Source organism: Mesorhizobium sp. M0106 (assembly GCF_040322715.1).
GTDB lineage: Bacteria > Pseudomonadota > Alphaproteobacteria > Rhizobiales > Rhizobiaceae > Mesorhizobium.
Map to the genome: position 1 here is coordinate 1 of NZ_JAMYUA010000034.1, position 55354 is coordinate 55354.

The 55354-nt window shown below is 63.1% G+C and carries 56 protein-coding genes and 1 pseudogene (1 of these 57 cut by a window edge); 20 read left to right on the forward strand and 37 right to left on the reverse strand.

The features are described 5' to 3' along the window. Window positions 1–66: 66 nt before the first annotated feature. The 6 genes from NKJ55_RS25935 to NKJ55_RS25960 form a co-directional block, all read right to left on the reverse strand. Window positions 67–369, reverse strand: a complete 303-nt coding sequence (locus NKJ55_RS25935) for a hypothetical protein (RefSeq protein WP_352452371.1) — start codon at window positions 367–369, stop codon at window positions 67–69. Then, window positions 366–530, reverse strand: coding sequence for a hypothetical protein (locus NKJ55_RS25940; protein WP_352452372.1), 165 nt, complete (start codon window positions 528–530; stop codon window positions 366–368). Before NKJ55_RS25940 ends, NKJ55_RS25935 begins: the two co-directional genes overlap by 4 nt. Next, window positions 527–658 (reverse strand): hypothetical protein, encoded by a 132-nt coding sequence (locus tag NKJ55_RS25945; RefSeq protein ID WP_352452373.1) that lies wholly within the window; start codon window positions 656–658, stop codon window positions 527–529. Before NKJ55_RS25945 ends, NKJ55_RS25940 begins: the two co-directional genes overlap by 4 nt. Window positions 659–669: 11 nt before the next feature. Next, window positions 670–1128, reverse strand: a complete 459-nt coding sequence (locus NKJ55_RS25950) for a hypothetical protein (RefSeq protein WP_352452374.1) — start codon at window positions 1126–1128, stop codon at window positions 670–672. Continuing rightward, window positions 1128–1961, reverse strand: a complete 834-nt coding sequence (locus NKJ55_RS25955; RefSeq protein WP_352452375.1) for a ParB/RepB/Spo0J family partition protein — start codon at window positions 1959–1961, stop codon at window positions 1128–1130. The genes NKJ55_RS25950 and NKJ55_RS25955 overlap by 1 nt, the downstream gene beginning before the upstream one ends. A gap of 167 nt (window positions 1962–2128) precedes the next feature. Further along, entirely contained in the window at window positions 2129–2347 is a 219-nt protein-coding gene (locus NKJ55_RS25960; RefSeq protein WP_352452376.1) for a helix-turn-helix domain-containing protein, read from the reverse strand. On the opposite strand from NKJ55_RS25960, the gene NKJ55_RS25965 reads away from it, so the two are divergent. After that, the gene (locus tag NKJ55_RS25965; RefSeq protein WP_352452377.1) at window positions 2346–2780 is read left to right on the forward strand and encodes a helix-turn-helix domain-containing protein; all 435 of its coding nucleotides are present in this window, start codon (window positions 2346–2348) and stop codon (window positions 2778–2780) included. The genes NKJ55_RS25960 and NKJ55_RS25965 overlap by 2 nt on opposite strands. A gap of 364 nt (window positions 2781–3144) precedes the next feature. After that, window positions 3145–3483, forward strand: a complete 339-nt coding sequence (locus tag NKJ55_RS25970; RefSeq protein WP_352452378.1) for a hypothetical protein — start codon at window positions 3145–3147, stop codon at window positions 3481–3483. A gap of 451 nt (window positions 3484–3934) precedes the next feature. Here the strand turns inward: NKJ55_RS25970 and NKJ55_RS25975 are convergent, their stop codons facing one another. The 6 genes from NKJ55_RS25975 to NKJ55_RS26000 form a co-directional block, all read right to left on the reverse strand. Next, window positions 3935–4081 carry a hypothetical protein gene (locus NKJ55_RS25975; RefSeq protein ID WP_352452379.1) on the reverse strand — a complete coding sequence of 49 codons (147 nt, stop codon included), beginning with the start codon at window positions 4079–4081 and terminating at the stop codon, window positions 3935–3937. A 76-nt stretch (window positions 4082–4157) separates the two neighbouring features. Continuing rightward, the gene (locus tag NKJ55_RS25980) at window positions 4158–5450 is read right to left on the reverse strand and encodes an NAD(P)/FAD-dependent oxidoreductase (RefSeq protein ID WP_352452380.1); all 1293 of its coding nucleotides are present in this window, start codon (window positions 5448–5450) and stop codon (window positions 4158–4160) included. Beyond that, window positions 5447–6424, reverse strand: a complete 978-nt coding sequence (locus NKJ55_RS25985) for a branched-chain amino acid ABC transporter permease (protein ID WP_023676067.1) — start codon at window positions 6422–6424, stop codon at window positions 5447–5449. The genes NKJ55_RS25980 and NKJ55_RS25985 overlap by 4 nt, the downstream gene beginning before the upstream one ends. Beyond that, window positions 6421–7329, reverse strand: a complete 909-nt coding sequence (locus tag NKJ55_RS25990) for a branched-chain amino acid ABC transporter permease (RefSeq protein ID WP_023676066.1) — start codon at window positions 7327–7329, stop codon at window positions 6421–6423. The genes NKJ55_RS25985 and NKJ55_RS25990 overlap by 4 nt, the downstream gene beginning before the upstream one ends. After that, a complete protein-coding gene (locus NKJ55_RS25995; RefSeq protein ID WP_352452381.1) occupies window positions 7326–8075 on the reverse strand; it encodes an ABC transporter ATP-binding protein in 750 nt (249 codons plus the stop codon). Before NKJ55_RS25995 ends, NKJ55_RS25990 begins: the two co-directional genes overlap by 4 nt. Then, window positions 8072–8869: an ABC transporter ATP-binding protein gene (locus NKJ55_RS26000; RefSeq protein WP_352452382.1), complete on the reverse strand. Its 798-nt coding sequence runs from the start codon at window positions 8867–8869 to the stop codon at window positions 8072–8074. The genes NKJ55_RS25995 and NKJ55_RS26000 overlap by 4 nt, the downstream gene beginning before the upstream one ends. A 125-nt stretch (window positions 8870–8994) precedes the next feature. On the opposite strand from NKJ55_RS26000, the gene NKJ55_RS26005 reads away from it, so the two are divergent. Genes NKJ55_RS26005 through NKJ55_RS26030 form a run of 6 tightly spaced genes read left to right on the forward strand, consistent with a single transcriptional unit; the run spans window position 8995 to window position 13374 of the window. Further along, entirely contained in the window at window positions 8995–9732 is a 738-nt protein-coding gene (locus NKJ55_RS26005) for a GntR family transcriptional regulator (protein ID WP_352452383.1), read from the forward strand. Then, window positions 9729–10217 carry a DUF3830 family protein gene (locus NKJ55_RS26010; RefSeq protein WP_352452384.1) on the forward strand — a complete coding sequence of 163 codons (489 nt, stop codon included), beginning with the start codon at window positions 9729–9731 and terminating at the stop codon, window positions 10215–10217. The genes NKJ55_RS26005 and NKJ55_RS26010 overlap by 4 nt, the downstream gene beginning before the upstream one ends. Beyond that, the gene (locus tag NKJ55_RS26015; RefSeq protein ID WP_352452385.1) at window positions 10218–10577 is read left to right on the forward strand and encodes a TIGR04076 family protein; all 360 of its coding nucleotides are present in this window, start codon (window positions 10218–10220) and stop codon (window positions 10575–10577) included. Next, complete coding sequence (locus NKJ55_RS26020; RefSeq protein ID WP_352452386.1) at window positions 10574–11629, forward strand: aldo/keto reductase; 1056 nt, start codon at window positions 10574–10576, stop codon at window positions 11627–11629. Before NKJ55_RS26015 ends, NKJ55_RS26020 begins: the two co-directional genes overlap by 4 nt. A gap of 8 nt (window positions 11630–11637) precedes the next feature. Beyond that, entirely contained in the window at window positions 11638–12066 is a 429-nt protein-coding gene (locus NKJ55_RS26025) for a DUF4440 domain-containing protein (RefSeq protein WP_352452387.1), read from the forward strand. Between the two features lie 48 nt (window positions 12067–12114). Then, complete coding sequence (locus tag NKJ55_RS26030; RefSeq protein WP_352452388.1) at window positions 12115–13374, forward strand: ABC transporter substrate-binding protein; 1260 nt, start codon at window positions 12115–12117, stop codon at window positions 13372–13374. A 75-nt stretch (window positions 13375–13449) separates the two neighbouring features. Here the strand turns inward: NKJ55_RS26030 and NKJ55_RS26035 are convergent, their stop codons facing one another. The 4 genes and pseudogenes from NKJ55_RS26035 to NKJ55_RS26050 form a co-directional block, all read right to left on the reverse strand. Then, the gene (locus NKJ55_RS26035; protein WP_352452425.1) at window positions 13450–14268 is read right to left on the reverse strand and encodes a sigma-70 family RNA polymerase sigma factor; all 819 of its coding nucleotides are present in this window, start codon (window positions 14266–14268) and stop codon (window positions 13450–13452) included. Next, window positions 14250–14393: pseudogene (locus tag NKJ55_RS26040) on the reverse strand (hypothetical protein); the annotation flags it as partial. The pseudogene NKJ55_RS26040 and the gene NKJ55_RS26035, both read right to left, overlap by 19 nt. After that, window positions 14380–14919, reverse strand: coding sequence for a dihydrofolate reductase family protein (locus tag NKJ55_RS26045; protein ID WP_352452389.1), 540 nt, complete (start codon window positions 14917–14919; stop codon window positions 14380–14382). The gene NKJ55_RS26045 and the pseudogene NKJ55_RS26040, both read right to left, overlap by 14 nt. Window positions 14920–15056: 137 nt before the next feature. Then, complete coding sequence (locus NKJ55_RS26050; protein WP_352452390.1) at window positions 15057–15596, reverse strand: Lrp/AsnC family transcriptional regulator; 540 nt, start codon at window positions 15594–15596, stop codon at window positions 15057–15059. 48 nt (window positions 15597–15644) lie between these two features. Between NKJ55_RS26050 and NKJ55_RS26055 the strand changes: the two genes are divergently transcribed. Both NKJ55_RS26055 and NKJ55_RS26060 read left to right on the forward strand, forming a co-directional pair. Next, window positions 15645–16820, forward strand: a complete 1176-nt coding sequence (locus NKJ55_RS26055; RefSeq protein ID WP_352452391.1) for an MFS transporter — start codon at window positions 15645–15647, stop codon at window positions 16818–16820. A 49-nt stretch (window positions 16821–16869) separates the two neighbouring features. Beyond that, a complete protein-coding gene (locus tag NKJ55_RS26060; RefSeq protein ID WP_352452392.1) occupies window positions 16870–17301 on the forward strand; it encodes a GNAT family N-acetyltransferase in 432 nt (143 codons plus the stop codon). Here the strand turns inward: NKJ55_RS26060 and NKJ55_RS26065 are convergent. The 9 genes from NKJ55_RS26065 to murA form a co-directional block, all read right to left on the reverse strand. Continuing rightward, window positions 17298–18428 carry an anhydro-N-acetylmuramic acid kinase gene (locus NKJ55_RS26065; RefSeq protein ID WP_352452393.1) on the reverse strand — a complete coding sequence of 377 codons (1131 nt, stop codon included), beginning with the start codon at window positions 18426–18428 and terminating at the stop codon, window positions 17298–17300. The genes NKJ55_RS26060 and NKJ55_RS26065 overlap by 4 nt on opposite strands. 5 nt (window positions 18429–18433) lie before the next feature. Beyond that, a complete protein-coding gene (locus NKJ55_RS26070) occupies window positions 18434–19435 on the reverse strand; it encodes a serine hydrolase domain-containing protein (RefSeq protein WP_352452394.1) in 1002 nt (333 codons plus the stop codon). Between the two features lie 69 nt (window positions 19436–19504). Beyond that, entirely contained in the window at window positions 19505–21253 is a 1749-nt protein-coding gene (locus tag NKJ55_RS26075; RefSeq protein WP_352452395.1) for an ABC transporter ATP-binding protein, read from the reverse strand. Then, on the reverse strand, window positions 21250–22089 hold the full coding sequence (locus NKJ55_RS26080; protein WP_352452396.1) for an ABC transporter permease: 840 nt from the start codon (window positions 22087–22089) through the stop codon (window positions 21250–21252). The genes NKJ55_RS26075 and NKJ55_RS26080 overlap by 4 nt, the downstream gene beginning before the upstream one ends. Next, a complete protein-coding gene (locus NKJ55_RS26085; RefSeq protein WP_352452397.1) occupies window positions 22089–23048 on the reverse strand; it encodes an ABC transporter permease in 960 nt (319 codons plus the stop codon). The genes NKJ55_RS26080 and NKJ55_RS26085 overlap by 1 nt, the downstream gene beginning before the upstream one ends. A 34-nt stretch (window positions 23049–23082) precedes the next feature. After that, complete coding sequence (locus NKJ55_RS26090; protein ID WP_352452398.1) at window positions 23083–24603, reverse strand: ABC transporter substrate-binding protein; 1521 nt, start codon at window positions 24601–24603, stop codon at window positions 23083–23085. Window positions 24604–24702: 99 nt separating this feature from the next. Beyond that, window positions 24703–25626 (reverse strand): N-acetylmuramic acid 6-phosphate etherase, encoded by a 924-nt coding sequence (gene murQ, locus NKJ55_RS26095; protein ID WP_352452426.1) that lies wholly within the window; start codon window positions 25624–25626, stop codon window positions 24703–24705. A 185-nt stretch (window positions 25627–25811) separates the two neighbouring features. Beyond that, complete coding sequence (locus NKJ55_RS26100; RefSeq protein WP_352452399.1) at window positions 25812–26702, reverse strand: glucosamine kinase nucleotide-binding domain-containing protein; 891 nt, start codon at window positions 26700–26702, stop codon at window positions 25812–25814. Continuing rightward, window positions 26699–27955: a UDP-N-acetylglucosamine 1-carboxyvinyltransferase gene (murA, locus tag NKJ55_RS26105; RefSeq protein ID WP_352452400.1), complete on the reverse strand. Its 1257-nt coding sequence runs from the start codon at window positions 27953–27955 to the stop codon at window positions 26699–26701. Before murA ends, NKJ55_RS26100 begins: the two co-directional genes overlap by 4 nt. 186 nt (window positions 27956–28141) lie before the next feature. On the opposite strand from murA, the gene NKJ55_RS26110 reads away from it, so the two are divergent. From NKJ55_RS26110 to NKJ55_RS26120, 3 genes are all read left to right on the forward strand, one after another. Then, the gene (locus NKJ55_RS26110; RefSeq protein ID WP_352452401.1) at window positions 28142–28990 is read left to right on the forward strand and encodes a MurR/RpiR family transcriptional regulator; all 849 of its coding nucleotides are present in this window, start codon (window positions 28142–28144) and stop codon (window positions 28988–28990) included. Between the two features lie 211 nt (window positions 28991–29201). Further along, complete coding sequence (locus NKJ55_RS26115) at window positions 29202–30311, forward strand: carbohydrate kinase (RefSeq protein ID WP_352452402.1); 1110 nt, start codon at window positions 29202–29204, stop codon at window positions 30309–30311. 12 nt (window positions 30312–30323) lie between these two features. Beyond that, the gene (locus NKJ55_RS26120; RefSeq protein WP_023676041.1) at window positions 30324–31253 is read left to right on the forward strand and encodes a pseudouridine-5'-phosphate glycosidase; all 930 of its coding nucleotides are present in this window, start codon (window positions 30324–30326) and stop codon (window positions 31251–31253) included. A 35-nt stretch (window positions 31254–31288) separates the two neighbouring features. Here NKJ55_RS26120 and NKJ55_RS26125 read toward each other — a convergent pair whose 3' ends face one another. From NKJ55_RS26125 to NKJ55_RS26180, 12 genes are all read right to left on the reverse strand, one after another. Next, on the reverse strand, window positions 31289–32689 hold the full coding sequence (locus NKJ55_RS26125) for an FAD-binding oxidoreductase (RefSeq protein WP_502901457.1): 1401 nt from the start codon (window positions 32687–32689) through the stop codon (window positions 31289–31291). Window positions 32690–32872: 183 nt separating this feature from the next. Further along, window positions 32873–34126 carry a VWA domain-containing protein gene (locus NKJ55_RS26130; protein WP_352452403.1) on the reverse strand — a complete coding sequence of 418 codons (1254 nt, stop codon included), beginning with the start codon at window positions 34124–34126 and terminating at the stop codon, window positions 32873–32875. After that, complete coding sequence (locus NKJ55_RS26135) at window positions 34119–36377, reverse strand: DUF5682 family protein (protein WP_352452404.1); 2259 nt, start codon at window positions 36375–36377, stop codon at window positions 34119–34121. The genes NKJ55_RS26130 and NKJ55_RS26135 overlap by 8 nt, the downstream gene beginning before the upstream one ends. Before the next feature lie 4 nt (window positions 36378–36381). Next, the gene (locus NKJ55_RS26140; protein WP_023676037.1) at window positions 36382–37461 is read right to left on the reverse strand and encodes an ATP-binding protein; all 1080 of its coding nucleotides are present in this window, start codon (window positions 37459–37461) and stop codon (window positions 36382–36384) included. 20 nt (window positions 37462–37481) lie between these two features. Next, the gene (locus NKJ55_RS26145) at window positions 37482–38915 is read right to left on the reverse strand and encodes a DUF5691 domain-containing protein (RefSeq protein ID WP_352452405.1); all 1434 of its coding nucleotides are present in this window, start codon (window positions 38913–38915) and stop codon (window positions 37482–37484) included. Next, complete coding sequence (locus tag NKJ55_RS26150; RefSeq protein ID WP_352452406.1) at window positions 38912–40312, reverse strand: SWIM zinc finger family protein; 1401 nt, start codon at window positions 40310–40312, stop codon at window positions 38912–38914. The genes NKJ55_RS26145 and NKJ55_RS26150 overlap by 4 nt, the downstream gene beginning before the upstream one ends. A 192-nt stretch (window positions 40313–40504) precedes the next feature. After that, window positions 40505–41785, reverse strand: a complete 1281-nt coding sequence (locus tag NKJ55_RS26155) for an amylo-alpha-1,6-glucosidase (RefSeq protein ID WP_352452407.1) — start codon at window positions 41783–41785, stop codon at window positions 40505–40507. A gap of 32 nt (window positions 41786–41817) precedes the next feature. Next, entirely contained in the window at window positions 41818–42858 is a 1041-nt protein-coding gene (locus tag NKJ55_RS26160; protein ID WP_352452408.1) for an ABC transporter ATP-binding protein, read from the reverse strand. A gap of 21 nt (window positions 42859–42879) precedes the next feature. Next, window positions 42880–43722, reverse strand: a complete 843-nt coding sequence (locus NKJ55_RS26165) for a carbohydrate ABC transporter permease (RefSeq protein WP_352452409.1) — start codon at window positions 43720–43722, stop codon at window positions 42880–42882. Continuing rightward, entirely contained in the window at window positions 43719–44564 is an 846-nt protein-coding gene (locus NKJ55_RS26170) for a carbohydrate ABC transporter permease (RefSeq protein WP_352452410.1), read from the reverse strand. The genes NKJ55_RS26165 and NKJ55_RS26170 overlap by 4 nt, the downstream gene beginning before the upstream one ends. Before the next feature lie 75 nt (window positions 44565–44639). Continuing rightward, window positions 44640–45908: an ABC transporter substrate-binding protein gene (locus tag NKJ55_RS26175; protein ID WP_352452411.1), complete on the reverse strand. Its 1269-nt coding sequence runs from the start codon at window positions 45906–45908 to the stop codon at window positions 44640–44642. A 36-nt stretch (window positions 45909–45944) separates the two neighbouring features. After that, window positions 45945–46988 (reverse strand): LacI family DNA-binding transcriptional regulator, encoded by a 1044-nt coding sequence (locus tag NKJ55_RS26180; RefSeq protein ID WP_352452412.1) that lies wholly within the window; start codon window positions 46986–46988, stop codon window positions 45945–45947. Between the two features lie 226 nt (window positions 46989–47214). On the opposite strand from NKJ55_RS26180, the gene NKJ55_RS26185 reads away from it, so the two are divergent. The 7 genes from NKJ55_RS26185 to NKJ55_RS26215 form a co-directional block, all read left to right on the forward strand. Then, window positions 47215–48189 carry a sugar-binding transcriptional regulator gene (locus NKJ55_RS26185; protein ID WP_023676028.1) on the forward strand — a complete coding sequence of 325 codons (975 nt, stop codon included), beginning with the start codon at window positions 47215–47217 and terminating at the stop codon, window positions 48187–48189. 44 nt (window positions 48190–48233) lie between these two features. After that, entirely contained in the window at window positions 48234–49679 is a 1446-nt protein-coding gene (locus tag NKJ55_RS26190; protein ID WP_352452413.1) for an ABC transporter substrate-binding protein, read from the forward strand. Window positions 49680–49831: 152 nt separating this feature from the next. Then, on the forward strand, window positions 49832–50755 hold the full coding sequence (locus NKJ55_RS26195; RefSeq protein ID WP_352452414.1) for a carbohydrate ABC transporter permease: 924 nt from the start codon (window positions 49832–49834) through the stop codon (window positions 50753–50755). 9 nt (window positions 50756–50764) lie between these two features. Beyond that, complete coding sequence (locus NKJ55_RS26200) at window positions 50765–51622, forward strand: carbohydrate ABC transporter permease (RefSeq protein ID WP_023676025.1); 858 nt, start codon at window positions 50765–50767, stop codon at window positions 51620–51622. Between the two features lie 4 nt (window positions 51623–51626). Next, complete coding sequence (locus NKJ55_RS26205) at window positions 51627–52745, forward strand: ABC transporter ATP-binding protein (protein WP_023676024.1); 1119 nt, start codon at window positions 51627–51629, stop codon at window positions 52743–52745. Next, the gene (locus tag NKJ55_RS26210; RefSeq protein ID WP_352452415.1) at window positions 52742–53866 is read left to right on the forward strand and encodes an ABC transporter ATP-binding protein; all 1125 of its coding nucleotides are present in this window, start codon (window positions 52742–52744) and stop codon (window positions 53864–53866) included. Before NKJ55_RS26205 ends, NKJ55_RS26210 begins: the two co-directional genes overlap by 4 nt. After that, window positions 53866–55354 carry the 5' portion of an FGGY-family carbohydrate kinase gene (locus tag NKJ55_RS26215; protein WP_352452416.1) on the forward strand. 74 nt of this gene lie beyond the right edge of the window, so the window shows 1489 of its 1563 coding nt (coding positions 1–1489); the start codon lies at window positions 53866–53868; its stop codon lies beyond the right edge, outside the window. Before NKJ55_RS26210 ends, NKJ55_RS26215 begins: the two co-directional genes overlap by 1 nt.

The following is a 55354-nucleotide window of genomic DNA, read 5'->3' on the forward strand; positions in this document are numbered from 1 at the left end:
CCCCCCTGTGTCGGGGGGGTTTGTGGCCGGTTTTTTTGGTACTGGTCAAACGGCAACGGCCGCGTATTACTTGCCGCTTATTGGTGGTGCTTGTGGTTGGCCCCCCCCGGGTGTTGGGGGGGGGGCGCTGCTGGCCGGGGCGGCTTGGGAGATCGCCTCGGCGGATTGAAGGGTGCGGATGGCTTCCTGGGTGTAGCCGTGCAGCTGCTCGCGCATGTGCTGCTTGGTGTCAGCATCCTCGCAGCGCAGCATTTTGAACTGCCAGCGGACGAGCCAGTGCGCCTGCGAGGCCGGAAGCCTGAAATAGTGATCGGGGCAGAAGATGCCTGTCGCAGCGTTCGAGCATGCCGGCATGGCGCAGTGGCTCATGACCAAAGGCCTCCGCCATGGACATGCTTCTGGACACGGCGCCGGAATGCCGCGCCGGCCGCCAGACGGGCACCCTGCTGGCGAGTGAACAACACGTGCAGGCCGTAGAGAAAGACGGCGTAGAGCGCGGCGCCGGCGAGGGCGATTGCGAGGAAGCTCATTGGCCGAGCCTCCAGGCGATGACAGCCGCCGAAATGCCGGCGCTGCCGAAGGTGGCGAAGGCGACAAAGCCGGCCACTGCCAGCAGCGACAAACAGTCTTGTGCAAGGTCGAGAAGATCGCGTCTCATGTGAAAGCCTTTCATCGTTTCGCTTTCCACTGTGCATCGAACGCCTGCCTATCGAGGGTCGCCCGCTGGATGGCCTCGTCGGCCATTTCCCGCATGATCAGCGCCTCGTATTTTTTGGGGACGACGATCATCCCGGCCTCTTCCAAAAGGGTGTTGAGCGCGCGTACGTCGCCGGTGACCGCGATCAGAGCGAGCAGGCGAAGGGCCGAAATCGAATGCTCCTTGGCCTGGCTGGCGTAGGCATCCAGCATCGGCTTGGAGACCTCGTCCTTCAGGTAGTCGGACATTGCCTGGGCAATATCGGCCCGGCTCTTGTCCGCTTCCGTCAGCGTCAGGCTGACGGCCTTCGACAGTCGTCCCGCCATCGACCAGGCCTGGACCTTTTCCGCATCGAAACGCTCGACCACTGGCGCCGGCTGGTAGTCGCGGAACAGATCCAGGGTCGAGTTGTTGCGGGGTGGCCTGGCCATCAGCTCTGCCGGCCTTTCATCCACCGTTGGATGGCGGCCTCGTGCAGCTCGAAGAACCGGTCTTGCTCGCTTGTCTTCATCTTCGAGAAGTCGGTTGCGAGCTTCTGCCAGCGCGGCTCGGTCGCCGGTTTGGGCGTCCGGTCGAGGGTGGCGATAGCATCGGCTACCGAGCCAGCTTGTGGGGGCTCACTGGTCAGCAGCGCGGCAATATCGGCCTGACGCGTTGGCTGTTCGGCTGCTAGCGCCAGAAGCTCGGATTGGTTGTCGGCGATGCCGTGTAGGGCGATCTGGTCGCGGACGTCTGTGGCAATCGTTGCGATCTTCACGGCGTTGAAGATGCTGCGTTCTGACAGGCCGAACGCCTTCCGCGCGGCCTCCGAAAAACTAACTGCAAACTTTGCAGTAGTTTCTTCTAATGTAATCTTCTTCGGCCGCCCCCCACGATTTGCAACGTGCGCAGCCTCGTAGATCTCGCGCCAGCGGGCGATGTCGACGGCGCGATCAAGGGCGCTCAACTCCCGCCGCGCGAGGTTCTCGGTAATTTCGGCCAGCGCGATTTCAGCCTCGGACGCGAAGTCCTCGGGGCTCTTCACGACGGCTGCGATCGCGGGCGAAGCGAGAAGTTTCGCGGCGGCTAGGCGGTGATGGCCGAACACCAGCCGGTAGCGCTCGCCGGTGGCGATCACCTCGATCGGTGTCTTCTGGCCTTGGGTCCGAAACAGATCAGCCAGCGTTTCGACCCATGCAGGATCAAGCTTGCGCCGGCCGGCTGCGACATCGATCAGGCACACGTCAATGGCAGAAATGACGGCCGGTTTGGACAGATTGGCCATCAGAAGCGGCCTCCGATGTCAAAAGCAGCGCTGCGATTTGCTCTAGTCGGCCCAAAATCGGCGCTGATAATCTCGGCGTTCTGTGCTGCGTGGAGTTGCGTGATGTCGAACGGGTTTATTGACGGTCGCCGGATTTCCGGCATGCGTGCAAGGGCGCTCGGCATGGCTCAGGCAGCCTCGCCGGGGATCTCGAAGAACCAACTGTCATCCCAGGACAGGCCACGGCCGATCGCCGCCGCACGAATGCGCTGCATCTCGCGCAATGAAGGGCGCCTGATACCGCTTTCCCAGCGCGAGACTTGGCTCTGTCGAACGCCCGCTAAGGCGGCCATTTCAACCTGAGTGATGGCAAATATGTTGCATCGAATGTGATGGAGTTGGTTCATGCTCGCATTTCATCCCAACAGGGATAAAAGTCAATCCCTATTGGGATTAGGTTTTGATTATCCCTTCTGGCATATTGAGGCGATGGATGTTCCGGTCGTTCTGAGGGCGCTATTGAAGGCTACCGGCTGGACGCAGGCCCGGTTGGCGGGACGATTGGGCGTCAATCAAAATGACATTTCGCGATGGTTAAAGGGGCGGGAACCACGCGGGAACGCAATGGAAGCGATTCGAACGCTGGCCCTTGAGCACGGCGTCCTTGAAGATCCTACGCTTCGCGGATCCCCTCAGGATCCGAACGAACGTCGCCTACAGAGCGTGTTCGCGCGCGTAGCCGCAGCGCCACTACTGCTTCAGGATCGAGTTATCAGTTTCGCGGAATTTCAGCTTGAGCAGTTCGAACGTCAAAAGAAGTCGCGCGAAACCGCTACGTAAGCGCTTTGATGATCGATGGCCCATTCGCCGCCATAGGCGGCATGCATGGCCTCAGCGAGCGCTTCGGCACATCGCTGAATTCGGTCCAGCGGCGCCGCAGCCCCTACCTCGCTCCCTGCCATCGACGCCGCCGCCAGCAAGAGCCCCGATAGTGCTACCCGCCGATTGACGTTGATACTGCCCGCCGCTTCTTGCCCGTCCAATTTCCGTGACCCGCCCTAGTTATTATTTTAGAACCATACAGGAAGATATTCCTCGCCGAGGTACCCTTAGGGCGCCTCCGAGGTGTCCCAATACGAGACGCTTACAACCATCTGTATCTGCTTAACAGCTTCCCTCAACCTTTAGCGATCGGCTGTGGATAGTGGGGATCAATTGCACATTTTTCGATGTTTTTTGCACTATATCGAGTCGCCTGGGTTTCCGCCATAAAATCGGCGCCATGCCGCCGAAGCAAACAGACGAGTCGAGCCCGGAGCGCGAGCGCCACAATCTTCATATGACGCCGGAACTGAAGGCACGTCTGGCCGATGCGCGTAATAAGAGCGGCAACAGCATGAATGGCGAAATTCATTCCCGCCTGGAAGCGACATTCGACGACTCTGCTCAACGCATCGCTGCAGTGATCTTGCCGCTCCTTCAAAAGCTCGACGAGGACGATCAGGCAAAGTTTGCGGACTTGATTGCCGCTATGGCTAGATGACGCGTAGCCGAGGGCTCTCCCAGCCAGCGGGAAATTCGGGCGCGGGAAGCTTTCGGAGTTCGGTCGCCTCGTCCTGAGCTGTGGTTACGGGGCAACTCTCTGATCTCGTTACCGATTTCCGGCTGATGGGCGTCGTTTTCAAAACTCCGAAGTCGTTTCGGAGTTTGTCGCCGGCGCTCCAGCCCCTCAGATGAAGTTTGAACGCCTTGTTTTCCGGGCTTTTGCCCGATCTAAGTGGTGCCATCTGATCTTGCGCGCGGTCGGCCCGCCGGCCGTTTTGGTGCCAAGTGAAGTTGCGCGGCCGTTTTCTGGCCACCGGGCTTTCTGGCCCCGGCTGTTACCGCTGAACGCCTTGTTTTCCGGGCTTCTCGCGGCTGTTCCCGGCAATTATCACCTTTTCCCAGGATTAGGCGGCTGATGCCATCTGATCTTGCGCGTTACACTACGCGGTCTATTTTTCCTGAACTGAAATGCCGGAATCGTCGATGCGAAGTTCCACGCCTTTCGGCCTAGTCTCCTCGCGATAAACGTAAATCCCCAACGCAATAACGGCGACGGCCAAAGCGCCGATGATGAGATAAAGATAGTTCTGCTTCATCCGCTGTCGTTAACAATATGATGTGGGCGAGTCTAGCAGTTCGGGTATCAGGACGGCGGCCGGAGACGCACGTCGATCAGCCATCCAGCCGGTCGCGCAGCATGCTCCAGGGGAGCACCATGTTTGGTGCATGCCGCATCAGGCTATGGAACGGGATCGGCGACGGCGGCGCAAACGGCAGCGGCAAATCCTGAGGCTTTGTTCCATCAGCCCAATCCGCAAGCACCTTGCCCATCGCAGTGGTCATGGCGATGCCGCGTCCGTTGCACGCCAAGCCGGCGATCAGCCCGGGGCCGAGATCGACGAGGTGCGGCAGGAAGTCGGGCTCGACGGCAGCCATCCCCGACCAGCTGTATTCAAGCGGCGGGATGTCCGGGAGATCGAGATGCCCGGCAAGCCGCCGCCAGATCGCCCGCCGCACCCGCGTGTCGGCACCGGGGCCAAAAACATGCATGCCGCCGGTGATCAGCCTGTTTTCGCCATCGAAGCGGAAGGTGAAGAGATTGCGTCTTGTGTCGCCGACGCCTTGCCCGCCAGGAAGCAGGCGAGTGCGTATTTCACGCGGCAGCGGCGCCGTCGCGATCTGGAAGATTTTCAGCGGGATGTAGGTTCGCTCAAGCGTGCGGTTCAGCGACCCGCCATAGGCATTGGTGGCGACCAGCACTTTTTCGGCACGCACCGAACCGGAGGCCGTCTTCAAAGCCCAACCATCGCCTATGTGATCGATCGACGCGACACGCGAATGCTCGAAGATGCGCGCTCCGGCCTTTTCCGCCGCGTCGGCCAATCCGCGCGCATATTCGACCGGATTGAGGACGCCACCCGATCTGTCGATCCAGCCGCCGAGATAACCGCGAACGCCGGTCAGCCCTTCGACCGCCTGTCTATCCAGCGCAACAGCCGGCCTTCCGCGTGGTGCCCATTGTTCGGCGCGCGATCTGGTCTTTTGCAAAGCGGCCGGTGAATGGGCTGGTTGTATCCAGCCGCTCTGGACGGCATCGCATTCGATGGCATGCCGCCTAATCAGGTCGAAGACGAGGTCGGCGCTGCCGGCGGCGAAATCGACAAGGCGTTCGCCGCGTTCGGGCCCGAGCTGGGCAATGATATCGTCGGGGTCTCTTTTCGCGAAATTCGGCACGACGAAGCCGGCATTCCTGCCGGTTGCCCCCCAGGCGATGATTTCCGCCTCGAGGACGGCAACCGAGATGCCTTTCTCGACACTGTGCAGCGCGGTGGAAAGGCCTGAAAACCCGCCGCCGACAATTGCCAGATCGACATCGAGTGCGCCTTCGAGGGTGGGCCGGTCGCGGCGACCGCGGCTGACGGCATGCCAAAGGGAAACGCCGTGCGGCCGGGTCACAGCGTTCATGAGCCGCTCTCGCTGGGGGCCACGCGTGCACGCTTGCCGAACCTTGGACGCCGCGGCCTGTCGCCAAACAGGCCGTTCGGCCTGACCAGAAGGATGACGCACAGCATCACGCCGATGGCGACGATCTGCAGCGAAGCGGCGCGGGCCTGCTGTTCCGGCGAGAACAACATACTGGTCAAGGCTCCCGATCCGGCCCATATCGCCCAGACCAGGATGCTGCCGATGACGGCGCCGATGTTGCTGCCCGAGCCACCGACGATCAGCATCACCCAGACCTGGAAAGTCAGCGCCGGCAAATAATTGTCCGGGGCGATGAAGCCGGTGAAATGCGCCTGCAGCGCACCGGCAAGCGCCATGATGGCGCCACCGACGGCAAAGGCCTGGACGCGGTAGAACCGTGCGCTTTTGCCTAGGGATATCGCGGCCCGCTCATCCTCGCGAAGCGCCTTCAACACGCGCCCCCACGGGCTGCGCGACAGATGCTCCAGCGCGAGATAGACGATCAGCGTCACTACCGAGACGATCGCAAGGTTCGAAAGGTTGAACAGCAACGGCGTTTCGGCAAGACCGCCGAACGGACGCGGAATGAAGCCGATGCCGAACGGCCCGCCGGTCAGCTTCTGGGCATTGAGCGCTACCAGTTGCACGACGACGGCGACGCCGAAAGTAGTGATCGCCAGATAGTCCGATCTCAGACGTAGCGTGGCAATGCCGGTGATGGCGGCGGCGACGCCGCCCAACAGCATGGCGCCAAGCCAGCCGATAAGGATCGGCAGGTCGAAGCCGCCCAGGCGCGCGGCATCGTCGGGCGTGGTCAGCAGCGCCGAGGTGTAGGCGCCGATGGCAACGAAGCCGGCGACCCCGACATTGAAAAGCCCGGTCAGCCCCCATTGCAGATTGAGCCCGAGCGTGATGAGCGAAAAGATCAGCGCGGTGGTCAGGAAGAAGGCGCCGTAGCCGAGCAGATCCATCAGCGTTCCCTCACTCCGAAAAGGCCGATGGGCCGCACGAACAGCACCGCCATCAGGATGATGAACGAGACGGCTGCCCGCCATTCGGCGCCGATCAATTGCACGGCAGCCGCTTCGGCCATGCCGATGATCAGGCCGCCGAGAACGGCGCCGGGCACGCTGCCGATGCCGCCGAGGATGGCGGCCGCGAACATCGGCAGCAGCATCTCGAAACCCATGAACGGGCGGATCTGGATGAGAATGCCGATCATGACGCCGGCGACGCAGGCCAGCGCGCCGCCGATGATCCAGGTGACGCGCACCACCCTGGCGACGTCGATGCCGACGATGCGGGCAAGTGCCGCGTTCTGGCTCAATGCCTGCATCGAGCGGCCGGTCTGGGTCCGCGTCATCAGGAGATGCACGCCGAGCACCAGCACGGCGGTCAGCAGCAGCAGCGCGATCTGGTCCGGGGTGATGCGGATGCCGAAACCTATCGGCATGGCGATCTGGATCGCCCGGCTGAAATAGGTCGGACGCGAGGTGAAGATGAATTCGAGCAGGCTTCTCAGCGCCATCGAGGCGCCGAAGCTGGCCATCACCACGATGATCGCCTGGCCCTTGGCCCGCAGCCGCGCGAACAGCACCATGTCGAGCGCCAGCGCCAGCAGGCCGGTGGCCGCCATGCCGATGATGAGCGCGACGATCAGCGGCCAACCGAAGGAGAGGGGCGCGATCGGCGCGATCTTGCCGAAAATCGCGCCAATGGCGCCAACCACGGCGAGCGTCGCATAGGCGCCCCAGGCCATGAAGTCGCCATGGGCGAAGTTCGAGAAGCGCAGGATCGAATAGGTGAGTGTCACGCCGATGGCGCCGAGGCCGATCATCGACCCTGCCAGCAGTCCGTCGACGACGAATTGCAGGTTCATGCCGCGCTTCCTTGCCCAAGATCGAGGCGGCGCTGGCCAAGATAGAGTTCAGCCACGACCGGGTCGTTCCAGAGCTCGGAGGCGACGCCCTGGTGCCGCTCCTTGCCCTCGACCAGCACATAGGCGCGGTCTCCAATGGCAAGCGCTGCCTTGGCGTTCTGTTCGACCAGCAGAATGGTAACGCCGGACTTTCGGATGCCGGCCAGCATCTCGAACACCATCGCCACGAATTTCGGCGACAGGCCGGCCGACGGCTCGTCGAGCACCAGCACCTTGGGATGGACGATCAACGCCCGGGCGACGGCCAGCATCTGCCGCTGTCCACCCGACAGATTGCCCGCGGCCGTTCTGCGCTGACGGGCGAGATCGGGAAAGGCCGCATACATTTCCTCGATGCGGGCTGGGACCTCGCGCGGCCTCAGGATGCCGCAGGCGACCCTGAGATTGTCCTCGACCGACATCAGCGGGAAGATGTTCTCTGTCTGTGGCACGAAGGCAAGGCCAAGGCGGACCATGATGTGAGCGGGCGACGCCGTGATATCCTTGCCGTCCAGCAGCACCGTGCCGCCGGTGATCGGGACAAGGCCGGCGATGGCCTTGATAAGGCTCGACTTGCCGGCGCCGTTGGGACCGAGAACGACGACGATCTCGCCCTGGTCGACGGTGATCGAAGCGCCGCGCACGATCGGAACGCCAGGCTCGTAGCCGGCTTCGAGATCGCGGACATCGAGTACCTTTTGGCTCATGCCGTGCCTCCGAGGTAGGCCTCGATGACGCGCGGGTCGCGCGCCACCTCCTCCGGAGTGCCTTCGCACAGAAGCTGGCCGCTCGCCATGACCAGGACGCGGTGGCAAAGCCGCGTCACCATGTCGATATTGTGCTCGATCAGCAGGAAGGTGATGCCGCGCGCATTGATGTCGCGGATGCGATCGATAATGATCTCGAGCAGGGTTGCGTTGACCCCGGCCGCCGGCTCGTCGAGCAGGATGATCGCCGGGTCGGCCATCATCACGCGGGCCAACTCGAGCAGCTTGCGCTGGCCGCCTGAAAGCACGCGCGCAGGTTCGTGCGCGAGGTGAGCGATCGTGACGAGCTCGAGCAGTTCGACGGCTCTTGTCTCGGCAGCCCTTTCTTCGGCAGCGACCCGCCGGGGCGTCAGGAAATTGGCGAGCAGTTTTTCTCCAGTCTGTCCTTGCGCGGCCAGCATGACGTTTTCGATCAGCGTCAGGTTAGGCAAGGGCCGGGGGATCTGGAACGTGCGGCCAAGGCCGCGGCCGATGCGGCGATGGGCTGCTTCCCCCGACACCGATACGCCATTGAGGAGGATTTCGCCGCTGGTCGGCAGAATGCTGCCGGCGAGCAGGTCGAACATCGTGGTCTTGCCGGCGCCGTTCGGGCCGATGAGGCCGAGTATTTCACCCGGCCGGACGTCAAACGAGACATTGTTGACCGCGAGCAGGCCGCCGAAGCGCTTGACGACGTTCCTGGCCGTCAGAACCGGCGTGCGGATCTCCTCCTGCCGTCCCGTCGTGTCGCCCATGAATCCCTCAGGCCGAAAGCGATCTTCACCGCCTATGATTTGATTTGTGATCACACTTGCTTTGATCACGCTATTCGGCTTTAATTTCTTCCGCAAGACGAAAACGGCCAATACCGGGATTGCCCATGCAGAAGGCCGCCATCGAAAAGAACAATGAGGTGATCGCAGCCCAGCTTACGCCGGTCGGCCGCGAGACCGTGCAGGATCGCGTCTATTCGGAGCTGCGCCGCGCCTTGATCGGCGGCCTTTTCGAGCCGAGCCAGGTGCTAACCATCCGCGGCCTCGCCGACGCGCTGGTCACCAGCACCATGCCGGTGCGCGAGGCGCTCGGACGGCTGATCACCGAGAAGGCACTGGAGGCGCTTCCCAACCGTTCGGTGCGTGTGCCGCCGATCACGCTGGAGCGCATCGACGACCTCTTGCGCGCCCGCTCTCTGATCGAGGGCGAAGCGATCGCGCTGGCCGCCACGCGCATGAACCCGCGCCAGATCGCTTCGGTCGAAGCCATGCTCGGCGAGTGGGACGAGATGCGGGCGCTGAAGCACAAGAAGGATATCGACCGCGAGGCCACGCTCAACCAGAGCTTCCATTTCGAGATCTACCGTTGCTGCGGTTCCGCCGTGCTGATCCCGATGATCGAGAGCCTGTGGTTGCAATCCGGGCCTTGCATCCGCGTTGCCATTTACGCCTTCTCCGACGCCGGCGAGGTCGATACGGCCCACTACCACCGCAGCATCGTCGCAGCGCTTGCGAGGCAGGATGCGCAAGCGGCGCGCGAGGCGCTGGTGGCCGATATCAGCCGGCCCTTCGCCTTTCTGCGCGACAAGCTCCAATCCACAAGCAAGGAAGGATTGAGGGCATGACGGCGCCTGGCATCAGCATCACCGAGCCACGCTCGAAGCTTTCCGTGACCGCGCTGCTGTTGCCTGAAAAGGCGCCCGACAACGCCGCCTTCCTGCTGGCGTATCTCGAGCAGCCGCGCGTCGTTTCCGGCATCCATGCTATGTGGACGGGGCCGGAAATCTCCTGCCCGGTTCCATCAGCCGAACTTGAGGGCCAAACCTATGCCAGGCCCTTGCCGGCGGAGAACGCAACGCTGACGCCGCAGCCGGGCGACATCGTGTTGTCCTACGTGCCGCCGCGCATGTGGGGCGGCAACCCGAATGCCATCTTTGACGTCGGCCTGTTCTACGGAGCGGGTGCACGCCTGCTGTTCCCGATCGGCTGGCTTGCCGGAAGCGTCGTCGCGCAGGTGGTGCCTGAGGATCGCGATAAATTCGCAGCCGCTTGTGGCGTGATCCGCCGCAACGGTGCCTGCGACATCACCTTCACCCGGGTGGAGATCTGAATGGCTGAGACCGACGACACTTTCGAACTCTTCGACCTTCGCGTCGAGGCGGTTGTCCCCGAGGGCAAGCCGATCTATTGCGGCGCCAAGCCCGGCGACTATTTCGAATTGAAGGGCGAGATGCTGTCGATGCCGGCGGGGCAAGGTTTCTCGATCTATTCCATTGCGGCAGTGTTGCCGCTTCTGGCCGCAAAGCAGCGCCCGACCCACAGGAACGACTGGATGACGTCGGACGCCGAGATCGCTTGTCCGGATCCCAATTGTGCCAGCCGGCTCCGGATCGTCAGGACCGGCAAGCGGCGGTTCAGCCATGCCGAAACGACGGCGGTGCCGCTGCCGAAGGAGAATGACCGGAGATGACCGCCAAGGCTTTCGAGCTCAGCCCCGGCTATACGATCTCGCGCGTTATTCGCGGCGGCTGGCAGCTTGCCGGCGGGCACGGCGCGATCGACCGCCAACAGGCGGTAACTGACCTGATCGCCACCTTCGACGCTGGCATCAGGACCTATGATTGCGCCGATATCTATACCGGTGTCGAAGAGCTGATCGGCGCGGCGCGCCTGCGCCTTGCCAATGAGCGTGGCCTCGACGCTGCCACCAAAATGAAGGTGCACACCAAGCTGGTGCCTGACCTGGAAAGGCTTTCCAATATCAGCCGCGACTACATCAGAGGCATCGTCGAGCAGTCGCTGCGGCGGCTGAAGACCGAGCGGCTCGATCTCGTGCAGTTCCACTGGTGGGACTATGCGCTGCCCGGCTACGTCGAAGCGATGGGCTGGCTCAACGAAATCCGCAGGGAAGGCAAGGTGCGCAACATCGGCACCACGAACTTCGACACGCCGCGGTTGGCCGAGATCCTGGCCGCCGGTGTGCCGCTGGTCAGCCAGCAATTGCAATACTCGGTGCTCGACCAGCGGCCAGCCAACAGCCTTGCAGCGCTCGCCAGCCGGCACGGCGTCAGTTTCCTCTGCTATGGTTCGGTGGCGGGCGGCTTCCTCAGCGAAAAATGGCTTGGCGCTGCCGAGCCGCAGACGCCGCTCGAAAACCGATCGCTGGTCAAATACAAGCTGATCATTGACGACTTTGGTGGCTGGGAGCTTTTCCAGGAGTTGCTTCGCACACTGAAGGCCGTCGCCGACCGCCACGGCGTCGATATCGCCACCATCGCCAGCGCCTGGGTGCTGGAGCAGCCGCAAGTGGCGGCCGTCATCGTCGGCGCCCGCAACCAGGCGCACGCCCTTGCCAATGCCAGAATCATGGACGTCGCGCTCGATGCCGACGACCGGGCGAGGATCGCTGCCGTGATCGCGCAAAGCCGTGGACCGCTGGGCGACGTCTACACATTGGAACGCGACCGTCACGGCCGCCACGGCTCGATCATGCATTACAATTTGAATGCAGGCAGGAAATGAACGCGGCCATGGACGAAAAGCCCTCCTTGCTTTCCCGCGCCAGCGCCGAGGTGGTCGATCTCCACCGCTTCTTCGTCGACTGGTTCAATGCGGCGAGTGCGGACAATGCAGATTTCAGGCGCTTCGAACGCGTCATTGGCGAAGGCTTCTGCATGGTTGTGCCGGATGGCCAGGTCCTCGATCGTGACGCGGTGCTCGACCATGTCAGGGCAAGCCGCGCCACTTGTGACGGCGATTTCACCATCTCGATCGAGGAAATCCGGGCCGGCTGGCAACAAGGCGACACGATCGTCGTCAGCTACATCGAAGCGCAGCAGCGCGCCGGCAAACATAGCCGCCGCCGCTCGAGTGCCGTTTTCACCACAAGTTCATCGGCGCCCAACGGCGTCGAATGGCGACATCTGCATGAAACCTGGCTGCAGATGCCGGAAGGCTGAACAGGCTCAAGACATCAATGAGAGTCGTGCAACGAAAGGGGAACAACAATGAAAAAGACCATACTTCAGATCACCACCGCGCTCGCACTGCTGACAGCGGCCGGCGCAGCGCGAGCCGCCGATTGCAAGATCACCGTCGGCCTCGTCATGGAACTGACAGGCCCGGCCGGCGAGTACGGCCAGGCCGGCGCCAAATCGGTCGAGATGGCCTTCCGCGACATCAACGATGCGGGCGGCGTCCGCGGCTGCGATCTCGCGACCGACACGCGCGACAGCCAAAGCCAGGGCAACATTGCGGTCGACGCCGCGACGCAGCTCGTGCAGGTCAAGAAGGTGCCGGTGATCATCGGCGGCATTATCTCCTCGGTGTCGATCCCGATCCTGACCTCGGTCACCGCTCCGGCCAAGATAGTCCAGGTGTCGCCTGCTTCCTCGTCGCCGACGCTGACGGCGCTCGGGCGCGACGGCAAGACCAACGGCATCTTCTTCCGCACCATCACATCTGATGCGCTGCAGGGCGTCGCTGCCGCCAAATATGCCATCGACAAAGGCTTCAAGAAGCTGTCGGTCATCCACGTCAACAACGATTTCGGCGTCAACATGGTGGCGGAATTTTCGCGCGCCTATAAGGCACTCGGCGGCACCATCGTCTCCGACACGCCCTACAATGAAAAGCAGTCGAGCTATGCCTCGGAAGTGACGGTGGCGATGGCCGGCGAGCCCGACGGGCTTTATCTCGTCAGCACGCCTGTCGACGGCGCAACCATCGCCCGCACCTGGATTTCGCAGGGCGGTGTCCAGAAATTCCTGCTCAATGACGGCATGAACAGCCCGGACTTCATCGAATCCGTTGGCGCGGATTACCTGAAGGATGCGTACGGCACTTCCTCCGGCACCAGCCCGACCGCATCGACCGAGTATTTCACCAAGAACTACAAGGAATTTTCGGGCATCGAACCGTCGAACCCGGCGGCCGACCGGTCGTATGATGCCGGCGCCATCGTCGGCCTGGCCATCGCCATTGCCGGCTCCGAGGATCCGGCCAAGATCAAGGAGGCGATGTACAAGGCGGTCGACCCGGCCGGCACGCCGATCTATGCCGGCAAGGACGAGTTCGCCAAGGCGCTCGGCCTGATCAAGGATGGCAAGCCGATCCGTTACGAAGGCGTCATCGGCCCGGTCGCCTTCGACAAATACGGCGACATCACCGGCCCGTTCCGCCTCTGGAAGATCGTCGACGGCAAGGTGACGACCGACGGCGAAATGACCACGGATGACGTCAACGCCCTGCAGGCGAAGCTTCAGTAAGCCGCCTATGTCTTGTTCGGCATCGATCCCATTCCATTGAGGTTGATGCCGGACACTTGCATGTCCTGTTGCTGGTTAGGCCGGCCTGGAAACGACCACCTTACCAGCCGCCGGCATGATCCAGGGGCAGGCATAGTAATCGGCGATGCGATTTATGGTCCCGCCGGCGGCTTCGATCCGAACCGGATGGGCCGGCTTCCAACCGTTTTCGCCATGGTGAAGCACGAGCAGCACCGCCTGGCCATCGATCTCGCCAATCGCCATTTTCCAGGTCGTCGAGGCTCTTTCATATTCGACGAAGTAAGGTGATTCCGACAGCCTGCCCTTGAAGCAATCCGCGACACGCAATTGTGCGTCGGCGCTGGTCAACGCCCGTACCCCATCCCAGTCGCGGCGGTTGAACAGCTCGACATAGCGGCTGAGCAATTCCAGGAGTTCCGGATCGCGCTGGGGCTCCGAACGGACGATTGGCTCGCCCGACAAGGCGGCCAATTTCGAGCGGCCACGGCTCAACGCAGCCTTGACGCCACCCACGGTCGAGCCGACGAGATCGGCGATCTCTTCCAGCGAACAGTCGAAGACGTCCTTGAGCAGGACGCAGGCGCGTTCCTTGGGCGGCAGGTGGATCACCAGCCGTTCGATCGCGCGATCCGCGCCCTGGCCCGCCGGCTCGACCGGCAGGATGATCTCGTCGTCGGCGAAATTGGCCTCCGCATGCTGACGCACCTGCCGGCTTCGCAGAAAATCGATGCAGCGATTATGTGCAATGCGAAACAGCCAGGGGCGAAGAGCACTCGCATCGTCCAGCTTCTCGATCTTCCGATGGGCCCCTCGAACAGCGCCTCTTGCATCACGTCTTCGGCGTCGAGCGTTGAACCGGTCATGCGTGCACAGTAGCGGTGCAGCCGTCCATGCAAATGCGCGACTGTCTCCAGGAAGCCGGCGTAGCGGACGTCGAAAAGCCCGGTCGGGTCAAGTCCTGGCTGCATCTTCATGGCATACGGATCATAGCGGGACATAGGTCAGCGTAATGACCCCGTTCTTGAAACGGTGCGTATCTATAAGCTCCAGCTTGACCAGGGACGGGTCGACATCCTGGAAAGCGCGTTTGCCAGGGCCGACGCGGGTCGGCACGATCGAGAGTTGATACTCGTCGACAAGCCTGTTGGCGAGCAGCGTCTGGTCGAGATTGCTCACTCCATACTTCAATATGTTGCCGCCGGTTTGCTGCTTGATCCTGGCGATTTCGGCAGCGACGTCGCCTTCGATCAGCGATGCGTTCCAGCTCACTGCCTTGAGGCTGCGCGACGCGACGAGCTTCTTCAGCCCGTTCATGCGGTCCATGTACTTGCTGCCTTTGACCTGCGGCCAACGCGCCGAAAACATTTCGTAGGTGACGCGGCCGAGCAGGAAAAAATCCGCCTCGCCGGCCTTTTCATAGGAGTGTTCCTTCATCTCCTCGTCGAAGAACGGTGACGCCCATTCCATTGGTGCTTCGATGACGCCGTCCAGCGAAATGAAGCTGCCCACGATCAATTTTCTCATCGCGTGTCTCCGGTTGCGCAACAGGCATCCCGTCGGATCCAAGAACCGGCGCAAACGAACCGGCCGGACGGATGACCACGGGATGCAGTGCCTAAGACGTTTCCGGTTCGACTTTGGATACGTGAGAATCGTTTGAGCTAATAAAGCGGCTTGGCCATGTGCCGGGGCGTCGGCCACTCCGTCGTAATCCCCGGCTGCACCGGCCGCTCGAGATAAGTCGAGAGCACGACGTAGCTTCGCGTCGAGGTGACGCCGGGTGTTTCGTAGAGGCGCGACAGCAGGCCCTCGAGCGCCCGCGTGTCCTCGGTGCGGACCTTGATCAGCATGCATGTGTCGCCGGCCACCGAATGGATCTCCTCGACTTCGGGGTGTTCGGAGATTGCCATCAGCTCCGGCGTCTTTCCCCACCCCTTGGTGTCGATATGGACGAAGGCAAGCAGCGGCTTGTGCACCGCCTTGGGATCGATGATGACCGCGGTGTTGCGGATGGCGCCGCTGCGCCGGAGGCGCTTGACGCGTTCATGGGCTGCCGGCGGTGAAAGGCCGACGCGGTCGCCGAGCTCGGCATAGCTGATCGTGGCGTCGTCGACCAGAACGCCTAATATTTTTCGGTCGGTTGCATCGATATCGCGTGCGGCGGGCCTGTTCTGCGGAATGCCATCTGTTTCTTCATCCATATTAAAATTCCCGATTGATGCAGAATTTAATACGGCCATTATCGCCGTATGTCGAACAGTGATCAAGTCACAACATTTACAGCAAGGCCGCCTATCCCGGCGCTCGCTTACCTCCTCACCGGATGCATTGCCGTGATCGGCTCGAACTCGCTGGTGCTCGGTCCGATCGCGCCGGCGGTGGCCGCGTCCTTCGGCACAAGCGTGCCGGCGGTCATGATCGCGTCGGCCGCGTTCGGGCTCGGGACGTCGGCAAGCGCCTTGTTCCTGGCGCGCTATATCGATCGGCTTGGCGCCCGCCGCATGCTGCAAGGGGCGTTGCTGCTGCTGGCGATAGCGCTCGTCGCCAGCGCCGCTGCGCCGACCGTGACGGCGCTGGTCGCGGCCCAGCTTCTCGCCGGCATCGCTGCAGGTGTCGCCATGCCGGCAATCTATGCCAGCTCCGCCGCGATTGCGCCGCCCGGTCGTGAAAGCGGCACCATAGGCGTCGTGCTGACCGGCTGGACGCTGAGCATGGTCGCCGGCGTTTCGCTGTCGGCCGTACTTGCCGATCTGGTACATTGGCGCGCCGTTTTCGCGACGGTCGCGGTGCTCGCAGCACTCGCATTGGCCAGCCTGTCTCTGACCTCGCTCAGCGATGTCAGGAAGAGCGGCCCGGCGCCGACGCCACTGGGCGCCTTGAGCGTTCCGGGCATCGTGCCGCTTCTGGTTGCCTGCGCCGCCTTCATGACCGCGTTCTACGGCATCTACGGCTATCTTGGCGATCACCTTCACAATGGCTTGGGACGGCCGGTCAGTGCCAATGGGCTTGCCGCGCTCGCCTATGGCGCCGGCTTCGGCGCGGCGGCACTTCTTGACGGCGTTATCGACCGCTTAGGCGCGCGGCGTGTCATGCCATTTGCCTATCTGCTTGTCGCGGTCGTCTATGTAGTGATTGCCGCGGCAAGCAGTAGTTTTCATCTGACCGTAGCGGTGATAGCCGTCTGGGGCCTTGCCAATCATTTCGGGCTGAACGTCCTGGTGATGCGCCTGTCGGCGCTCGACCCTGCGCATCGCGGCACGATTATGGGTTTGAACAGCGCGGTGACCTATCTTGCCGTGTTCGTCGGCACCACGGCGTTCGGACCGCTCTATTCCACGTTCGGTTTTGCAGCATCGGCGGTGATTGCAGCTTTGCTCATGCTAATCGCTGCTGCGGTAGCGGCGTGGCGTTCGCCGAACCTATAGCGCAGCAAGGCTTGCGTCTCGGTCCCGTCCTTCGATAGATGCTTGGCGGATGAACAATACAACGCTTGAGACAACCGCCGATCCCTTGCCGCACGAGTTGGCTTTTCTTGGAGAGCGGCTTGCGGCGTTCAACGACAGTGATGTCGGCGCCTCCTGCAGGAAGGCATTGGCCGTGTTCGTGCGCGATGAGCACGGCGCTATTGTCGCCGGCATCTCGGGATATACAGCCTGGGGCTGGCTCTATGTGCAATGGCTCTGGGTCGATGAAAAACTGCGCGGTCACCGCATGGCCGGCAGGATGCTCGAGGCGGCCGAGAGGGAGGCGATCGCGCGCGACTGTCACGGCGCCTGGATCGACACGTTCAATCCCAAGGCCGCCAAGGCCTATGAGCGCCAGGGCTATCAGCCCTTCGGCGTGCTTGCCGATTTTCCCGTCGGCCGCAGCCGCATCTTCCTGCAGAAGAAGCTGAAGCCTGACTAGCCGGCAAGGCGTCCGCCGCACATCGGCTTTGGCACGCCGGTCGTACTGGGGAAGCTGATCGGCAAGCCCCTGAGCACGCGCACTGCCAGGAACGCAAAACACTCCGCCTCCACCGCATCGCCCTTCCAGCCAAGCGCCTCGGCCGGAACCGCTTCGACGCCAGCGCGGCTGGCAAGCATGGCCATGATCGTTGGGTTGTGTCGACCGCCACCGCTGACCACCAGCCGCTTCGGCCGGCGCGGCAGAAGATCGAGCGCCTTGCCGACGGCGGCCGCGGTGAAGGCCGTCAGCAGGGCTGCGCCATCCTCGGCGTTCATTCCGTCCGCCATCGAGGCGCCGAAATCGAAACGGTCCAGCGATTTCGGGTAGGGTTTGGTCAAATACGGATGCTGCAGGAGCTTGGCCAGCCGTGCCTCGTCGACCGTGCCGGCGCGGGCAAGGGCGCCGTCGCGGTCCATTTCGCCGAGCCCCTTCGATTTGATGAAATCGTTCAGCGGTGCGTTGGCGGGCCCGGTGTCGAAGGCAACAACATTGTCCGTGCCGTCCCACCAGGTGATGTTGGCGACGCCGCCGAGATTGAGCACCGCCGTGTCGCCGGTGGCGTCGGCTTCGCGCAGCAGCGCGGCGTGATAGGCGGCCGACAGCGGCGCGCCCTGGCCGCCGGCGCGCATGTCGGCCGAGCGGAAGTCATAGGCGACTTTGGTGCCCAAGATGGCATGCATCAGCTCGCCGTCGCCGAGTTGGCGGGTCTGGCCCAGTCGGCCCACTTGCGGGGCACGGTGCAGCACGGTCTGGCCATGGAAGCCGACGACGCCGATATCGGCCATGGTCAGACCGTGACTTTCGACAAGATCCTTGACCGCGGCGGATTGGGCGCGCGTCAGCGCCTCCTCTGCCTCACGAAAAATCGCCGGTTCCGGTCCGGTGAAATTCCAGATCCTGGCCTGGCGCAACGTCTCCTCCAACAGACTGCGGATCGACCTGGGGTAAGGCGCCAGCGTGTAGGTACCGAAATCCACGATCCGTTCGCCGTCGGTCTTGATCAGCGCGACGTCGATATTGCCGTCCAGCACGGTGCCGGTCATCAGGCCGACGGCCCACATGGGTTCGCCATTTTTCGCAATCATGGTTGTCAGGCTCCGTTGACGAGATCGCCGACCGCTTGGCGAAGCGCTGCGATCCCGCTGTTGAAATGACGTGTCGGATGGATCCGGTTGGTGAGCAAGGTCCAGGCTCTGCCTTTGTCGAAGTCGACCCACAGCCCGACCCCGGTAAAGCCGGTATGCCCGATGGTTTCGGGGCTGCATAACCGGCCGCCGGACCAGCCTTCGTAGGGTCGCTCCCAGCCATGGGTGCGGGTTGCCGACAAGGGCGTGCGCATTAGCGCGATCGAACGCTGCGACGCGCCGGTCCCGTCCAGCAGCCCTTGCGCAAAGTCGAGGACCGAAGCCGCCGTTCCGAACAGGCCGGCGTGACCGGCACCTTGCAAGGCCGAGCAATTGTCGTCGTGGACTTCGCCGCAGAGCACGCGATGGCGCCATGTGCAGTCTTCGGTCGCCGCCGCTTGATCCGGTTCGGCGGAGAACGCGAAGCCCGGACGGGGATCTATGTCGCGAATGGTCTTGCCAGACAGGCGCTCCAGGACGAAGCCGAGCAGGATGAAGTTGATATCGGAATAGACCGGCTCGCCAGCCTGCCACTCGCGCTGCAGGACAAAGGCGCGCAACAGCTCGGGATCTCGGCCATAGGTGTAGATTGGCGCGACGGCGGGAAACGGTGTCTGATGGCCGAGACACTGGCGAAACGTTACGTTCCGTTCCCAGGCTTTTTCGTCATATTGGCGAAGGTCGGCCAGGACGGAAATCAGCGGCGCGTCGAGGTCGATGACGCCTTCTTCCGCCAGTGCCAGGATACGCGACGTGGTGAAGATGACTTTGGTCAGGGATGCCAGGTCGAACCATGTCCCGACATGCATCGGCCGTATCTTGGGCACGACTTGGGCTGAGCCGATTGCCCGGACGATGCGTTCGCCGTCCCCGTCAACTATGCCGAGCACGCCGCCCGGAATGCGCGATGCGGCCACGGCCGCTTCGAGCGGGGCGAATGTGCGGGAGAAGAAATCATGGTCGATCAACTACGCCTCCGTTTGGAAGGCAGCGATGGGGCTGTCCCTCCGGCCTTTCATATCCTTGGGCGACAATCATCACGCTTCCACCCGTGCTCTATGATCCGGCCCGAATTGCTGCCAATTAGCCGGGCCCGGCTCAAACCCCAGCGGACGCACGAGCGAGGGGACCTGGCGCGTGTCCAGCTCGAAACGTTCATGCCGCCGGTCTATAGTAGGAACGGCCGCGATAAGCTGTTTGGTATAGGAGTGCTTCGGCTCCGAGAGCACCGATCTGGCATCGCCGATCTCGACAATCTGGCCGGCATAGATGACCGCGATGCGATGGGCGATCCGCTCGACGACAGCCATGTCATGCGAGATGAACAGATAGGCCAGCCCGAATTCACGCTGCAGCTCGATCAAAAGCTCCAACACCCTGGCCTGCACCGACACATCGAGCGCCGAAACCGCTTCGTCGAGGACGACAACCGAAGGATTGAGCATCAGCGCGCGAGCGATGCACAGGCGTTGCCGCTGGCCGCCGGAGAATTCGTGCGGATAGCGCTGCAGGCTGTTTTCCGGAAGGCCGACGCGTTTCAGCAGCGCGGCCATTTTCGCCCGCGTTTCAGCAGTTATCCGTCCGCCGGTAGCGATCACCGGCTCCGCGAGGAGGTTTTCGACGGTGAGTCTGGGATTAAGCGAGCCATAGGGATTCTGGAACACCATCTGCACGGGAAGGGCGCTCTGCCCGGCGGCGGCCTTGCGCGCGCTGGCCGAGATTGTGCCGCGCGTCGAGCGCACCAGCCCCAGAATCGCGCGGGCGGTGGTGGACTTTCCGGAGCCGCTCTCGCCGACGACCGCCAATGTCTCGCCCGGCATTAGCTCGAAATCCACACCGTCCACGGCATGGACGGCACCGCTGGTACGGCTGAGAAAACCACCCTTGACCGGAAATCGCACTACGAGGCCATCGACCTTCAGCGCCGGCTCGGCAGCTTTTTGCTTTTCGCGTTGCGCGTCCCTGCGTGTCGCGCTGCCGCCGGCGAAATGCGGAACCGCATGTAGCAGATGCCGCGTATAGGGATGCTGCGGATCGTCCAATATCTGGTTCAATGCGCCCTGCTCGACAGCTTCTCCGCCTTGCATCACCATCACCTTGTCGGCGATGCCTGCAACCAGACCGATGTCGTGGGTGATGAAGATCATCGACATCCCGGTTTCCTGCTTCAACTCGGCGAGCAGCGCCATGATCTGCGCCTGCACCGTAACATCCAGCGCCGTCGTTGGCTCGTCGGCAATGAGCAGGCGCGGGTTGCACGCGAGCGCCATGGCGATCATCACCCGCTGCAGCATGCCGCCCGACAGCTGGTTGGGCGTGTATTTCAGCCGCCGTGCAGCGTCGGGAATACGGACGCGGTCGAGCGCGTCCTTGGCCGCCGCCGTTGCTTGTCGTCCGGTCAGGCCGCGATGCAGGCGAAATGATTCCTCGATCTGCCAGCCAATGGTCAGCACCGGATTGAGCGAGCTCATCGGCTCCTGGAAGATCATGCCGATTTCGCCGCCGCGGATCTTCGTCAATTGCGGCTCGGCTGCGGCTGTCAGGTCGAAGGTGCTGCCGTCGGCCCGCCTCAGCTTGATCGACCCGCCGGTGATGCGGCCGCCGCCATAATCGACAAGGCGATTGATCGACAGCGCCGTAACCGATTTGCCCGAGCCGCTTTCGCCGACGATGGCCAGCGTTTCGCCGTCGGCGAGATCGAAGCTGACGCCGCGCACGACCTCATTGGCTTGCGGGTTGCGGCCGAAGCCGACGCGCAATCCGCTGACGGACAGCAGCGGGATCATGCGATCGATCTCCGCATCTTCGGGTCGAGGACATCGCGCAACGCATCGCCGAGCAGGTTGAAACCGAGGATGCCGATCATGATCGCCACGCCCGGGAAGATCATCAGCCAGGGAGCTGTCTCCATCAGATTGCGGCTGTCGCTCAGCATCAGGCCGAGCGACGCGGCGGGCGGCTGCGTGCCGAGCCCGAGGAAGCTTAAGCCGGCTTCGGTCAGCAGTGCCCAGGCCAGCGCCAGCGTCACCTGAACCGTCAGCGGCGCTACCAGATTGAGCAGCAGATGCCGTGTTACGATATAGCCCGCACTGCTGCCGAACGTGCGGGCCGCGTCGACGAACTCGCGCGCCTTGAGCGACAGAGCCGGACCTCGCACGACGCGCGTGAAGATCGGTGTGTAGACGATGGCGATGGCAATGACGCTGGTCGAGGTTCCCGGTCCCGCAACCGCGACGATCAACAGCGCCAGCAGGATCGCCGGGAACGCCAGCACAACGTCCATGATGCGCATCACCAGGCCGTCCCAGCGGCGCCCGAACCAGGCTGCCGCCAGCCCGAGCACGGTGCCGGCCAGTGTCGCGACGGCGACCGAAAAGAAGGCCACGATGAAGGACTGGCCGATCCCGGTCATCAGCCGACTTGCGACATCGCGGCCGAACAGGTCCGTGCCCATCCAGTAGGTGCCGTCAGGCGCATGCAGTCGCTCGACCCGGTGCTGCGTCAGCGGATTGTGCGGCGTCAGCCCCAGCATGCCAAGCACGGCAAGCAGCAGATAAAGCGCAACGATCGCACCGCCGATGCGGCCGCTGGGATGCGCAAATATAGCCCGCAATGTCGCCATCAGTGCTCGCTTAGCCGGATACGCGGGTCGAGCGCGACATAGGCAAGGTCGACGAGGAGATTGACGATCATGAAGTTGAAGGCGATGAACAGCACGCTCCCCTGCACCAGCGCGTAGTCGCGCTGCAGGATGGCATCCAGCACCATGCGGCCGAGACCGGGCAGCGCATAAATTTGCTCGACGATGACAGCTCCGCCCAGGAGGTAGCCGAACTCTATGCCGCTCAGCGTCACGACCGGGATGAGCGCGTTGGGCAAGGCATGCCGCCAGATGACGCCGCGCGCCGAAACGCCCTTGCTGCGCGCCGTCCTGACATAGTCGTCGCTGAGCACATCGAGCATCGCCGAACGCGATATGCGGGTCACCGAAGCCGCGAAGGCAAATCCAAGCGTGACCGCAGGCAGCAACAGCTGGCCGAGATTGCGCAGCGGATCCTGCCACAGCGGCGAAAACTCGCCCATCGCCGGCAAAACGCCAAACCCCGCCGACAGTGTGTAGATGATCAGCAGGGCAAGGACGAAGTTCGGCGTCGACTGCCCGATCATTGCGACAACGCGCACGCCGAGGTCGGACAGCTTTTCGTTATGGGTGGCGGCAAAGATCCCCGCCGGCATACCGACAAGCAGGGCGATGACCATCGACAGCAGGGCGAGTTCCAACGTTAGCGGGAAACGCTCGAGGATGACGTCGAGCACCGGCCTGCCATAGGTGGACGAAATGCCGAGATTACCTTGGAAAAGACCAAGCAGCCAGCGCCAGTATTGGATGAACCAGGGCTGGTCGATGCCGAAATAAGCTGCAAGCGCATCGCGCTGCTGGGGCGTCAGCAGGCCAGCTTCGGTCCCCAGCATTGCCGTGATCGAATCGCCCGGAACCATCCGGATCGCCAGGAACACCACGATGGACACGCCAAGCAGGACGAGAGGGAAGGTCGCCAGTCGCCGCATCAGATAGTTCACGCGAAGAATATCCTCTCGTCCGGCATCAAAGCAGCTACTGGATCGTCACCTTGGCGAGGCTGAACAGCGAGCCTGTCGGCACCGGTTCGAATCCTGCGATATTCTTCTGCTGTGCCGTGTAGCTGTAGGACGTGTAGAGCCAGATCCAGGGCGACATCTCAGTGATGTGCTTCTCGAAGTCGGCGAAGATCGCTTTGCGCGCTGCCGGGTCGGTCTCGGTGCGGCCCTTCTGCATAAGACTGTCCAGCGTGTCGTCGATATAGTTCGCCACCTTCTGCAGATTGCCCGTCTTGGTCCAGTAGCGGTTGTACATAGTGTAGGGATCGGCCCTGCCGCCGTTCAGCGCGACGGCCATGTCGAAATCGCCCTTCAGCCAGGCGTCGACATAGACGTTGAGCTCCATCATCTTGATGTCGAGCTTGACGCCGATTTCTGCGAGTTGCGATTGGATGACCTGGGCTTCCGCCGCTGCCGTCGGCGGCTCGCCGGTGGCGCCGATCACGGTCGCCGAAAAGCCGTCGGCATAGCCGGCTTCGGCCATCAACTGCTTGGCCTTCTCAATGTCGCGCTTATAACAGAACAACTGCTTCGGATCGGTCGCCAGTGCCGGGATGGTCAGCGGGCCGGTGACCTTGCCTTCGCCGAGCGAGGCGGTGTCCAGCACTTCCTGCCGGTCGATGGCGCAGGAAATCGCCTGACGCACCTTGAATTCGGTCATCGGCTTGCGGGAGGGATTGAGCTGCAGCACGTGATAGGCAAGCACCGGCACACGGTTCAACTGCAGGCTGGCTTCCTTGGGCACCAGCGTGGCGACAAGCGGATCGTTGAGCAGCGCAAAATCGATCTGCTTGGTGCGCATCGCCGCCAGGATCGCCGTCTCGTCCGGCAGCACGCTGATTTCGATGCCGTCGACGCCGGTCGCGCCGCCTGCCCAGTCCTTGTTGGCGACAAGCACTTCCTTGGAATTCGGATCCCATTTTTCGAGCTTGAACGGACCCGAGCCGATCGTTGTCGTGCCGATCGAGCCGGCCGCGATTTCGCTTGCCGGGACGATCGCCGCATTGACGTCGCTCATCGCCGTCAGGATCGGCACGTCCGGCTGCGAGAGGTGGAACACGACGGTGGCGGGATCGGGCGTGTCGATGCTGGCGATCGAGAGAAAGTTGGCGCGCGCCGCAGCACCCGTCTTCTCGTCGAGTATGCGCTCGAACGATGCCTTGACGTCGGCCGAGGTCACGGCGGCGCCGTTCTGGAATTTTGCTTTCGGATTGAGCTTGAAGCTCAGCTCCTTGCCGTCCGGCGAGAACTGCCATGAATCGGCAATCGCGGGCGTGATTTGCAGATTTGCGTCGAGCCGCACCAGCGGTTCGTAGATCAGCTCCAGCAGCCGCAGTGAGGAGAATGCCGTCTGCTTGTGCGGATCAAGACCAGTGGCGTCCTGCGACCACGCCATATGCAGCGTCGCCGCACTCGCCTGCACCGGTAGCGCGGCGATGCCAACCATTGCCGCGAGCGTCATGCCGGAAAGCAGTTTCTTGCCAATGTGCCGTACCATTGTCGTCTCCCATTATTGTTAAACCAGATGCCTTGCAGTTCCCCGGACCGCTTCAAAGGGACACACGCCCCGGAACATCGGCCCAGTATCCATGCGGTCTTACACGGTCTTTTCGCCTATCGCCTTGCGCAGGAAACCTCCCGCGTTGGCAAGCGCCTTACGTGCTTCTTCGACACCCATGCCGGTGATCGTTACCAGGATTGCCAGTTTTACATCATTGCCGGTCTGGTCGAGTGACTGTCGTGCCTGCTGTGCCGCGCAGCCGGTCGTCTGCATCACGATCCTGACCGCCCTTGCGACAAGCTTCTTGTTGCTTGGATTGAGGTCAACCATCAGGTTCTGATAGCTCTTGCCGATGCGGATCATGCTGGCGGTGGACAGCATATTGAGCACCAGCTTTTGCGCGGTTCCCGATTTCAGCCGGGTCGAGCCGGTGAGGACCTCCGGGCCAACCACCGGAGAGATGCCAATATCGGCAATGCCGGCAATGGTTGATCGAGGATTGCAGGACAACGCCACGGTGGTGGCTCCCACTTCCTTGGCATAGGTCAGGCCGCCGATCACATATGGTGTGCGTCCGCTGACAGCGATGCCGACCACCACGTCGTCGGCGGTCAGCTTGATGTCCTGCAGCGCCTTTATTCCCTGTTTCGGATCGTCCTCGGCGCCTTCCGCAGAGTGCACCAATGCGTCGACGCCGCCGGCGATCAGGCCCACCACCATGTCCTCGGGTACGCCGAAGGTCGGCGGACATTCCGAGGCGTCGAGGACGCCGAGCCGGCCGCTGGTGCCAGCCCCCATATAGACAAGGCGTGCACCGTTCTGGAACGCGCTCACGATCCGGTCCACGGCCGCAGCAATATCGGGGATGACCTTCTCGACGGCTGCCGCAACGCCTTTGTCCTCGTCATTGATCTTGCGCAGCACCTCGAGGGTCGGCAACAGATCGATGTCCATGGTTTTCGGGTTCCGGTCCTCGGAAACCAGCCGCTCCAGCTCCGACATCAACCCTTGTTCGACCACTTCGCTTACTTTCAAGTGCGACTGCGAGCAGGCCTGTGATGCCCGCGGCAAGCGGCGTCCAGTGCCTGCACCTGGCCGTCGGCTCCGTACCGGCTGCGCCGGTTCTGTTTCGTTAACTTTTTAGAATTCGATATTCCCTTTGTCAACGGAAAGTAGGAATATTATATTCCTTGCGGAGCAAGGCATCACTGGCGGCAGAGGGATTTTCTGGCCAGGATTATGGCTCCCGAAACCGCATCGCCGTCGGCCGGCTTCAGCCGTCGGCGGACGTCGGGAGCGAGCCATGGCTCAAGCGGGCTGGACAACCCTCCGAGCAACGTAACCCGCGGCGCGCCTTTTTCGAACAGCACCCGCACGAAGGTGTCGATCTGCTCGGCAGCGCCTTGCACGATCCGCCGACCGGCCGGATCGCCCTGGTCGGCATGGCGGATCACCATCGGCGCCATGGCGGCATAGTTCGTCGCGCTGGCGCGGTCCATCCAGGCCACCGCCTCGAACGGATCGTCCTTGAAGCGCTGCATCACCTCGGCCAGCAGCGCCGTCCGCTCATGCCGGCCGTCATGGGCTCGCAAGGCAAGCTGCACTGCCTTCAGTCCGAGATCGGCGCCGCTGCCCTCGTCGGAAATCGAAAAACCGTAGCCGCCGACGCGCAGGTCGCGCCCTTCGACAAAGCCGAGCCCGATCGAACCGGTCCCGGCTATGACGATGGCGCCGTCTTGACCCGAATGCGCGCCAAGGCAAGCCGCGACGCCGTCGCTGACGAAGTCGATGCTCGCAAAGGGTTGTTCGATGCCATGAAACGCCTCGAGCGCACCCTTACGGCCGATGCCGGCAACACCGATACCCGCGCGGATCCTGGCGATTTCCGCCGCCGCGAACCCTGCCTCTTCGATCGCCGCGCCAAAGGCTTTGGCAATCGAGGCCCAGGCCACCTCTATACCGAGTCGCGTTGTCGCCGGGCCCGACAGGCCTTGCCCGAGCACGGTTCCTGCCTCGTCTTCGATACGCGCCCGGCAGCCGGTTCCGCCGCCATCGACGCCCAGGAAATAATGCGGAGACGCCCCACCGGCACTCATTGCCTTATTCGTTCGATCTGGGCGCCGCACAGCCGGAGCTTGCGGTCCAACTGCTCGTACCCGCGGTCGAGATGATAGACGCGATTGATCGTCGTCTCGCCCTCCGACACCAGCGCTGCCAGCACCAGCGAGACGGAGGCGCGCAGGTCGGTCGCCATCACTTGCGCGCCCTTCAGCTTCTCGCCTCCGCGCACCAGCGCCATGGTGCCTTGCAGCTTGATATTGGCGCCGAGCCGCATCAGTTCAGGCACATGCATGAAGCGGTTCTCGAAGATCGTCTCGCGCAACAGCGAAGCGCCCTCGGCACAGCACATCAACGCCATGAACTGCGCCTGGAGATCGGTCGGAAAGCCCGGATAGGGCTCCGTCGTCACGTCGACCGCCTTGAGCGGCCCGTCTCTCGATACGATCAGCCCGCGGTCGCCCGGCCATATTTTCACACCGGCTGCTTCGAGCAGCTGGACGACGGATGCCATGTGCTCGAGCCGCGCGTGGGTCAGCTCGAGCTGACCGCCGGTGATGGCCGCTGCGACGGCATAGGTGCCGGCCTCTATCCGGTCCGGGATGATGTCGTGCGTGGCGGCGCGCCAGTCTGTGCTGCCCCCGATCAGGATGCGGTGCGTGCCGGCGCCCTCGATTCGCGCGCCCATGTCGTTCAGGCAGGCGGCAAGATCGGGCACCTCCGGCTCGCGGGCCGCGTTGAGGATCTCGGTCTCGCCGTTTGCCGTCGTCGCCGCCATCATCGCCGTTTCGGTCGCGCCGACCGACGGCGAGCTCAAAACGATGCGCGCGCCTTTCAGTCCGCCCGGCGCAGACGCGACGATCAGTCCGTTTTCGATCGCGATATCGGCGCCAAGTGCGGCAAGTGCGGCGACATGCATGTCGACCGGCCTTGCGCCGATCGCGCAGCCGCCAGGCAGCGAGACCCGGGCATGGCCGAAGCGGGCAAGCAGTGGACCGAGAACCAGCACCGTCGCGCGCATGCGCCTGACGGTATCGTAGCTTGTCTCCCTGGAAGCGGCAGCACTGGTATCGATTATGGCGGCATGCGCCGATCTGGTGACTTCGGCCCCATGAAGGCCGACGACGCCAAGCATGTTGTCGACATCCGTCACCTCAGGCAGGTTGGTCAGCTGCAGCGGATAGGGGCTGAGCAACGCCGCCGCTATTTGCGGCAAGGCCGCGTTCTTGGCGCCGGAGATCGTCACCGCGCCCTCAAGCCTGTGCCCGCCGACGATCCGCAATTTGTCCATGGCTCTGACCTAATCCCGAGCTGTCGGCGAGTCTACGATCTTTCATGTCCGAATCGTCGACATGCCCGAAGGCTGGGCCGCAACCGCACCAGTCGAGATTTGATGGTTCATTCTTGGCTGTCAATCAGAGACGGAATAATTTATTCCTTGGCTTGGCATTGTCGATGACAGGCAATGGAGGAACGCATGTCCGTCCTGAAGAAGATCGAGGCCAAGCTCGAAGTCATGGCGCCCGGCGACCGCGAGATCGGTCGGTATATCGTCGATAATCCCGACCAGATGCTCCGCCTGTCGACGGCGGCGCTTGCCGCCGAGATCGGCCGCAGCCAGTCGAGCGTCGTCAAGTTCAGCCAGAAGCTCGGCTATTCCAGCTATCAGGAGCTTAAGCTCGCCGTCAGTGAGGCCAAGTCGCAGGAATGGCACGTGCCGGCCGGCATGATCCACGGTTCGATCGAGGTCGACGACAGCTATCTGGTCATCATGCGCAAGCTGATCGGCAGCAAGCTCTTGTCGATGCAACAGACCGTCGCGGCCAACACCGAGCAGGAAATCGGCAAGGCCCTCGAAGCGTTGAACGCTGCGCGCCGCATTCATTTGGCCGGCGTCGGCGCATCCTCGCTGGTGGCGCGCGATTTCTCATACAAGCTGATGAAGCTCGGCCGCAACGTGCTGCACGACAGCGACAGCCATGTGCAAATGGCCAATGTCTCGACGCTTGGACGAGGTGACGTGGTGTTCGCGCTCTCCTATTCCGGGGCGAGCATCGAAACCCTGCGGATAGCTGAACTTGCCCGCAAACGTGGCACCACCGTGATCGCCGTCACCGGACTTCGCGACAATCCGCTGAGCCGGGTTGCCGACATTCGCCTCCACACGATCGCCGATGAAGAGCGCGCGCGCTCGTCATCGATAACTGCGCGTGATGCACAACTGACGCTGACCGACCTGCTGTTCATCCTGCTAGTGCAGAAGCAGCCTGACGCCAACGAATACGTCCACAACAGCGAATTGGCCGTCTCGGTGCTGAAGGCTTAGTGGTGTTCGCAGTCTCGCGTTAAGGCTCCCTGTTCTCGGAGAAATGCCCGCGCCGTAGGGCCTTCAGCGCGAGCGCGTCCGATAGGTCGACACAAGTGACCTGACCAAATGTGGGCACCCGACCGGAAATGCCCAGGTCCAAACAACTGTTGACAATAGCATCTGTTGTCATATCAACATTCAGTCTCGAATTTGACGGCCGGGTGAGACAATGGACGACCTTGGAGCACAGGAACAAGCGGTTCTCGACCTCATTGCGGCGAACCCATTCGCCGGCCAGCAGGACATAGCAACGGTGCTCGGCATCGCCCGCTCGACGGTCGCGGCCCACATCGTGCAACTCGTCAACAAGGGATATATTCTCGGCCGTGGTTACGTCTTGCCGACGTCCAAGCGCATGGTCTGCGTCGGCGGCGCGGTGCTCGACCGCAAATACCACGCCAAGAAGGATCTGATTTTCGAGACGTCGAACCCGGTCGACGGCTATCGCAGCTTCGGCGGGGTTGCCCGCAACGTCGCCGAAAACCTTGCCCGCCTCGGCGTCGACATAAGCTTCGTCTCGATCGTCGGCGACGATGAAACCGGCCGCTCACTGGTGCGGTATCTGCGCGACCTCGGCGTCGATGTCAGCCAGGTCATCACCACCACGGAACGGCCGACGGCGGAATACGCGGCCATCCTCGACCGCAACAACGACCTCGTGCTCGGCATTGCCGACATGGAGATCTTCGATCTGTTTTCGTCGTCCTATCTCGACCGCTTCTGGCCGCATCTGGCTTCGGCGACATGGGTGTTCATCGACTGCAATCTGCCGGCCGCGACCCTCGCGGCACTGATGTCGCGCAAGCAGGGTGCGCGCTTCAAGCTCGCAGTCGACACGGTATCGGCGCCGAAATCAGCGCGCCTGCCGAAGGACCTGACCGGCATCGATCTTCTGTTCACCAATCATGACGAGGCCAATACGATGCTCGGCATGACGGACGCCGACAGGCGGCTGACGCCGGAGGAAGCAGCGGCAGCGCTGCGCGCGGGCGGCGCCGGCGAGGTGATCGTGACCGTGGGCGCGCATGGATTTGCCGTTGCGACCGAGAGCGGTGTGACGACCATGCACTCCGTCCCGGCGCAGCCCGTCGATATCACCGGCGCCGGTGACGCGATGATCGCCGGCACACTGTACAAGGTGCTTTCGGGTGAGCCGGTCGCTCATGCCGTGCGCACCGGCGCGCTGCTTGCCACACTGACCACCGAGAGCGAATCCAGCGTCCATCCCGATCTGTCGCCGCGCTTCCTTGCCGCCGGCACGTACCGCATTCCTGCCTGAAAGCGAGATGATATGAAACCTTTCCTTGTCCACCTGAACGATGAAGTCGCTGCTGCGCTTGATGAAGGCCGCGCGGTGGTGGCATTGGAATCAACGATTATCACCCACGGCATGCCATATCCGGCCAATCTGGAAACTGCCCGTGGTGTCGAGACCGTAGTGCGTGAAAACGGCGCCGTGCCCGCCACGATCGCAGTGGTCGCCGGCAAGATCAAGGTTGGCCTCGACGACCGTGAACTGGAAGAGCTGGCAGCGGCAAAGGGCGTGGTCAAGGCTTCCGGGCGCGATCTCGCCGCCATCATGGTGCGCGGCGGCTCGGCCGGAACCACCGTCTCGGCGACGATGCGGATCGCCGCTTTAGCCGGGATCGGCATTTTTGCGACCGGCGGCGTGGGCGGCGTGCATCGCGGCGCCGAAGCCACTTTCGATATCTCCGCCGACCTGACCGAACTCGGCCAAACCGGCACGACCGTCGTCTGCGCCGGAGTTAAGTCGATCCTCGATATTGCGAAGACGCTGGAATATCTGGAAACTCAGCGCGTGCCGGTGATCGCCTATGGGAGCGATGATTTTCCGGCTTTCTACACCCGCTCCAGCGGGCTCAAGGCCGATCATCGCCTCGACACGCCCGACGAGATCGCGCGAGCCATGCTGCTGCATGACGAGATGGAATCCGGCACCGGCATTCTCGTCGCCAACCCTATCCCCGAAGCGGACGCGCTCGATCCGGCGTTCATCGACGGCACGATCGCAGCGGCCGTGGCTGAGGCCGAGAAGCGCGGCATCGGGCGCAAAGAACTAACGCCGTTTCTGCTCGCACGCATCAATGAGCTTTCGCAAGGCCGCAGCCTGAAGGCCAACATCGCGCTGGTCCGCAACAACGCCGCGCTTGCTGCCCGCATTGCAGTGGCGCATGCGGAATTGAAGAGCGCGACCAGATAGAGACAGCATCCGGCCAGCGCTACCGGCCTTCGATTTCAGCCCGGCGCCAGGTCGAAGATGCGCCCGGCATTGAGGATGTTGTTCGGGTCGAAGGCTGCTTTCAGGCGGCGCATGGCCGCGATCTCGGCGTCGCTGCGCACAAGGTGCAGCCATTCCTTCTTGTCGAGGCCGATGCCATGTTCGGCCGAAACGCCACCGCCGGCGGTGGCAACACCGCGGTACACGATGCCGTATGCGGCCGCCGGATTCGCGGTGCGGACCTGATAATGCAGATTGCCATCGCCGAGATGGCCGAAGACGTAGATGTCGGCGCTAGGGTCGACGGCCCTGATGGCGGCTTCTGTTTCGCCCAGGAAAGTCGCCATTCTCGCCAGCGGGATGCTGATATCGACACCGATCAGGCCTGCCATCGAAAACAGGAAACGGTTGGCCTCCTCCCGCACCGCCCAGAGCGCCCGGAATTCGCGCGGCGATTGCGAGACGACCACGTCGTCGATCACGCCATCTTCAACCGCCTGCATCAGCACCGCGGCAAAACGTTCGCCGTCGCGGTCGGGCTCGCTGCCCTGTATCTCGGCAAGCACATAGACGGGCGAGCCGGCGGGCAGCGGCGCCGGCGCCTCCATGCCGGCGATCATGGCGCCATAGAGCGGTGCGAAATTCACCTCATAGGCCGATAGCAAGGGCCCGAGCTTCCGCCTGAGCAGCGCAAGCAACGTGATCGCCGCGTCCAGCGAAGCAAGCGCGCAGAAGGCATTGATCTCGGTGGCCGGCTTCGGATGCAGCCGCAGGCATGCGCGCGTGACCACGCCGAGCGTGCCTTCGCTGCCGATGAACAATTGGCTGAGGTCGTAGCCGGCGTTGTCCTTCGCCAAACCCTTGAGCGAGGTCAGGATACTGCCGTCGGCAAGCACCGCTTCCAGGCCAAGCACTTGAGCCCGGTACATACCGTAGCGCAGTACGCGGATGCCGCCGGCATTGGTGGCGACATTGCCACCGACGGTGGCCGTGCCGCGCGCTCCGATGTCGACGCCGAACAGCAGGCCGGCCGCATCGGCGGCTTCCTGCACCGCTTGCAGCGGCGCGCCGGCCTCGGCGATGATGGTCGCCGCCTCGCGGTCGAGAGCTTCAACGGAAGTCATGCGCTCCAGCGACAGCACAGCTTCGCCGGGTTGGATGCGAGCGCCGCCGGCAAGCCCGGTCCGGCCCCCCTGGACCACAAGCCTCTGCCCCGCCTCATTGCACAGGCGCAGTATGTCCGACACCTCGCCGGCAGTGCGCGGTCGCAGCACGACCTCCGGCCGCGCACCGGTTTTGCCGTCGGGGTCTTCCCTGTAACGCGGCCCGGCCTCATCTGCCGAGACGATCGCGGACCGATCCAGCCGACCCTCAAGTCGCGACAGAAGCTCGGCGGTTCGCGAGGAGAGGGCGCTCACGGATGCTATTGGCGCGCAGATATCGATGCAACGCACGCGAAGACCGGCGAGGATTGCAGGAGCGGCTTGACGCGAATTTCGCTGGAAAGAAAACATGCGGAAAACCCGCCAAAAATGCAGTCGGTTGCTGTCGCCATGCACCGCTCCTGTAACAGGTCGACCATAGGCGCGGACCGCGTTTTGTCAAACTGTGGCAGTTGGTGGGTGGCTCGACACCTGCGCTTCGGCGCGGACCAGCTTGATATCGGCGGTCGCCGCCCATGCTCCGATATCCGCACGGCGCAAGGCCGCAGCCATCATGTCCGGAAACAGATCCGGCGTGCAGGCGAAGACGGGAATACCAAGGGCTGCTACCGAGCCTGCCATTGTGGGATCGTAGCCGGGCCGGCCTTGATCGGTCAGCGCCAGAAGCACGACGACATTTACGCCGGATCGAACCAGCGCTGCCAGTCGCCGCAGCAAGTCCTGGCCATTACCGCCTTCATAGAGATCGGTGATCAGCACCAGATGCGACTTGGTGGGCCGTTCGATACGGTCGGCGCAATAGGCGACCGCCTGATTGATGTCGGTGCCGCCGCCAAGCTGCACGCCGAACAGCACCTCGACGGGATCGCTGAGCTCTTCGGTCAGGTCGACGATCGCCGTATCGAAGCAGACAAGCTTCGTGCGCACAACCGGCAGCGAGGCCATCACCGCCGCGAAGATCGAGGCGTAGACCACCGAGCTTGCCATCGAGCCGGACTGGTCGACGCAGAGAACGACCTCATCCAGATCGACAAGCCGGCGCTGCTTGCGCATGAAGCCGACCAGTTTCTCCGGCACGATGGTCCTATGCTCGGGTTGATAGTGGCGAAGGTTCGCCGAAATGGTGCGCTGCCAGTCGATATCGCGTGCACGCGGGCGGTTGGTGCGTCTCGATCGATCGAGAGCGCCGCGTATCGCCTCGGCGGTCTTCTGCTCCAGCTTCTGCATCAGCTTGCCGACGATATCGGCAATGATCGTCCGGGCAATGTCCTTGGTCTTGGCCGGCATGACCGAGCGCAGCGAAATCAGGTCGGCGACGAGATTGACGTCCGCCTCGATCGCCTTGAGGAATTCCGGTTCCATCAGCATCTGCTTCAGGTCCAGCCGTTCGAAGGCGTCCTTCTGGACGATCTGGACGACCTGCGCCGGAAAGAAGGAGCGGATGTCGCTCATCCATTGTGCAACGCGCGGCGCCGACCGGCCAAGGCCGCCACGCCGCTTGCGTGGGTCGGCAGAAGCGGCGCTAACGCCGTCGCCGTAGAGAGCGTCGAGTGCCGCCGAAAGCCGTTTATCGTCGCTGGAAAGTGCCCCAGACGTTTCGTCATCGGCGCCGATCGCCAGTCGCCAGCGGCGCTCCCTTCCGCCATCGGCAGTGAGCGGGCCGGGTTCGTTCATTTCGGCCTCGTCATCCATTGCCGGTTTCTCCGTTGAGCAACGGTCCAAGCAGCCCCAGGTGCCGGCGCCATGCCTCGCCGCCATCCGGCGTCGGCGTCACGCCAGCCGGCAAGCGCGCCGCGCGGCCGAGGATCGCTTCGATCAGCCGGCGGCGTTCCATGCTGTCCAGATTGGAAAAGACACGGCGCAGCAGCGGTAGATGCGCAATGAAAGCATCTTCGTCCAGGGATCTGAGCCACCCATCGACCGCACCGCGCAGACCCTCGTCATAAATCAGCCGTTGACCGCCTGTGCTGAAGAAGCCTTCGAAGAACCCGGCCGCGTCAGTGACAGGCGTCCCCGGTGACAGGCGTCGCCCGAGCAGCCCGGCAGCGGCTTCGGCGGACAGGCGACCAGCTTCATACAGCAGGTGTGCGGCGCACCCGGCCAGCAGCGCCGTCGACCGTGACGCCTCCAGTACGGCCGCCAGCCCGTTGCGCCATCCGTCCAGCACGTCTTGGCCGGGTTCGACCAGCCTGATCGCCTCATCGGCCTTGCGCATCGCACCAACCAGTGTCGCGGCGGCCTGCTCATCCAGATCGCGCGCAGCGTAGGGAAGCGCGATCGCACCTTCGACGATCAGCCGCTCCATAAGGCCGGACAGCCGGTCCGTTTGCGTTTTGCGGGCCTCGCCGTAGCGGACAATGTCGGCGAGCGGCGGCACCGACGCCAGGATCTCCAGGCATTCGCTGCTGCGCGCCGCGCGTGCCTCCAACGCCGCGAGGCCGGCAGTCGATGCTTCCGACAGGCCAGCAGTGATGGCGCTCTGGACCAGTGCCGCAAGCGTATCGAGCGTCGCCGCCGTTTCGATCATCTGGATCAGGCGGCCATTGGCAGCCTTTTCGATGGTCGGCCCGTAGATCAGGTTCTCGACCAGACGAACGGCATATTCCGGTTCCCACGCTAGGGTCCACCGCTCGCGGAAGGTGCCACGGCTGCGACCGGCATCGGTCAGTCTGCCCCAATGCACACCAAGCACGTGCAGCCGATGCAGCAATGTCGAGCGAAACAGCCCGCTCTCGCTTCGCAGGTCGACCGACAGTTCCCGCTCCAGCGCCTCGGATTTTAGGCGCGCCGCCTTTTGGCTACGCTGCAGATCCTCGATCAGCGGCGCCAGCGGTGTGTCGGGCGGAATTTCGCCGACGTCCGAACCCAGAAGCAGCTCGGCCTCAACCAACCTCCACAGCAACGCTTCGCCGTTGAAGAGGGCGGCGATCGCGGCGTCGCGCAATTCCTCAAATCCGGGTTTCGGTCGTTCGCGAATCGCGGCAAGCGTCCGGGCGAGCCGCTCCGCTTCGATCAACGAAGCGGTCGAGATCAGGTGACCCTTCGCCCGCAGCACGGCGGCGATCGTCGCAAGCCACAGGGTCGCCGCATCGCGCCGGCCGCGCGTGCGCCAGAGATGCTTGCACCAGCCCGGTGCGACGACGCCTGCGCCATAGCCGTATCCCAGCGCCAGGCGCGGTCCCGTCCACGGTGCCCATGTCATTGTGCTCTTGCGCCGGGCAATTTCCTTGATCAGGACCTGATCGTTTTTCTGAGTGTGGGTGGCCTGCAGCGCCGGCACATGCCATGCCCCGCAGACGACGGCGATCGGTCCGTCGAACTGCTTACGCGCCTTGGCGATTTCGAGCCGCATATGCGCCTCGCGCTTGGCTTCGAACTGCGCGATCGGACCCTCACCATTCCGCAGTGTCGTCATCGCATCGGCGATGGCCGCAAATATGGGGCCGGGTTCCGGATTCTGTTCAATGATATCCGACCACCAGCTTTCGCCGTCCTCATAACCGGCGGCGTGTGCCAGCATGGCTATCGGATCACGCGGAAGCGGAGCCGCGTCACCATCCTCGGGGGCTTGGGTAGCTTCGGTCGCATCGGTTTCCTCCGCGCCACCGATCGCAGCAGTGGTGAACCGTGCCGATGACGGCAGGTCGATAAACTGCAACGTCGCCTTATTGCCCACAGCCCAAAGCGCCGCCTGGTATTCGGGCGAGAACTCGGCAAAAGGCCAGAAGCTTGTCGAAGCCGGATCGTCCTCCGGATAGCAAAGGAGCGCCACAGGCGGCTGCATTTCGGGGCGGGCCAGCATGGGCAGAAGCTCAGAGGCGTCGATCGGCCCCTCGATCAGCACGGCGACCGGGTTCAAATCCTGCAGTGCCTGCACCAGGCTGTCGGCGGAACCCGGCCCGTGATGGCGTATCCCGAAATAGGCAATGTCGCCGTGGCCCATGGCGTCAGATCGCTGCGTTCAGCGCCGCGTAATAGCCGGCATAGTCGGCCCGCTTCTTGAGCACTGTTTCCAGATATTCCTCCAGCACCACCTTGTCCTGCACCGGATCCTTCACGATCGCGCCGACAAGGCTGGCGGCGAGACCTTCGGCGCCGAGCTTGCCACTGTCGAACCACGCCGCCTGGCTGAGCCCGCCAACCATCGTGGCGATCGCTTCTGCGGTCGACAGCGAGCCGGAAGGCGTCTTCAGCGTCACCTTGCCGTCGGCAGTCGCGCCGGAGCGCAATTCGCGGAAGATGGTCAGCACACGGGCGATCTCCTCGCCGACATTTTTCGGCACCGGCAGGTCGAGTCCGCCAGCCATCTCGTCGACCCGTTTGGAGACGATCGCCACCTCTTCGGCCATGTCTTCCGGCAATGGCAGCACCACGACATTGAAGCGACGCTTGAGCGCCGAGGAGAGCTCGTTGACACCTTTGTCGCGGTTGTTTGCCGTGGCGATAATGTTGAAGCCGCGCTGGGCGTAGATCGAGGTGTTCAATTCCGGGATAGGCATCATCTTTTCGGAAAGCACGGTGATCAGCGTGTCCTGCACGTCTGAGCCCATGCGGGTCAGTTCCTCCAGCCGGCAGAGCTTGCCGTTCTGCATGGCTCGGTAGAGCGGCGTCGGCACCAACGCTTCCTGGCTCGGGCCCTTTGCCAGTAGCTGCGCATAGTTCCAGCCATAGCGGATCTGGTTCTCGTCGGTGCCGGCCGTGCACTGCACGATCAGCGTCGAGTCGCCCATAATGGCGGCGGCAAGATGTTCAGACACCCAGGACTTGGCGGTTCCGGGAACGCCGAGCAGCAAGAGTGCACGGTCCGTGGCGAGCGTCGCTACCGCGGTTTCCATCAACCGGCGGCGACCGACATATTTTGGCGTTACCAAGGTGCCGTCACCGGCCTTCCCGCCTAGCAAATAGGTCAGCACAGCCTGTGGCGACAGGCTCCAGCCGGCAGGCCTCTGCCGGTCGTCATCGCGCGCCAGCGCCTGCAATTCCGAAGCGTAGGCCTGCTCGACCGGGAGGCGGATGGCTGCGTTCATTTTGCTGTTCTCCGGATTGGTCATGTGTTGCTTCCAGGCCCCGCCAGTGATGCGTTGAGACGTAGAAGCCCGAGTGAAGGAGCCGCGGGCGGCACGCCCGCCGCGACCATGTCGTCGATCAATTTCGCTGCCGTGGTCGCGGTGGCAAGGAAGCCGATCGTCTCCAGTACATCGTCGAGACCCCGCCGCGCGGCGTCGTCTTTTCCGCCGGCGGCGGAACGCAGTGCGGCGAGCGCCTGTCCATTCGTCAGGTCGTCCCATTCCAGCCAGTCGACATCGATGCCTTCCGCCAGGTTGATCATGCCAAGATAAGTTGTCTCCTTGAGGATCAGCCTGATGAGGACACGCTTTCTGCGGTTGTCCAGGCGCGGCATGAGGTGAAGCACGAACAGCGCCGGTTTGCCGCCTTCGGCGATAAGCGTATCCGCCATCTGCGTAAGGGCGGCTTCGCTCCCTGAGGCGGCGACCATTCGTGCGATCAGGATGTCGGCTTTATTGTCGGCACCGAATTGCCAGCCTCCTATGAATTCGGCTTCCGTAGTGTTGAACCGTTCGGTAAGGTCGACGAGGTTGCATATCTCGAACAGTTCGGCGCGGCGTTGCTCCTGCGCTTGGGATTTTAGTTTTGCTGGAGTGTAGATCGTCCGGCGGCGGATGAAGCCGGATCTGCCTTCAGTGATAAAGGCGGCGAGTTCGGCTACGGGATCGTCCGGTCCACCGTCGCTCGGGCGAACGTGCTCTCCTAATCTTGCCAGCAGCCGGCCAGCCAGTTCGCGCACCTTGCCGGACCTGTCGGCGGAAAGGCTTTTCAGGAAAGGCACGTCCTCGGCACTCAGGCCGAAGCGCATAAGCTCGACCAGCACAAGCCTGACTTCCGCCGGTTCGCCCGAGGCCTTGGCTTCGATCAACATTCGAGCCGATGTCGGGTCGGTACGGCGCATATCGGCAAGGGCCAAGCGTCGCGCGGCGGGATAGAACTCATCCCAGTTTTCCGCAGTCAGTTTCTCTTGTGGGGCAAGCCTTTCCCCGTTCATGCTTGCTTGCCAGTCTATCCATGGTGCGTAGACGTCCGGGCTGTTCTGATCCGAGGGCATCCAGTCCATGGGATGGAGCACAAAGCCGCGGCTGGCGACGAGCGCCGCCACGCGTGCCTTTCGCCTCGCGTCGGCGGCGTGCTTCAGAGCGGCTCTCAACAACGGCCGAAATCGTGGCGGCAGAATGGGCAGGGCAAGTCTGGGCAGCAGCGGACGACGCTTGAGTGTCGTCGGCGCGGCCGGCCGCAGCGCGACGTCGAGCGCTTGTGCTGCGATTGCCAGGAGCCGGCGCTCCTGTTCGTCGGGACTTGCACCGCCGGCGATTGCTTTCCATCCGGCCGGAGCCAGATCGAATGTAGCACCGCCGGTGATCCAGCAATCGCGCATTGCCGCCAGGCCTGTTTGCTCGCTTTCGTTCACGCCAGATCAAGCCTCCCGAACTCACTTTGCGCCGCCAGAAGCTCAAGCCGCGCGCCGTTCCAGAGCGCTGCCGTGGCCGCAAGGCCGAGGCCGAGCAAGGTTTGATCTACCGCGCCGGCGATCGGCAATGCGATCCCCTGCGGTTCATCCTCCGCCTGCCACCATGCCGTGCCCCGATCGTCGAGCAGGATAGCGCCGGGCGGCAGCATGAGGGGACAATCAGCGATCCAGGGCGCGGCGTCCTGATGGGAAGCATGCGTGGCGAGCGGATCCTTCGCGGTGCCAAAAGCAAAATCGGGCCACGCGCCGGGCGCAACCTCCCCCATGCGCTCCACCACGAGGGCGCGGAGCGGCATGCGTGACGGATAAAACACCAGTCGGGCATTGAAACGGTCGCCTGGTGCAAAAGCGTTGGACCGGCGCCCGGCCGAAGCCGGGAAAAAGTCGAGCAGCACGGCAAATTGCGGGGTGGCGCTTTTCAAATCGAGCAGCCACGTCGAATGGCTGACCAGACCATCGCGGCGGCTCTCGATCTTCTCGCCGAGAACTTCCCAGAGGCTTTCAACCTGTCTTGCATCCGGACTGCTGAGAACCTGTTCGCGGGGTTCAGACGTTGATACGAGGCGCTTCAGCTCGGGGTCGTCGGGCTCCGACCGCCACGCCTTGGCCAGCAGCACGAGCTTGCCGAGTTCACGGATTGCGGCATCAGACCGTTCCTCGCTGCGCAGCGCCATCAGCCGCGACGGAATCTCGTCGATACGGCCGGCGAGCGCGGCTGCCTTCATATCGACTAGCCGCGCAGCAATCCGCCGGCAACGGTCGCTGCTGGCGTCGACAAACCCGGACAGACCGAGCCGTAACTGGTCGGCTATCCACTGATCAAGCTCATCGAGCCCAGCCGACACTGCTTCTCGTGTGCTTTCCGCCCGCTTGCGCTGCGCCGCCTCGCGACGCTCCAGCGCCGCGATGTCTTCAACGGCGGTGCTCTCGTCGGCTCGTGCGGCTTCGCCAATGCGCTTGGCTTCCGCGCCGGGTACTGGTTGCGCCGGCTGTGGCGTTGTCTTCCTGCGTCGGCCAAGCCAGTCATTCACCCATTCCGGCGTGGTATTGGCAGCGGCAAAACTGGCTGGCGCGGTGGCGGCAATCCACATCAAGGCCAGCGTGTGCTTGCATGGGAATTTGCGCGAGGGGCAGGTGCATTTGTAGCCGTGATCACCCGTGTCGACCACCACTCGATAAGGATTGGAGCCGGAGCCCTGGCATTCGCCCCAGATGAGCGCCTGCTGCTCATGCTTTTCGAGCCGCGGCCAGTTCGTTCGTTTGGTGAGGTTGGAGGCGGCGCTCAGCGACGCCTGATCGGGAGCAAGCGCCTCAATGGTTTTCAGATCGAATTCCAAGCCGCGCTTCTCCCCGCCCCGACGCAGTATAGATAGCGGTTTGTGAAGAATTATTATAGCTCTGGCATGGTGAAGATTGGCATGCCTTGGCCCTGTTTTGATGGACCAGGACGTGCCTCAGACGCAAATAGTATCGACTGTTATTCGGCGGACAGAACGGGCTTTGGTAGCCGGCGGCCTAGGCGGAAGCGTTCAGGCTCTGCCCTTCAGGAACTCGATCACCATTGCCGCGGTCCAGGTGAAGCGATTGCCGCCGAGCGGCTCGCCGTTGAGGGGATCGTAATATTCGGCAAAACCGCTCTCGGCGATCAGCTCGAGACTGGATTGCGTGATGCGCTGTGCGATTTGGCTGCGGCCGGCGACGGCAAGGCCGTCGGCGATCATGTAGTTGACCACCAGCCAGACCGGGCCGCGCCAGTAGCGCTTTGGGTCGAAGCGCCCATCCTCAGGATCGTGCGACGGGACGATGTAACGCGTTTTGCCGGCGATGCGCTCGATCGTTGCAGCGATGGTCGCTGCCCGGCTTTCCGGGATGGCCGAAAATACCGACAGAATGCCGCCGACCGACGCGCTGTCAACATGCTTTCCGGCCACTCGGTCGAAACAAATGTACTGGCCATGCGCGTCGCTCCACAGCCGTTCCATTGCCGAAAGCCCCTTTTCGGCACGGGCGCGATTGGCTTCTGCGATTTCGGTTTCGCCAAGTGCCTCGGCGAGATCGGCAAGGTCGGCGGCGGAACGGATCAGGATGGCGTTGAAGCCGGGATCGACGACCTGGAATGGCGAGGCATCGTGCAGCCGGGCATTATCCCAGCCAAGCCCGCGGAAATGCTGCAACAGCCAGACATAGCGGTCATACTGTGCCTTGGTTGGACGATGCGCCGGATCGGCGTGCAGGATGTCGCGGCGGGTGTAGGGCTCGACGCCTTCGGTCGGCACGCGCTCGAACGCCTCGTCCCAATCGATCGAGTTGTCGCGGCCGGACTCCCATGGGTGGATTATGGCGACCAGCCCTTCGCCGTCCGGGTCGCGATTTTCGTAGAACCAGCGGTGCCAGGCATCGATTTTCGGCAACAGCGCGCGGGCGCGCTCGGCCGCCAGGGTCTTGTCCTTGGCCTGGTCGAACAAGCGGCGCACGGCAAAACCGGCGACCGCCGGCTGGGTGATGCCGGAGGTGGCAGTCGGGCGGTTGGTTCGCCAGACCTCCGGCCCGGGGAAATAGCCGTCGCTCCAGACATGGAAGACGATGTGCGGCACCATGCCGTCTGGCCATTGGTGGGCGAACAGCGTGTCGATCTCGGTCCAGGCGCGCGCCTCGTCATAGTGGGCAAGGCCGAGCGCGGTCAGGCAGGAATCCCAGTTCCACTGAAACGGGTAGAGCCCCTTGGTCGGTATGGTATAGGTGCCTTGGTCATTTTCCCTGAGCACCTCGACGGCGCGGGCGATGGTTTCGTCGACAGCAAGAGATATCATCGGAGCGTTCGTACTTTCAGAATCGAAGGGGATCAAAGGGCGTTGGTGGTTTCGGGATCGAACCAGCGGACGCGATCGGGTTTGGGCGAAAGCCGCAAGTGATCGCCGACGGCGACCGTGGCATTCGATTCGAGGATGGCGCGGAACAGGCCGCCCTCGACGTCGCAGCTGACCAGCGTGTGCGGTCCGAGCGGCTCGACAACGCGCACGGTGGCGTTAATACCTTCGTTGCCGGCGTCCACATCCTCGGGGCGAATGGCGAATTCTATCGTCTGCTTGTCCGATTTGGGGCCGGGCAGCGTCAGCCCGGCGACGGTCCAACTGCCGTCGGCCGTCTTCGTCGCCGGGATGAAATTCATCGGCGGGTTGCCGATGAAGGAGCCGACGAAGCGGGCCGCCGGATTGCGGTAGACCTCTACCGGCGAGGCGGCCTGGACGATACGGCCCTGATGCATGACGGCGATGCGGTCGGCGAGGCTCATCGCCTCGACCTGGTCGTGGGTAACGTAGATGGTGGTGGTCTTGGACGCCGCGAGCACACCTTTGAGCTCGGCGCGCATTTCGAGCCGCAGCAGCGCGTCTAGGTTGGACAGCGGCTCGTCCATCAAGATCACGTCAGGCTCCATCGCCAGGGCCCGGGCCACAGCCACGCGTTGGCGCTGACCGCCGGAAAGCTGGCCCGAATAGCGCTTCAAAAGCTGTTCGATGTGCATGAGCTCGGCGGTGCGGTTGACGCGCCCGTCGACCTCCTGCTGCGGCAGCTTCTTCATGCGCAGGCCGAAGGCGATATTCTCGAATACCGTCAGGTGCGGAAACACGGCGTAATTCTGGAACACCATAGCGATGCCGCGTTCGCGCGGCGGCAGATGGTCGACGCGACGGCCGCCGATCCAGACCTCGCCCTGGCTTGGCGTTTCCAGCCCGGCGATGATCCTCAGCAGCGTGGTCTTGCCGCAACCCGAGGCGCCAAGCAGCACCATGAATTCCTGGTCGGCGATGGTCAGGTCGATCGAATGCAGCGCGGTGAAGCCGCCGAAGCGTTTTGCCACCTGCTTGATGACGATCTCAGCCATCGGCGTTCTCTTTTGTGCGCGTCATCGGTTGGCGATCCCCCACATGGCGAACAGATATTTGCGAACGGCGAAGATGAAGATCAGCGCCGGAATGACCAGTGCCGCGCCACCGGCAAATTTGAGGTAGAGCGGCGATTCGCCGAGGCTCTGCAACAGGAAGGCGGTCAGCGTCCGGTTCTCTATGGTGAGCACTGCGGCAGCAAACACCTCGTTCCAGGAGATGGTGAAGGCAAACACCGCCGACGCCGCGATGCCCGGCAGCGCCAGCGGCAGAATGACTTTTCGGAATGCCTGCAATCTCGTGCAGCCGAGCGTCCAGGCCGCCTCCTCCAGCTCGACGGGAATGCCGGAGAACAGCGAGAAGGTGATCAGCACCGCAAACGGCAGCGCCAGCGTGGTGTGGACCAGCGCCAGCCCGATCGCGGTGTCGTCGAGGCCGGTGCGGATGAACATCACCGCCAGCGGCAGCGCCAGCAGCGGCAGCGGGAAGGCGCGGGTCATCAGCACAACGAAACGGAACGTTTCCTTGCCCGGGAATTCGAAGCGCGACAGCGCGTAGCCCGCGGGTGCGCCGAAGCCGATCGAGAGGAGCATCGTCAGCGTGGCGACGAGAACGGAGTTCCACAGCGCCTTGGCGACGCCGGCGAATTTGATGAAGAAAGAAAGGCTGCCGAAATCGAATGACGGGAAGAAGCGCTTGGGAAAGGCGGTCACCTCTTCCGGCGACGACAGCGCGTTGACGATCAACAGATAGATCGGCAGCAGCACCCAGACGCAAAGCAGGATGACCGTTGCGACCAGCAACCAATTGCCGGCTTTGCGGGCCTCAGGTGCGGCGATCGAGAGCTCCGCGACAGTGCTCATATGCGAGTCTCCTTCGGCACACGCAGCACCCGCAGGAAGAACAGCGTGAAGCCGATCGAGATGGCGAGGATGAACAGCGCCATGGCGGCGGCGACATTGTGGTCCTGCAGCGTGAACTGCCAATTGTAGGTCTCGCCCATCAGCACCGGCAGATTGGTGCCGCCGAGTGCTGCAACCACGGCAAAGACCTCAAAGGCAAGGATGACGCGCAGAATGATCGCCGTCTGCAGGCTTGGGCGCAGCAGAGGCAGCGTGATCTTGATGAAGCGCTTCCACGGGCTAGCGCCAAAAACCTCCGCCGCCTCGTAGTATTCCCGGGGGATCAGCCCCATGCCGGCGACCAGAATGACCATCATGATGGCGGTCGCGCGCCAGATCTCGGCCAGCGCCACGGCGATGAAGATCGTCAGCTTGCTCTGGTAGCCGAGGAACATGACCGGCCTGTCGATGACGCCGAGATTGGAGAGCAAGGTGTTCAGGAAGCCGGACTGGTCGAAGATGGCGAGCCAGATCAGCCCGGCGGCGAGATCGGAGATGCCGAGCGGAATAGCGAAGATGTAAAGCGCAGCGCTGCGCCCGGTTTCAAGCCGCGACACCACCGTTGCCATCAGCAGCGCCATCACCAGTTGGATCGGCACGACGATGGCGCTCAGCAGCAGCGTATTGCGGACAGTGACCGGAAACTTCCAGCTGCCCGCCATGGTGCGGAAATTGTCGAGCGTAAAGCCGCCGTCGCGGGTGAACGCCTCGAAGGCGACCAACACGAACGGGTAGAGGAAAAAGACACAGAGGAACAGCGTCGCCGGCGTCAGCAGCAGATAGGGCAGGGCCTTGCTGTGCATGGAGCGCTCTCTATTCGAAGCTTCAAAAGGGGTGGGCGCCCGGCGCGCTGGAAATCCGGACGCCCGGGAGGATTCTTAATCGACCGGGCAGGCGCCTTGCGAGGGCTTGTCGGGCGCCCAGCATGGCGCCTTCGCCTGGTCGATGATCGCCTTCAGCGCCGTCGCCTGTTCGTCGAGCACGCCGTGGACATCCTCGCCGCCGAGCACGATGCGCTCGAAGCTGTCGGTGTAGATCTGATTGAACTTGCCGCCGACGCCGCCAAGTCCCATCGGCAGCAGCGCCGGCAACGCATCGGGAGCTCCGGTCATGGTGGCGATCACTGGGCTGAAGGCCTTCACCGAGGCCGGCATGTCGTCGGGCAGCTTGACGTCGACGATGGGGAAGAAGTTTGTCGCCTTCAGCGTCGCGATCTGGGTTTCCGGTTTCAGCATATAGGCGACCAGCGCCTTGGCCTTGTCCATGTCAGGCGAGGTCTTCGGGATAGCGACACCGGCCACCACCGGCATGTAGCCGCGGCCTGCCGGGCCAGCCGGCGCCGGGAAGGCGACAAACTCGTCGGGTTTCTGGTTGAAGGCGTCGGCGAGGCGCGCCACGTGATCGAATGCCACCCAGACTTCGCTGGTCAGCAGCGGCTCCTGCATGAAGGCATAGTTGGTCGAATTCGGGTTGGTGTATTGCCACAATTCCTTGAACTTATTCCACGCCGTCTCGGCCTCCGCCGAGCGGAACTTCGTCACCATCGAGCCGGTATACGATGGAAGGAGAAAACCCTCGAAGAAACGGTGCTTCAGCCCTTTCGGGCCGGCCGGAAAACCGAATTTGGGCGAGCCGGTCTTTTCAGCGATGTTTTTCGCCCACTCGATCAGTTGGTCATAAGTGATGGTGTTGAGATCGGTGCCGGCCGGCAGATATTGCAGCGCCTGTTTGTTGGCCGCCATCAGGAAGGTGGCCTGCATCCATGGCAGGTACTTCTGCTCGCCGGTGCCGAGCATGCCGAGCTTCTTGTAGGTCTCGTTGACCTTGACGCCACCGAGATCGACGCCGGAGAGATCGACAAGGTTCGCGCCGACGGTGGAGAAGTCTCCGTGCAGGCCGCCGAGCACGCCTATGGTGCCGGAGCCGGCCTGCAGTTCGGCCTGAAGGCGGGTGAGCCAGGGCCCGTCCTCGGCGACCTGATAGTCGACCTGGCCGTCAAACCCCTTCAGCACTTCGCTGCGCATCTTCTGTGTCTCTTCCACTGGTCGCGCCTGTGTCGACCAGAACAACACCTGCTGGGCTTGTGCTGCGCCGGCAGCAAGCGACAACGCCAGCACCGCACCTGCCAATGTCCTCAACGCATTCATCGTCGTCTTCCTCCCTGGTTGTGCGCCGCTAAGGCGTCAGTTCCGTCCTGTGGGTGCCGGGCCATGGCTTGCCCGCGAGACAAGTGTCGGCCGGACCAGCCGCGTCAGTGGCGCGTCCGGCCTGTCGCCGATGACGGTCAGCAGCATCTCGCCGATCTCGCGCGCGCACCGGCGGATCGAGGCGTCGAAAGTGGTCAGCCCCGGCGGCGCATAGGCGGAGGCGGCTATGTTGTCGAAGCCGATCACCGAAAGGTCGCGAGGAATGGCAAGTCCGGCGCGCCCCGCCTCTTCCATCACAGTCAGCGCCAGCTCGTCGAACAGCGCGACAATCGCCGTCGGCCGCTCGGTGGCGTGCAGAAGCCGGATGATTGCCTGGATGCGGGCACCGCGATCGAAACGCGGCGCCGTCGCCACATCGAGCCTGACGGACGGATCGCCCCGGCGGGCGATCGCGGCGGCGAGCCCGTCCTGTCTGAGATGGCGAAATGTCATCGGCTCGGAAATCGTCACCAGGCCGAAATGGCGGTGTCCGAGATCGTAGAGCATGTCGAAGGCCTCGCCGAATGCGTGCGCGCCATCGGTATCGAGCCAATGGTAGGCAAAGTCGCCGTCGAGCAGCCGGCCATGCGCGACGAACGGGAAATTGCGGTGACGCAGATAGGCAAGCCGCTCGTCGACCTCGGCGATGCGGGTGACGACGACGCCGTCGGCGCGCCCGGATTCGACGACATGGCGAAGCACGGAAAGTTCCGACTGGCCTTGCGCTGCTGCGGCCAGGATCAGGTCGGAGCCGTGCGAAACCAGCCCTTCGCCCAATCCGGTGACGAATTCGCCGAGGAAGGAATCGACCAGATTGGGACCGCGGATCGGCAGTACCATGCCGACGAAGCCGCTTCGGCCGGAGACCAGCGTGCGGGCTGCGGTGTTCGGCACGTAGCCGGCCTGGCGCGCGGCCTCGGTGACACGTTGGCGCGTTTTCAAGGCGATCTGCTCGTGGCCGGCAAGGGCGCGCGAAACGGTCGTGATCGACAGGCCGAGCTGCGCAGCAAGTTCCTTGAGGGTCGTAACGCGGGCCGGCATCGTTCCTCCCGAACGAAGTTTGAAACGTTTGTAATCACTTCAAGCGAAATTGCAAACGTTTTAAATGGCGCGCGGTCGGCGTTGTTTCTTGCCGTTGGTTAGCGCGGCTCTATTCGGCCCCGGCCGGCAAGCTCCTGGCCGGAGATTTAAACGCAGCGGTTGCTTGACTCGGGCGACGCCTTGTGAAAAATTTTGCAGCAATTGATAAAAATATCAAAGGGCGGAAATGGTTGGTTTTGGCAACGGCCTGCTGCGCGACGATGAGACCGGCATGGCAGCCCGTGCCGCCTGGCTTCACTATGCCGGCGGCCTGACCCAGTCGGAGGTCGCCAAACGGCTTGGCCTGACCAGTCTCAAGGCGCATCGCCTGATCACCAAGGCCAATCAGGAAGGCCTGGTCAAAGTCTACATCGACGGCGAAGTCTCAGAATGCGTGGAGCTTGAGGATGAGTTGTCCGGCCGGTACGGCCTCGACTACTGCGAGGTTGTTCCGGACTTCGATGCCGAAGACCTGCCGCTCAAGGCGCTCGGCATTGCTGGCGCGCAGTTTCTCAAGCGCGAGATCGAACGCGGCGAAGAGGCGCTGATCGGCGTCGGCCACGGCCGCACGCTTGCCGCCTGCGTGGAATATCTGCCGCGCATATCGGCCGGCAGGATCCGTTTCGTCTCGCTGCTTGGCGGCCTGACGCGCAAGTTCTCGGCCAATCCGCATGACGTCATCCACCGCGTCGCCGAGCGGACTGGTGCGGAGGCCTATGTGATGCCCGTACCGATGTTCGCCAACACGGTCGAGGATCGAACAGTGTTGCTCGGGCAGAAAGGCGTCAGCGATGTCTTCGACCTCGCCAAGTCCGCCGACTTGCTCATCGCCGGCATCGGCACCGCCGAACGTGAGGCCTCGCTTGTTGCCACCGGTATGATCGAGAAGGGCGAGATGGAGGAGATCCGCCGCAACGGCGGTGTCGGCGAACTGCTCGGCCATTTCTTCGACGATGCCGGAAAGGCGGTTGCGACGACGCTTTCCGACCGGGCGCTGGCACTGGCGCGCGAAGACATCAGCAACCGCAGGATTGTCGCCGTCGCCGGCGGCAAGGTGAAGGTTCGCGCCATCAAGTCAGTGCTGGAGGGCCGGTATCTCAAAGGCTTGATAACCGACGAGCGGACGGCGCGATCGCTCGTGGAACAGACGCCGGTCGGGTAGCCGGCAACCATTTCGTTGAAACTACCCTGTGGAGGAGAAGAGAAATGCATGAGAAAGAGAAAGACCTCATCGACGCATTCCTGCGTGGACAAGTCGACCGCCGTGGGCTGATCAAGGGCCTCGGTGCAATGGGCCTTGCCGCCAGCACCGCCGGCACACTGCTCAATTTCGGGCAGACCCGCGCCCTGGCGGCTGATTTCGACTGGCAGGCGCATAAGGGCAAAACCATCAAGCTGTTGCTCAACAAGCATCCTTACGCCGATGCGATGATCGCCAACCTCGACAATTTCAAGAAGCTGACCGGCATGGAAGTCGTCTATGACGTGTTCCCCGAAGACGTCTATTTCGACAAGGTTACCGCCGCGCTGTCGGCCAGCTCGCCCGAATACGATGCCTTCATGACCGGCGCCTACATGACCTGGACCTACGGTCCGGCCGGCTGGATCACCGACCTCAACGAATGGATCAAGGATCCGGCCAAGACCAACCCGAAATATGCCTGGGACGACTTCCTGCCCGGCGTCAGAAAGTCCTGCGCCTGGAACGGCCAGCCGGGCGGAGTGCTCGGTTCGGAAGACGCCAAGCAGTGGTGCATTCCGTGGGGCTTCGAGCAGAACAACATCACCTACAACAAGGGCATGTTCGACAAGGTCGGCGTCAGCGTTCCCGGCAATATGGATGAGATGGTCGCTACGGCGGCGAAGCTCACCAAGGACGTCGGCGGTGGCGTCTACGGCATCGGCGTGCGCGGCTCGCGCTCCTGGGCAACGATCCACCCGGGCTTCCTGTCGGCCTACGCCAATTTCGACCAGAAGGACCTGAACGTCTCGGCTGACGGCAAGCTGTCGGCCGCGATGAACACCGCCGAATCCAAGGCTTTCCACAAGCAGTGGGTCCAGATGATCCAGGAGAGCGGCCCGAAGGACTGGTCGACCTACACCTGGTACCAGGTCGGCACCGATCTCGGTGCAGGTGCTTCGGCGATGATTTACGACGCCGACATCCTTGGCTACTTCATGAATGGCGGCGACAACAAGATGGCCGGCAAGCTCGCCTTTTCGGCATTCAAGGCCAATCCTGCCGCCAAGGCGCCGACGCCCAATATCTGGATCTGGTCGCTGTCGATGTCCAACTTCTCCAAGGACAAGGACGCCACCTGGTACTTCATGCAATGGGCATCCGGACCCGAGCATGCATTGTTCGGTGCGACCAAGATGGACTTCGTCAATCCGGTTCGTCAGTCGGTCTGGAACGACGAGATGTTCCGCGAGAAGCTGAACAAGAGCTATCCGGGTTATGTCGAGATGTTCGACGTCTCGGCGCCGGGCGCCAGCATCAAGTTCACCCCGCAGCCGCTGTTCTTCGATCTCACCACCGAATGGGCGGCGACGCTGCAGAAGATGGTGGCCAAGGAAGTGCCGGTCGACGAGGGCCTCGACAAGCTGGCCGAGAGCATCAACAGCCAGCTCAAGGAAGCCGGGCTCGGCTAAGCCGCGGCCAAGGCTGACCCGTCCGCGGGCCAGCCTTTGAGATGTGATACGTTTGCGACGCGGTCCCGAAAGGTGCCGCCTGCTCGCCCGACCGGCCGCCTTGCTCCCTTGGGCGGCCGGGACGGCGAAGCAACAGGATGACGGAGCAGCCGATGACTGCGGCGACAATACAAAGAAACAGGCCGTCGGGCTTCAGGATCAGCAAGCGGGTGCTGCCCTATCTCCTCAGCCTGCCGGCTCTGCTGGTCTGCATCGGCATCCTGATCCCGTTCCTGACGTCGGTGGTCTATTCGTTCCAGCGCTACCGGTTGAGCCAACCCTGGGCGCGGCAGTTCAACTGGGGCGACAACTATATCTCCTTCTTCACCGACCCGAAGTTCTGGAACACGCTGGAGATCTCGCTGCTCTACGCCGGCATCACCGTTGTGCTTGAACTGCTTCTCGGTCTCGGCATCGCCATGCTGCTGCAAAAGCGCTCGACGCTGAACAACTTCATCTCGATCATGCTGCTGATGCCGCTGATGACGGCGCCGGCGCTCGCCGCGTTGATGTGGAAGCTGATGACCAATCCCGGTTTCGGCGTGCTCAGCTATCTCGCCAGCCTGATCGGGTTGCAGGATTTCCGCTGGGCCTCGTCTCCGTCGACGGCGCTGCTCACCGTCGTGCTCGTCGACATTTGGGTCTACACGCCCTTCATCATGATCCTGCTGCTTGCAGGCCTGCGCAGCCTGCCGACGCAGCCCTTCGAGGCGGCAGCACTCGACGGCGTGCCACGCAGCTTCGTCTTCTTCCGCATCACACTGCCGATGCTGACCCCCTACATCCTGACGGCGACCCTGTTCCGCCTGCTTGATTCCATCCAGCAGTTCGACATCATCTACGCCATGACGCAGGGCGGTCCGGGCGACACGCTGACCGTGTTCCAGGTCGAGGCCTATCTCAATTTCTTCCAGTCGACCAATGTCGGCCGCTCGGCGGCACTGATGATCATCCTGTGGGCGATCACCTATTTCCTCTCGAACATTTTCATCAAGAACTGGCTGCGGCTGCGCGAACGCGCCCGCGGCCAGGCATAGGAGGCTGGCGTGGAACACACCTCGCTTCTCGAACGCATCCTGCGCGGCATTGCCCTGGCGCTGGTCGTGATCTTCTTCATGTTCCCGATCGTCTGGATCCTGATGATGTCGTTCCAGACCAACGAGACAATCCTGCGGATTCCGCCGCAGCTTGTCTTCGAGCCGACGCTCGCCAACTACACTGCCTTGATCACCGGCAAGCTGATGACGGCGGCCGGCACGCTCGACATCGCCTTCATGCGCAACCTCTGGAATTCCGTCTTCCTGTCGGTCACCTCGGTTGCCGTCGCGTTGCTGCTCGGCGTTCCGGCCGCCTACGCCTTTGCGCGGCACAAATTCCGCGGCTCGGAGGACATTGCCTTTACGCTGCTGTCGTTCCGGTTTGCGCCGGCGCTGCTGGTGCTCCTGCCGCTCACCCTCTATTTCCAGAAGCTCGGGCTGGCCAACACCTATATCGGGCTGATCTGGGTCTATCAGTTGATCTGCCTGCCGTTGATCCTGTGGATCGTGCGCGGCTATTTCGAGGACATTCCCGCCGACATCGAATACGCCTACCGCATTGCCGGACATTCCTGGTTTGCCACCTTCCGCAAGATCGCGCTGCCGCTCGCTGGCCCAGGCATTGCCGCTGCCGGTCTGCTCGCCTTCATCTTTGCCTGGAACAATTTCGTTTTTGCGCTGGTGCTCGCCTCGGCCGACAAGCAGCCGGTGACGGTCGGCGCGCTCGCCTTCATCACCTCCTCGGGCATCCAGTATGGCCAGATCTCGGCGGCGATCGTGCTGTCGATCACGCCAACGCTGGCGCTCGCGCTCTATGCGCAACGCTATCTCGTCGAAGGCCTGTCGCTTGGCGCGGTGAAAGGATAGTCCGATGGCAAGCCTCGAACTGCGAAACATCGTCAAGCGCTATAAAAGCCAGACTGTTCTCGACAATCTGTCGCTAACCGTCGCCGACGGCGAAACGCTGGTCCTGTTCGGGCCGTCCGGCGCCGGCAAGACCGTGCTGCTGCGGCTGGTGGCCGGCGTCATCGACCCCGACGAGGGAAAGATACTCATCGGCGGCGAGGACATGACCGATCTCGACGCCGAGTTCCGCGGCGTCGGCATGGCATTTCAGAACTTCGCGCTGTTCCCGCATATGACGGCGTTCGATAACATTGCGACGCCGCTGCAGGCGAAGCACTCATCGCAAGGCACGATAAAGACCGGCGTCGAGAGCGTCGCCAAGCTGTTGAAAATCGGCCATGTGCTCAGCCACAAGCCGCGGGCGCTGTCCAATGGCCAGAAGCAACGCACCGCGCTTGCCCGCGCCCTGGTCGGCTCGCCGCCGCTGCTGCTGCTCGATGATCCCTTGCGCAACGTCGATGCCAAATTGCGCTTCGAAATGCGGCTGGAATTGCCAAGACTGCTGGCGGATCGTGGCGCGACCGTCATCTACGTCACCCAGGACTACAAGGAAGCGATGGCGCTCGGCGACCGCATCGCGGTGATGTCGCAGGGCGTCGTCAAACAGCTCGGCACGCCCGAGCAGATCTATCGCGAGCCGGCCAATGTCGAAATTGCCCGGCTGTTCGGCGACCCGACCATCAACCTTCTGGACGTCAAGCCGGCGCGGGACGCCAAGGGCATCTATGTCGGCCTGTCCAACGTCCAGGTCCATCTTGCCGGCGCTCATGAGGCGGCGGTCGGCCGCGACTGCGTGATCGGTTTGCGGCCGGAGGCGCTGGCGTTTGTCGATGAACGCACGCCCGGCGCCATCCCGGTGACGGTCGAGGCCGAGACGCCGCTCAACGAGAAGATCGTCACGCTGGTGCGCACCGTGCGCGGCCGTGAAATCCTGGTTTCGCGTCCTTCCGGGACACCGGGCCAATCCGAGGGCAAGGTCTACATCGCCGTCGACAGTAAAAGCGCCCTTTTGTTCGATCGCACAAGCGGCGAGCGCATCGGCTCGAAAAACGTCGTCAATTTGCGCAGCGGAGAAGCGGCATGAGCCCGACCGCAATCACCATTTCGGGCGTCGACAAGTTCTACGGTCCGATCGACCGTGGCGTACACGCCGTCAAGAACCTGACGATGGAAATCGCCAAGGGCGAGATCGTGGCGCTGCTCGGCTCGTCCGGCTGCGGCAAGACCTCGACATTGCGCATGATCGCAGGCTTCGAAGAGGTCTCGCGCGGCGCCATCGCGGTTGCCGGCCGCAAAGTGCACATGCTGCCGCCGGTCAAGCGCAACGTCGCGATGGCCTTCGAGGGCTATTCGCTCTATCCGCCGCTGACCGTGCGCGAAAACATGGCCTTCGCCCTCAAGGCGGCCAGGCTGGCCAAGAGTGCGGTCGATGCAAAGGTTGCCAATATCGCCAAGTTGCTTGAGATCGAGGATATTCTCGAGCGCTTTCCGAGCTCGATCTCCGGTGGCCAGCAGCAGCGCGCCAGCCTTGGCCGGGCGCTGATCCGCGAGGCCGACCTGCATCTGCTGGACGAGCCGATGGGCCAGCTCGAGCCGCAGCTTCGCGCCGTGCTGCGCGGCCGCATCAAGCATTTCATCAAGGAGCGCGGCCTGACCGCGATCCTGGTCACCCACGACCAGACCGAGGCCAACGCGCTTGCCGACCGCATCGCCGTCATGGAGGGCGGCGTGCTGCAGCAGTTCGATACGCCTGACAGGCTCAAGGAGCGGCCGGCAAACCTGTTCACCGGCACCTTCGTTGGCGAGCCGCCGATGAATGTCTTCGAGGCCTATGTCGGCACGGCTGCCGGCAAGATCAGTCTCAAGCTGCCCGACGGGCTTTCGCTCGACTACGACAAGGATGCGTTCAGCGGCCCGGTTCGCGACGAATTGCTCAACCGGCAGCGCGTCGTCATCGGCGTCAGGCCCTATGCGGTCCGCCGCTCGAAGGATGGTGTGCCGGCGACGGTTTCGGCCAATCAATGGCTCGGCGACCAGACCCATATCGCCGCCGATTTCGCCGGCGGTTCGCTGGTCCTGGTCGAACATGACCGAACCCGCTTGGAGCTTGGCGCGCCGATCAAGATCAGCATCGATCCGAAAAACCTTCACGTCTTCGATCAGGCGAGCGGCAATGCCATTTCGCACGGCACGGAGCTTGCTTGATGCAGGATGTGCTGATCGGCATTGACGCCGGCACGTCTGTCATAAAATCCGTCGCCTTTGACACGGCGGGCAGGCAGATCGCGTCCGCCGCGCTGCCCAATAAATACGAGACACTGCCGGGCGGCGGCGCCGAGCAGGACCTGACACGCACCTGGGCCGATACCGCGACGACCTTGCGCAAGCTTGCCGACAAGGTGCCGGATCTCGCCAGCCGGACCATTGCCATCGCCGTGACCGGGCAGGGCGACGGTACCTGGCTGATCGACAAGGATGGCGAGCCGGTTGCCAAGGGCTGGCTGTGGCTCGACGCGCGCGCTGCCGCGGTCGTCGAGGAGATCCGCGCGCGGCCGGAGGACCGGCTGCGCTTCGAAAAGACCGGCAGCGGGCTCGCTGCCTGCCAGCAGGGATCGCAGTTCGTGTTCATGAAGCGCCACATGCCCGCGATGCTTGCCAATGCAGCGACGGCGTTCCACTGCAAGGACTGGCTCTATTTCAAGTTGACCGGCCACCGCGCCACCGACCCGTCCGAGGGCACCTTCACCTTCGGCGACTTCCGCACGCGCGGCTATTGCGATGATGTGCTCGAGGTACTCGGCGTCACCGATCTCCGGCATCTGTTGCCGCCCATCGTCGATGGCACCAGGCAAAGCACCTCGTTGTCGGTGGCAGCAGCCGATGCGACCGGCCTGCTCGCCGGCACACCGGTCGTTCTGGCCTATGTCGATGTCGCCTGCACGGCGCTCGGCGCCGGCCTGTTCGATCGCGAACGCAAGCCGGGATGCTCGATCATCGGCTCCACCGGAATGCATATGCGGCTTGCCGAAACGCCGGACGAGGTTCTGCTCAACGACGCTGCAACCGGCTACACGATGACGATGCCGGCACCCGGCGTCTTTGCGCAGATGCAGTCGAACATGGCGGCAACGCTCAATATCGACTGGGTCCTTGGCCTCGCCTCCGGCATTCTCGCCTCGCAAGGTATTACGCGGACCAATGGCGAGATGATCACGCTGGTCGACCAGTGGATATCGTCGTCCGAGCCAGGCTCGCTGCTCTACCAGCCCTATGTCTCGGAGGCCGGCGAGCGCGGCCCGTTCGTCGATGCCAATGCCAGGGCCGGCTTCATCGGCATTTCGTCCAGGCACGGCTATGCCGACATGGTCCGCGCAGTGTACGAGGGGCTGGCTTTCGCGGCACGCGATTGCTACGCCGCCATGGGGCCACTGCCCAAGGAAATCCGCCTGACCGGCGGAGCGGCCAGGAGCCCGGCTCTGCGCAAGATCCTGGGTGCTGCGGTCGGCGCCGACATTCGCACCAGCGAGCGCGAGGAGGCCGGTGCTGCGGGCGCCGCAATGATTGCTGCGGTCTGCGTCGGCCAGTACGCATCGATGGACGATTGCGTCAGCGAATGGGTCACGCCTTTGCTCCGTACGGCCGAACCCAGCGATCGGAAACTTGCCGCTGCCTATGAGGCGATGGCTCCGTCCT

What these genes read in the sequence shown, in the direction of transcription:
- NKJ55_RS25935 (WP_352452371.1), bottom strand. Translation starts at nt 369, where the DNA reads ATGAGCCACTGCGCCATGCCGGCATGCTCGAACGCTGCGACAGGCATC.
- NKJ55_RS25940 (WP_352452372.1), bottom strand. Translation starts at nt 530, where the DNA reads ATGAGCTTCCTCGCAATCGCCCTCGCCGGCGCCGCGCTCTACGCCGTC.
- NKJ55_RS25945 (WP_352452373.1), bottom strand. Translation starts at nt 658, where the DNA reads ATGAGACGCGATCTTCTCGACCTTGCACAAGACTGTTTGTCGCTGCTG.
- NKJ55_RS25950 (WP_352452374.1), bottom strand. Translation starts at nt 1,128, where the DNA reads ATGGCCAGGCCACCCCGCAACAACTCGACCCTGGATCTGTTCCGCGAC.
- NKJ55_RS25955 (WP_352452375.1), bottom strand. Translation starts at nt 1,961, where the DNA reads ATGGCCAATCTGTCCAAACCGGCCGTCATTTCTGCCATTGACGTGTGC.
- NKJ55_RS25965 (WP_352452377.1), top strand. Translation starts at nt 2,346, where the DNA reads ATGCTCGCATTTCATCCCAACAGGGATAAAAGTCAATCCCTATTGGGA.
- NKJ55_RS25960 (WP_352452376.1), bottom strand. Translation starts at nt 2,347, where the DNA reads ATGAACCAACTCCATCACATTCGATGCAACATATTTGCCATCACTCAG.
- NKJ55_RS25975 (WP_352452379.1), bottom strand. Translation starts at nt 4,081, where the DNA reads ATGAAGCAGAACTATCTTTATCTCATCATCGGCGCTTTGGCCGTCGCC.
- NKJ55_RS25980 (WP_352452380.1), bottom strand. Translation starts at nt 5,450, where the DNA reads ATGAACGCTGTGACCCGGCCGCACGGCGTTTCCCTTTGGCATGCCGTC.
- NKJ55_RS25990 (WP_023676066.1), bottom strand. Translation starts at nt 7,329, where the DNA reads ATGAACCTGCAATTCGTCGTCGACGGACTGCTGGCAGGGTCGATGATC.
- NKJ55_RS25995 (WP_352452381.1), bottom strand. Translation starts at nt 8,075, where the DNA reads ATGAGCCAAAAGGTACTCGATGTCCGCGATCTCGAAGCCGGCTACGAG.
- NKJ55_RS26000 (WP_352452382.1), bottom strand. Translation starts at nt 8,869, where the DNA reads ATGGGCGACACGACGGGACGGCAGGAGGAGATCCGCACGCCGGTTCTG.
- NKJ55_RS26005 (WP_352452383.1), top strand. Translation starts at nt 8,995, where the DNA reads ATGCAGAAGGCCGCCATCGAAAAGAACAATGAGGTGATCGCAGCCCAG.
- NKJ55_RS26010 (WP_352452384.1), top strand. Translation starts at nt 9,729, where the DNA reads ATGACGGCGCCTGGCATCAGCATCACCGAGCCACGCTCGAAGCTTTCC.
- NKJ55_RS26015 (WP_352452385.1), top strand. Translation starts at nt 10,218, where the DNA reads ATGGCTGAGACCGACGACACTTTCGAACTCTTCGACCTTCGCGTCGAG.
- NKJ55_RS26020 (WP_352452386.1), top strand. Translation starts at nt 10,574, where the DNA reads ATGACCGCCAAGGCTTTCGAGCTCAGCCCCGGCTATACGATCTCGCGC.
- NKJ55_RS26025 (WP_352452387.1), top strand. Translation starts at nt 11,638, where the DNA reads ATGGACGAAAAGCCCTCCTTGCTTTCCCGCGCCAGCGCCGAGGTGGTC.
- NKJ55_RS26030 (WP_352452388.1), top strand. Translation starts at nt 12,115, where the DNA reads ATGAAAAAGACCATACTTCAGATCACCACCGCGCTCGCACTGCTGACA.
- NKJ55_RS26045 (WP_352452389.1), bottom strand. Translation starts at nt 14,919, where the DNA reads ATGAGAAAATTGATCGTGGGCAGCTTCATTTCGCTGGACGGCGTCATC.
- NKJ55_RS26050 (WP_352452390.1), bottom strand. Translation starts at nt 15,596, where the DNA reads ATGGATGAAGAAACAGATGGCATTCCGCAGAACAGGCCCGCCGCACGC.
- NKJ55_RS26055 (WP_352452391.1), top strand. Translation starts at nt 15,645, where the DNA reads ATGTCGAACAGTGATCAAGTCACAACATTTACAGCAAGGCCGCCTATC.
- NKJ55_RS26060 (WP_352452392.1), top strand. Translation starts at nt 16,870, where the DNA reads ATGAACAATACAACGCTTGAGACAACCGCCGATCCCTTGCCGCACGAG.
- NKJ55_RS26065 (WP_352452393.1), bottom strand. Translation starts at nt 18,428, where the DNA reads ATGATTGCGAAAAATGGCGAACCCATGTGGGCCGTCGGCCTGATGACC.
- NKJ55_RS26075 (WP_352452395.1), bottom strand. Translation starts at nt 21,253, where the DNA reads ATGATCCCGCTGCTGTCCGTCAGCGGATTGCGCGTCGGCTTCGGCCGC.
- NKJ55_RS26080 (WP_352452396.1), bottom strand. Translation starts at nt 22,089, where the DNA reads ATGGCGACATTGCGGGCTATATTTGCGCATCCCAGCGGCCGCATCGGC.
- NKJ55_RS26090 (WP_352452398.1), bottom strand. Translation starts at nt 24,603, where the DNA reads ATGGTACGGCACATTGGCAAGAAACTGCTTTCCGGCATGACGCTCGCG.
- NKJ55_RS26100 (WP_352452399.1), bottom strand. Translation starts at nt 26,702, where the DNA reads ATGAGTGCCGGTGGGGCGTCTCCGCATTATTTCCTGGGCGTCGATGGC.
- murA (WP_352452400.1), bottom strand. Translation starts at nt 27,955, where the DNA reads ATGGACAAATTGCGGATCGTCGGCGGGCACAGGCTTGAGGGCGCGGTG.
- NKJ55_RS26110 (WP_352452401.1), top strand. Translation starts at nt 28,142, where the DNA reads ATGTCCGTCCTGAAGAAGATCGAGGCCAAGCTCGAAGTCATGGCGCCC.
- NKJ55_RS26115 (WP_352452402.1), top strand. Translation starts at nt 29,202, where the DNA reads ATGGACGACCTTGGAGCACAGGAACAAGCGGTTCTCGACCTCATTGCG.
- NKJ55_RS26120 (WP_023676041.1), top strand. Translation starts at nt 30,324, where the DNA reads ATGAAACCTTTCCTTGTCCACCTGAACGATGAAGTCGCTGCTGCGCTT.
- NKJ55_RS26130 (WP_352452403.1), bottom strand. Translation starts at nt 34,126, where the DNA reads ATGGATGACGAGGCCGAAATGAACGAACCCGGCCCGCTCACTGCCGAT.
- NKJ55_RS26135 (WP_352452404.1), bottom strand. Translation starts at nt 36,377, where the DNA reads ATGGGCCACGGCGACATTGCCTATTTCGGGATACGCCATCACGGGCCG.
- NKJ55_RS26140 (WP_023676037.1), bottom strand. Translation starts at nt 37,461, where the DNA reads ATGAACGCAGCCATCCGCCTCCCGGTCGAGCAGGCCTACGCTTCGGAA.
- NKJ55_RS26155 (WP_352452407.1), bottom strand. Translation starts at nt 41,785, where the DNA reads ATGATATCTCTTGCTGTCGACGAAACCATCGCCCGCGCCGTCGAGGTG.
- NKJ55_RS26160 (WP_352452408.1), bottom strand. Translation starts at nt 42,858, where the DNA reads ATGGCTGAGATCGTCATCAAGCAGGTGGCAAAACGCTTCGGCGGCTTC.
- NKJ55_RS26165 (WP_352452409.1), bottom strand. Translation starts at nt 43,722, where the DNA reads ATGAGCACTGTCGCGGAGCTCTCGATCGCCGCACCTGAGGCCCGCAAA.
- NKJ55_RS26170 (WP_352452410.1), bottom strand. Translation starts at nt 44,564, where the DNA reads ATGCACAGCAAGGCCCTGCCCTATCTGCTGCTGACGCCGGCGACGCTG.
- NKJ55_RS26175 (WP_352452411.1), bottom strand. Translation starts at nt 45,908, where the DNA reads ATGAATGCGTTGAGGACATTGGCAGGTGCGGTGCTGGCGTTGTCGCTT.
- NKJ55_RS26180 (WP_352452412.1), bottom strand. Translation starts at nt 46,988, where the DNA reads ATGCCGGCCCGCGTTACGACCCTCAAGGAACTTGCTGCGCAGCTCGGC.
- NKJ55_RS26185 (WP_023676028.1), top strand. Translation starts at nt 47,215, where the DNA reads ATGGTTGGTTTTGGCAACGGCCTGCTGCGCGACGATGAGACCGGCATG.
- NKJ55_RS26190 (WP_352452413.1), top strand. Translation starts at nt 48,234, where the DNA reads ATGCATGAGAAAGAGAAAGACCTCATCGACGCATTCCTGCGTGGACAA.
- NKJ55_RS26195 (WP_352452414.1), top strand. Translation starts at nt 49,832, where the DNA reads ATGACTGCGGCGACAATACAAAGAAACAGGCCGTCGGGCTTCAGGATC.
- NKJ55_RS26205 (WP_023676024.1), top strand. Translation starts at nt 51,627, where the DNA reads ATGGCAAGCCTCGAACTGCGAAACATCGTCAAGCGCTATAAAAGCCAG.
- NKJ55_RS26210 (WP_352452415.1), top strand. Translation starts at nt 52,742, where the DNA reads ATGAGCCCGACCGCAATCACCATTTCGGGCGTCGACAAGTTCTACGGT.